The sequence below is a fragment of the Nonomuraea sp. NPDC049714 genome (genome assembly GCF_044465295.1).
GTDB lineage: Bacteria > Actinomycetota > Actinomycetes > Streptosporangiales > Streptosporangiaceae > Nonomuraea.
Window position 1 is genome coordinate 625,819 of record NZ_JBITLM010000002.1, and the last position, 56,152, is coordinate 681,970.

At 71.7% G+C, this 56,152-nt stretch carries 51 protein-coding genes (1 of these 51 cut by a window edge); 28 read left to right on the forward strand and 23 right to left on the reverse strand.

Annotation, left to right across the window (positions count from 1 at the left end; translation table 11 throughout):
- Positions 1 to 359, reverse strand: partial view of a YccF domain-containing protein gene (locus tag ACIBQX_RS09825; protein WP_397002568.1) — the 5' portion only. Its footprint begins 37 nt before the window's first position; only the first 359 of its 396 coding nucleotides appear in the window; its start codon is at positions 357 to 359; its stop codon lies beyond the left edge, outside the window.
- Positions 360 to 401: 42 nt separating this feature from the next.
- Complete coding sequence (locus ACIBQX_RS09830) at positions 402 to 1,178, reverse strand: TIGR03084 family metal-binding protein (RefSeq protein WP_397003847.1); 777 nt, start codon at positions 1,176 to 1,178, stop codon at positions 402 to 404.
- Positions 1,179 to 1,418: 240 nt separating this feature from the next.
- Between ACIBQX_RS09830 and ACIBQX_RS09835 the strand changes: the two genes are divergently transcribed.
- From ACIBQX_RS09835 to ACIBQX_RS09850, 4 genes are all read left to right on the forward strand, one after another.
- Positions 1,419 to 1,502, forward strand: a complete 84-nt coding sequence (locus tag ACIBQX_RS09835; protein WP_354532976.1) for a putative leader peptide — start codon at positions 1,419 to 1,421, stop codon at positions 1,500 to 1,502.
- Positions 1,503 to 1,610: 108 nt separating this feature from the next.
- Positions 1,611 to 3,281, forward strand: a complete 1,671-nt coding sequence (locus tag ACIBQX_RS09840) for a nitrite/sulfite reductase (RefSeq protein ID WP_397002570.1) — start codon at positions 1,611 to 1,613, stop codon at positions 3,279 to 3,281.
- A gap of 166 nt (positions 3,282 to 3,447) precedes the next feature.
- A complete protein-coding gene (locus ACIBQX_RS09845; RefSeq protein WP_397002572.1) occupies positions 3,448 to 4,176 on the forward strand; it encodes a phosphoadenylyl-sulfate reductase in 729 nt (242 codons plus the stop codon).
- 23 nt (positions 4,177 to 4,199) lie between these two features.
- Positions 4,200 to 4,949 carry a sirohydrochlorin chelatase gene (locus ACIBQX_RS09850; RefSeq protein WP_397002574.1) on the forward strand — a complete coding sequence of 250 codons (750 nt, stop codon included), beginning with the start codon at positions 4,200 to 4,202 and terminating at the stop codon, positions 4,947 to 4,949.
- A gap of 124 nt (positions 4,950 to 5,073) precedes the next feature.
- Here ACIBQX_RS09850 and ACIBQX_RS09855 read toward each other — a convergent pair whose 3' ends face one another.
- Positions 5,074 to 5,733: a DUF1707 domain-containing protein gene (locus ACIBQX_RS09855; RefSeq protein ID WP_397002576.1), complete on the reverse strand. Its 660-nt coding sequence runs from the start codon at positions 5,731 to 5,733 to the stop codon at positions 5,074 to 5,076.
- Positions 5,734 to 5,890: 157 nt separating this feature from the next.
- Between ACIBQX_RS09855 and ACIBQX_RS09860 the strand changes: the two genes are divergently transcribed.
- Positions 5,891 to 7,252, forward strand: a complete 1,362-nt coding sequence (locus tag ACIBQX_RS09860) for an ankyrin repeat domain-containing protein (RefSeq protein WP_397002578.1) — start codon at positions 5,891 to 5,893, stop codon at positions 7,250 to 7,252.
- Between the two features lie 24 nt (positions 7,253 to 7,276).
- Here ACIBQX_RS09860 and ACIBQX_RS09865 read toward each other — a convergent pair whose 3' ends face one another.
- Together ACIBQX_RS09865 and ACIBQX_RS09870 are read right to left on the reverse strand one after the other, a co-directional pair.
- Positions 7,277 to 8,170: a maleylpyruvate isomerase family mycothiol-dependent enzyme gene (locus tag ACIBQX_RS09865; protein ID WP_397002580.1), complete on the reverse strand. Its 894-nt coding sequence runs from the start codon at positions 8,168 to 8,170 to the stop codon at positions 7,277 to 7,279.
- Positions 8,170 to 8,730, reverse strand: coding sequence for a sigma-70 family RNA polymerase sigma factor (locus ACIBQX_RS09870; RefSeq protein ID WP_397002582.1), 561 nt, complete (start codon positions 8,728 to 8,730; stop codon positions 8,170 to 8,172). The genes ACIBQX_RS09865 and ACIBQX_RS09870 overlap by 1 nt, the downstream gene beginning before the upstream one ends.
- A gap of 147 nt (positions 8,731 to 8,877) precedes the next feature.
- Here ACIBQX_RS09870 and ACIBQX_RS09875 point away from each other — a divergent pair, with 147 nt between their 5' ends.
- The 5 genes from ACIBQX_RS09875 to ACIBQX_RS09895 all read left to right on the forward strand — a co-directional run bounded on the left by ACIBQX_RS09875 (position 8,878) and on the right by ACIBQX_RS09895 (position 13,861).
- Entirely contained in the window at positions 8,878 to 9,303 is a 426-nt protein-coding gene (locus tag ACIBQX_RS09875; protein ID WP_397002584.1) for an OsmC family protein, read from the forward strand.
- Between the two features lie 33 nt (positions 9,304 to 9,336).
- Complete coding sequence (gene glgX, locus ACIBQX_RS09880; RefSeq protein ID WP_397002586.1) at positions 9,337 to 11,457, forward strand: glycogen debranching protein GlgX; 2,121 nt, start codon at positions 9,337 to 9,339, stop codon at positions 11,455 to 11,457.
- Between the two features lie 43 nt (positions 11,458 to 11,500).
- Entirely contained in the window at positions 11,501 to 12,220 is a 720-nt protein-coding gene (locus ACIBQX_RS09885; RefSeq protein WP_397002588.1) for a pyrimidine reductase family protein, read from the forward strand.
- A gap of 203 nt (positions 12,221 to 12,423) precedes the next feature.
- Complete coding sequence (locus ACIBQX_RS09890; RefSeq protein ID WP_397003849.1) at positions 12,424 to 13,491, forward strand: ATP-dependent DNA ligase; 1,068 nt, start codon at positions 12,424 to 12,426, stop codon at positions 13,489 to 13,491.
- Positions 13,492 to 13,516: 25 nt separating this feature from the next.
- Entirely contained in the window at positions 13,517 to 13,861 is a 345-nt protein-coding gene (locus ACIBQX_RS09895) for a hypothetical protein (RefSeq protein WP_397002590.1), read from the forward strand.
- 122 nt (positions 13,862 to 13,983) lie between these two features.
- Here ACIBQX_RS09895 and ACIBQX_RS09900 read toward each other — a convergent pair whose 3' ends face one another.
- Positions 13,984 to 15,204, reverse strand: coding sequence for a beta-ketoacyl-[acyl-carrier-protein] synthase family protein (locus ACIBQX_RS09900; RefSeq protein ID WP_397002592.1), 1,221 nt, complete (start codon positions 15,202 to 15,204; stop codon positions 13,984 to 13,986).
- 141 nt (positions 15,205 to 15,345) lie between these two features.
- Positions 15,346 to 16,050 carry a peptidoglycan editing factor PgeF gene (gene pgeF, locus ACIBQX_RS09905; RefSeq protein WP_397002594.1) on the reverse strand — a complete coding sequence of 235 codons (705 nt, stop codon included), beginning with the start codon at positions 16,048 to 16,050 and terminating at the stop codon, positions 15,346 to 15,348.
- A 197-nt stretch (positions 16,051 to 16,247) separates the two neighbouring features.
- On the opposite strand from pgeF, the gene ACIBQX_RS09910 reads away from it, so the two are divergent.
- From ACIBQX_RS09910 to ACIBQX_RS09920, 3 genes are read left to right on the forward strand one after another with little or no spacing between them, the layout of a single operon-like run.
- Positions 16,248 to 17,177, forward strand: a complete 930-nt coding sequence (locus ACIBQX_RS09910; protein ID WP_397002596.1) for a hypothetical protein — start codon at positions 16,248 to 16,250, stop codon at positions 17,175 to 17,177.
- 38 nt (positions 17,178 to 17,215) lie between these two features.
- Positions 17,216 to 18,655, forward strand: a complete 1,440-nt coding sequence (locus ACIBQX_RS09915) for an aldehyde dehydrogenase family protein (RefSeq protein WP_397002598.1) — start codon at positions 17,216 to 17,218, stop codon at positions 18,653 to 18,655.
- A gap of 18 nt (positions 18,656 to 18,673) precedes the next feature.
- Positions 18,674 to 19,552 (forward strand): tetratricopeptide repeat protein, encoded by an 879-nt coding sequence (locus tag ACIBQX_RS09920; protein WP_397002600.1) that lies wholly within the window; start codon positions 18,674 to 18,676, stop codon positions 19,550 to 19,552.
- Positions 19,553 to 19,711: 159 nt separating this feature from the next.
- On the opposite strand, the gene ACIBQX_RS09925 is transcribed toward ACIBQX_RS09920, so the two are convergent.
- The 3 genes from ACIBQX_RS09925 to ligD form a co-directional block, all read right to left on the reverse strand.
- On the reverse strand, positions 19,712 to 20,122 hold the full coding sequence (locus ACIBQX_RS09925) for an RNHCP domain-containing protein (protein WP_397002602.1): 411 nt from the start codon (positions 20,120 to 20,122) through the stop codon (positions 19,712 to 19,714).
- Positions 20,122 to 20,484, reverse strand: coding sequence for an RNHCP domain-containing protein (locus ACIBQX_RS09930; RefSeq protein ID WP_397002604.1), 363 nt, complete (start codon positions 20,482 to 20,484; stop codon positions 20,122 to 20,124). The genes ACIBQX_RS09925 and ACIBQX_RS09930 overlap by 1 nt, the downstream gene beginning before the upstream one ends.
- A 352-nt stretch (positions 20,485 to 20,836) precedes the next feature.
- Positions 20,837 to 21,841 (reverse strand): non-homologous end-joining DNA ligase, encoded by a 1,005-nt coding sequence (gene ligD, locus ACIBQX_RS09935; protein ID WP_397002606.1) that lies wholly within the window; start codon positions 21,839 to 21,841, stop codon positions 20,837 to 20,839.
- A gap of 532 nt (positions 21,842 to 22,373) precedes the next feature.
- Between ligD and msrB the strand changes: the two genes are divergently transcribed.
- Positions 22,374 to 22,775, forward strand: a complete 402-nt coding sequence (gene msrB / locus ACIBQX_RS09940; RefSeq protein ID WP_397002608.1) for a peptide-methionine (R)-S-oxide reductase MsrB — start codon at positions 22,374 to 22,376, stop codon at positions 22,773 to 22,775.
- A 308-nt stretch (positions 22,776 to 23,083) separates the two neighbouring features.
- On the opposite strand, the gene ACIBQX_RS09945 is transcribed toward msrB, so the two are convergent.
- The 3 genes from ACIBQX_RS09945 to hemG all read right to left on the reverse strand — a co-directional run bounded on the left by ACIBQX_RS09945 (position 23,084) and on the right by hemG (position 26,539).
- Entirely contained in the window at positions 23,084 to 23,551 is a 468-nt protein-coding gene (locus ACIBQX_RS09945) for a hypothetical protein (RefSeq protein WP_397002610.1), read from the reverse strand.
- 866 nt (positions 23,552 to 24,417) lie between these two features.
- Entirely contained in the window at positions 24,418 to 25,119 is a 702-nt protein-coding gene (hemQ, locus tag ACIBQX_RS09950; protein ID WP_397002612.1) for a hydrogen peroxide-dependent heme synthase, read from the reverse strand.
- A gap of 4 nt (positions 25,120 to 25,123) precedes the next feature.
- Positions 25,124 to 26,539: a protoporphyrinogen oxidase gene (gene hemG, locus ACIBQX_RS09955; protein WP_397002614.1), complete on the reverse strand. Its 1,416-nt coding sequence runs from the start codon at positions 26,537 to 26,539 to the stop codon at positions 25,124 to 25,126.
- A 105-nt stretch (positions 26,540 to 26,644) separates the two neighbouring features.
- On the opposite strand from hemG, the gene ACIBQX_RS09960 reads away from it, so the two are divergent.
- Positions 26,645 to 27,598: a DUF4349 domain-containing protein gene (locus ACIBQX_RS09960; protein WP_397002616.1), complete on the forward strand. Its 954-nt coding sequence runs from the start codon at positions 26,645 to 26,647 to the stop codon at positions 27,596 to 27,598.
- Positions 27,599 to 27,637: 39 nt separating this feature from the next.
- On the opposite strand, the gene hemE is transcribed toward ACIBQX_RS09960, so the two are convergent.
- Positions 27,638 to 28,636, reverse strand: a complete 999-nt coding sequence (gene hemE, locus ACIBQX_RS09965; protein WP_397003851.1) for a uroporphyrinogen decarboxylase — start codon at positions 28,634 to 28,636, stop codon at positions 27,638 to 27,640.
- A 351-nt stretch (positions 28,637 to 28,987) separates the two neighbouring features.
- Between hemE and ACIBQX_RS09970 the strand changes: the two genes are divergently transcribed.
- The 6 genes from ACIBQX_RS09970 to ACIBQX_RS09995 all read left to right on the forward strand — a co-directional run bounded on the left by ACIBQX_RS09970 (position 28,988) and on the right by ACIBQX_RS09995 (position 34,437).
- On the forward strand, positions 28,988 to 29,209 hold the full coding sequence (locus ACIBQX_RS09970) for a hypothetical protein (protein ID WP_397002618.1): 222 nt from the start codon (positions 28,988 to 28,990) through the stop codon (positions 29,207 to 29,209).
- Between the two features lie 60 nt (positions 29,210 to 29,269).
- The gene (locus ACIBQX_RS09975) at positions 29,270 to 29,866 is read left to right on the forward strand and encodes a DUF3000 domain-containing protein (protein ID WP_397002620.1); all 597 of its coding nucleotides are present in this window, start codon (positions 29,270 to 29,272) and stop codon (positions 29,864 to 29,866) included.
- A 45-nt stretch (positions 29,867 to 29,911) separates the two neighbouring features.
- A complete protein-coding gene (locus ACIBQX_RS09980; RefSeq protein WP_397002622.1) occupies positions 29,912 to 31,138 on the forward strand; it encodes an HRDC domain-containing protein in 1,227 nt (408 codons plus the stop codon).
- An 80-nt stretch (positions 31,139 to 31,218) separates the two neighbouring features.
- Positions 31,219 to 32,364 (forward strand): Gfo/Idh/MocA family protein, encoded by a 1,146-nt coding sequence (locus tag ACIBQX_RS09985; protein ID WP_397002624.1) that lies wholly within the window; start codon positions 31,219 to 31,221, stop codon positions 32,362 to 32,364.
- On the forward strand, positions 32,361 to 33,524 hold the full coding sequence (locus ACIBQX_RS09990; RefSeq protein ID WP_397002626.1) for a dihydrodipicolinate synthase family protein: 1,164 nt from the start codon (positions 32,361 to 32,363) through the stop codon (positions 33,522 to 33,524). Before ACIBQX_RS09985 ends, ACIBQX_RS09990 begins: the two co-directional genes overlap by 4 nt.
- A 43-nt stretch (positions 33,525 to 33,567) precedes the next feature.
- Positions 33,568 to 34,437, forward strand: coding sequence for a sugar phosphate isomerase/epimerase family protein (locus ACIBQX_RS09995; protein ID WP_397002628.1), 870 nt, complete (start codon positions 33,568 to 33,570; stop codon positions 34,435 to 34,437).
- A gap of 10 nt (positions 34,438 to 34,447) precedes the next feature.
- Here the strand turns inward: ACIBQX_RS09995 and ACIBQX_RS10000 are convergent, their stop codons facing one another.
- The 6 genes from ACIBQX_RS10000 to ACIBQX_RS10025 form a co-directional block, all read right to left on the reverse strand.
- Positions 34,448 to 37,141, reverse strand: coding sequence for a PEP/pyruvate-binding domain-containing protein (locus ACIBQX_RS10000; protein WP_397002630.1), 2,694 nt, complete (start codon positions 37,139 to 37,141; stop codon positions 34,448 to 34,450).
- Between the two features lie 86 nt (positions 37,142 to 37,227).
- Complete coding sequence (locus ACIBQX_RS10005; protein WP_397002632.1) at positions 37,228 to 38,172, reverse strand: alkaline phosphatase family protein; 945 nt, start codon at positions 38,170 to 38,172, stop codon at positions 37,228 to 37,230.
- Between the two features lie 9 nt (positions 38,173 to 38,181).
- Positions 38,182 to 38,955 carry a sugar phosphate isomerase/epimerase family protein gene (locus ACIBQX_RS10010; RefSeq protein WP_397002634.1) on the reverse strand — a complete coding sequence of 258 codons (774 nt, stop codon included), beginning with the start codon at positions 38,953 to 38,955 and terminating at the stop codon, positions 38,182 to 38,184.
- Between the two features lie 24 nt (positions 38,956 to 38,979).
- On the reverse strand, positions 38,980 to 39,972 hold the full coding sequence (locus ACIBQX_RS10015; RefSeq protein WP_397002636.1) for a LacI family DNA-binding transcriptional regulator: 993 nt from the start codon (positions 39,970 to 39,972) through the stop codon (positions 38,980 to 38,982).
- 80 nt (positions 39,973 to 40,052) lie between these two features.
- Entirely contained in the window at positions 40,053 to 41,285 is a 1,233-nt protein-coding gene (locus tag ACIBQX_RS10020) for a hypothetical protein (protein ID WP_397002638.1), read from the reverse strand.
- A gap of 225 nt (positions 41,286 to 41,510) precedes the next feature.
- Positions 41,511 to 42,083 carry a TetR/AcrR family transcriptional regulator gene (locus ACIBQX_RS10025; RefSeq protein WP_397002640.1) on the reverse strand — a complete coding sequence of 191 codons (573 nt, stop codon included), beginning with the start codon at positions 42,081 to 42,083 and terminating at the stop codon, positions 41,511 to 41,513.
- Between the two features lie 66 nt (positions 42,084 to 42,149).
- Here ACIBQX_RS10025 and ACIBQX_RS10030 point away from each other — a divergent pair, with 66 nt between their 5' ends.
- Positions 42,150 to 42,878, forward strand: coding sequence for an SDR family NAD(P)-dependent oxidoreductase (locus ACIBQX_RS10030; protein WP_397002642.1), 729 nt, complete (start codon positions 42,150 to 42,152; stop codon positions 42,876 to 42,878).
- 1 nt (position 42,879) lies between these two features.
- On the opposite strand, the gene ACIBQX_RS10035 is transcribed toward ACIBQX_RS10030, so the two are convergent.
- Positions 42,880 to 44,280 (reverse strand): LCP family protein, encoded by a 1,401-nt coding sequence (locus ACIBQX_RS10035; RefSeq protein ID WP_397002644.1) that lies wholly within the window; start codon positions 44,278 to 44,280, stop codon positions 42,880 to 42,882.
- 268 nt (positions 44,281 to 44,548) lie between these two features.
- Here ACIBQX_RS10035 and ACIBQX_RS10040 point away from each other — a divergent pair, with 268 nt between their 5' ends.
- The 6 genes from ACIBQX_RS10040 (at position 44,549) to ACIBQX_RS10065 (ending at position 52,687) form a co-directional block, all read left to right on the forward strand.
- Positions 44,549 to 46,330 (forward strand): protein kinase, encoded by a 1,782-nt coding sequence (locus tag ACIBQX_RS10040; protein ID WP_397002646.1) that lies wholly within the window; start codon positions 44,549 to 44,551, stop codon positions 46,328 to 46,330.
- Positions 46,330 to 47,949 carry a protein kinase gene (locus ACIBQX_RS10045; protein WP_397002648.1) on the forward strand — a complete coding sequence of 540 codons (1,620 nt, stop codon included), beginning with the start codon at positions 46,330 to 46,332 and terminating at the stop codon, positions 47,947 to 47,949. The genes ACIBQX_RS10040 and ACIBQX_RS10045 overlap by 1 nt, the downstream gene beginning before the upstream one ends.
- Before the next feature lie 54 nt (positions 47,950 to 48,003).
- Positions 48,004 to 48,891, forward strand: coding sequence for a hypothetical protein (locus ACIBQX_RS10050; protein WP_397002650.1), 888 nt, complete (start codon positions 48,004 to 48,006; stop codon positions 48,889 to 48,891).
- Position 48,892: 1 nt separating this feature from the next.
- A complete protein-coding gene (locus ACIBQX_RS10055) occupies positions 48,893 to 50,116 on the forward strand; it encodes a thiolase family protein (RefSeq protein ID WP_397002652.1) in 1,224 nt (407 codons plus the stop codon).
- Entirely contained in the window at positions 50,113 to 52,218 is a 2,106-nt protein-coding gene (locus ACIBQX_RS10060) for a 3-hydroxyacyl-CoA dehydrogenase NAD-binding domain-containing protein (RefSeq protein WP_397002654.1), read from the forward strand. The genes ACIBQX_RS10055 and ACIBQX_RS10060 overlap by 4 nt, the downstream gene beginning before the upstream one ends.
- Positions 52,219 to 52,288: 70 nt before the next feature.
- A complete protein-coding gene (locus tag ACIBQX_RS10065; RefSeq protein ID WP_397002656.1) occupies positions 52,289 to 52,687 on the forward strand; it encodes an SSI family serine proteinase inhibitor in 399 nt (132 codons plus the stop codon).
- Between the two features lie 7 nt (positions 52,688 to 52,694).
- Here ACIBQX_RS10065 and ACIBQX_RS10070 read toward each other — a convergent pair whose 3' ends face one another.
- Together ACIBQX_RS10070 and dxs are read right to left on the reverse strand one after the other, a co-directional pair.
- Positions 52,695 to 54,203, reverse strand: coding sequence for an amino acid permease (locus tag ACIBQX_RS10070; RefSeq protein WP_397002658.1), 1,509 nt, complete (start codon positions 54,201 to 54,203; stop codon positions 52,695 to 52,697).
- 30 nt (positions 54,204 to 54,233) lie between these two features.
- Entirely contained in the window at positions 54,234 to 56,114 is a 1,881-nt protein-coding gene (gene dxs / locus ACIBQX_RS10075; protein ID WP_397003853.1) for a 1-deoxy-D-xylulose-5-phosphate synthase, read from the reverse strand.
- Positions 56,115 to 56,152 lie beyond the last annotated feature (38 nt).

Below are 56,152 nucleotides of genomic sequence, written 5' to 3' on the forward strand. Positions count from 1 at the left end.
ATGCGTGCGCCGAGCGGTAGCAACGACACGGGAATCATCTTGATGTTCGCCACGCCCATCGGGATGCCGATGATCGAGATGAACAGCGGGATGGACGTGACCACATGCCCGATGGCCAGCCAGATCCCGGCGACCACGCACCAGATGACATTGCCCAGCAGCGAGAAGACGCCGGCGTCCGGGTCGCGCTCCACGGTCCGGCCGAACGGCCACAACGCGTAGGCGGCGATCCGGAACGACGCCACGCCGAACGGGATCGTGATGATGAGGATGCAGCAGATGATCCCGGCCAGGGCGTAGCCGAGGGCCAGCCAGATCCCGGCGAAGACGAGCCAGATGACGTTGAGGATGGTGCGCATGCTTTCAGCATGTCACCGCGTGTGTCCCCGGCTCATCAGGGATCACCCCGATCGTGGCCCTCGTCCTTCCCCGGGTGGCCCGGCGAACGCCTGGGCGATCCGCATCCACGCCCGTGCCGTCTCGCCGGTGATCCGCAGGGCGGTGTCGGCGACGTGGATGCGCTGCGTGACGGCGAGGCAGAAGTCGAGCATCGGGCCGCTCACCACGTCGGCGGCGTCCTGCGGGCCCGCCGTCCACTCCCCGCCGCCGGGCATGGTGAGCTCGGCCCGCACCGGCCGGTCCGGCACCGGCAGGCCGCGTACGGCGAAGGAGTAGGGCAGGGCCATGAACCCGATCCGCGCGACGTGCCGCAGCCGGTCGGTGGGCTCGCGGGTGACGCCGGCCGCGTCGGCGACGTCCTGGCCGTGGGCCCAGGTCTCCATCAGGCGGGCGGTGACGAAGGAGGCCGCCGACATCTCGATCCCGTACCAGGGCAGGCGGCGGCGCGGCTCGATCGGGGTGAGCGTGCCGATGAGGCGGGCCCGCGCCGTGCCGAACCACGCGCGCAGCTCGGCCGGGGACATCCCGCGTGCCCGCACCGCGAGGTCGTCCACGGAGGTGCCGGTGTCGAGCATGTCGGCGAGCATGGCCTGGAAGGCGGCCGGGTCGGTGGCCGCGGTGCTCGCGGCGTCGTCGAACCAGGCCAGGTGGCTCACCTGGTCGCGGACGGCCCAGCCCGCGGCGGGGGTGGGCAGCTCCCAGTCCGGTGGCCGCAGCCGATCCAGGAGGGTTTCGAGGCTCGCGGTTTCGGCGCGCAGGTCGTCGAGCAACTCGGCCATGAGATCCACGCCCGAAGCCTAACGCGAGCCCTGTTCGGGGAGAATAATGCAGGTGTGATCTGCGAGAACTGCAAGGACCGACGCCACGAGGAGTGCCGGGGCGGCTCCTGGTGCGACTGCCAGCACCAGCCCCCGAAACAGGCCGAGGAGTCCCCGCTGGACTGGCCCCGCCAGGGATGATCACGTCCAGACTGTGGACCCGGTCTTGGACATACCGATGGGCCAGAGTATCTTCTAAGCATGCCAGCGGACCCCATGCTCGTCGGTCGACGCCACGTCGACCTTCTGCGTGTCCGCAGTGCCATCTGTTGCGACGCCCGATAACTGCCGATTTTTCACGACTGAGCGCGTCGCATCTCTCCATTTGTCCCCTGCACTCGATGACGAGGCAGGAGGAACGCTGCGCGCGCCCATAAACCAGAAGGACGCGCAATGAGCACCCCTGCCAGCAGGCATCACAAGCGCCCGCGCGGCGAAGGCCAGTGGGCTCTCGGTTACCGGGAGCCGCTCAACAAGAACGAAGAGCTCAAGAAGAACGACGACGGCCTCAACGTCCGCCAGCGGATCATCGACATCTACTCCAAGCAGGGCTTCGACTCGATCGACCCCGCCGACCTGCGTGGCCGCATGCGCTGGTACGGCATCTACACCCAGCGCAGGCCCGGCATCGACGGCGGCAAGACGGCGATCCTGGAGCCCGAGGAGCTCGACGACCGCTACTTCATGATGCGCATACGCATCGACGGCGGGCAGCTCGACCTCCGTCAGCTGCGCACGATCGCGGACATCTCCAAGGACCACGCCAGGGGCACCGCCGACCTGACGGACCGGCAGAACGTGCAATTGCACTGGGTCGAGATCGAGTCGGTGCCCGACATCTGGGAGCGGCTGGAGGCCGTCGGGCTGTCGACCACCGAGGCGTGCGGCGACACCCCGCGCACCATCCTGGGCTGCCCGGTGGCCGGGATCGACGCCGATGAGGTGCTCGACGCCACCGACGACATCGCCGGCATCAAGCCGTACATCGGCGACCCGGCCTTCTCCAACCTGCCGCGCAAGTTCAAGACCGCGCTGAGCGGCTGCCCGGCGCACTGCACCGTGCACGAGATCAACGACGTGGCGTTCGTGGGCGTGGTCAACGAGCAGGGCGAGAAGGGCTACGACCTATGGGTCGGCGGCGGGCTGTCGACCAACCCGATGCTGGCCAAGCGCCTGGGCGTGTTCGTCCGGCCCGACCGGACCGGCGACGTCTGGGCCGCCGTGGCCGGCATCTTCCGTGACTACGGCTACCGGCGGCTGCGGCACCGGGCACGGCTGAAGTTCCTGGTCAACGACTGGGGCGCGGAGAAATTCCGCGAGGTGCTGGAGACCGAGTACCTCAAGGAGGCGCTGCCCGACGGACCGGCCCCGGAGCTGCCGCGCGCCAACCGCCGCGACCACGTCGGCGTCTTCCCCCAGAAGGACGGCAACTTCTACGTGGGCTTCGCCCCCCGGGTGGGCCGCCTGGACGGTGACAAGCTGCACGCCATCGCCGACATCGCCGAGCGGCACGGCTCCGGCCGGGTCCGCACCACGATCGAGCAGAAGATGGTCATCCTGGACGTCGCTCCCGATCAGGTCGACTCACTGGTGGCCGAGCTGGAGGCGGCCGACCTGCAGGTGAACCCGTCCACGTTCCGTCGTCAGACGATGGCCTGCACCGGCATCGAGTACTGCAAGCTGGCCATCGTCGAGACCAAGGCCGCCGCCTCCCACCTCATCGACGAGTTGGAGAAGCGGCTGCCGTCGTTCGACCAGCCGCTCACCATCAACGTCAACGGCTGCCCCAACTCCTGCGCCCGCATCCAGACCGCCGACATCGGCCTGAAGGGTCAGCTCGTCCTGGATGAGAACGGCGACCAGGTCGAGGGCTACCAGATCCACCTGGGCGGCTCGCTCGGCGTCAGCTCCGGCTTCGGCAGGAAGGTGCGCGGCCTCAAGACCACCGCCGAGGCGCTGCCCGACTATGTGGCGCGGGTGGTGACGCACTTCGACACCCAGAAGAAGGAGGGCGAGACCTTCGCCGACTGGGTGCAGCGCGCGGACGAGGCGGACCTGAAATGACCACCCGCGCCGTTCCCTTCCACTGCCCCTACTGCGGAGACGAGGACCTGGAGCCCTACGAGGAAGCGGCCGACGCCGCCAGGTCCCATGGCTCCGGTGCCGGCTGGTACTGCCGGGCATGCTCCCGCGCCTTCAAGCTGAAATTTCTCGGAATCGGAGTGAACATATGACGCTCGTCGACATCGAGGTCGGATTGGGGCAGCAGCGGAGCACTCTCGACCTGCAGGACATCGTCGAGTCCGCCGCCATCTTCCTGGAGGACGCCTCCGCCCGCGAGATCATCCGCTGGGCCGCGGCCACATTCGGGGACCGGCTCTGCCTGACCTCCTCGATGAGCGACGCCCTGCTCATCGACCTGGTCAGCCGGGTCAAGCCGGGCGTGGACGTGCTGTTCATCGACACCGGCTACCACTTCGCCGAGACGATCGGCACCCGCGACGCGGTCCAGCAGGTGTACGACGTCAACGTGATCAACGTCAAGCCGTCGCGCACGGTCCAGGAGCAGGACCGCGACCTCGGTCCCCGCCTGTTCGGTCGCAACCCTGACCTGTGCTGCTACCTGCGCAAGGTGGAGCCGCTCAACCGCGCCCTGGAGCCCTACCTGGCGTGGATCTCCGGCATCCGCCGCGACGAGTCCACCAGCCGTACCGGCACCAAGGTCGTCGAGTGGGACGCCAAGCGGCAGATGGTCAAGGTCAACCCGATCGCCAAGTGGACCCAGGAAGACGTCGACAACTACATGTCCGACAACGGGGTGCTGATCAACCCGTTGCACTACGACAACTACCCCTCGATCGGCTGCGCCCCGTGCACCCGCCAGGTCGCCGAGGGCGAGGACCCGCGCAGTGGTCGCTGGGCCGGGCTGGGGAAGGTCGAATGCGGCATTCACCTGTAACTCCCAGCCGGTGGCCCGTCCCGTTGGCAGACGGGGCGGGCCAGGGCGGCGTTCCGCTGGTGGCGGTGGCGCACGGGTCGCGTGATCCGCGCGCCGCCGCGACGGTGGAGGCGCTGCTGGACGAGGTACGGCGGGCGCGTCCGGGGGTTCCGGTGCGCACCGCCTACCTCGACCATTCGACCCCGACGCTCGCGCAGGCGCTGCACGGCCTGCGGGAGGCGGTGGTGCTGCCGCTGCTGCTGACGGAGGCGTACCACAGCAGGGTGGACCTGCCGGCGGCGCTCAACGAGGCCAGGGCGCGTGAGCCGCGGTTGCGCGTGCGCTACGGCACGACGCTCGGGCCGCACCCGCTGCTGTCGGCGACGCTGGAGCGGCGCCTGGCCGAGGCGGGCGTGCCGCCCGGCGACCCGGACACGGCGGTGGTGCTGGTGTCGGCCGGTTCGAGTGACGCCCGCGCGAACGCGGTCGTCGCCCGGATGGCCCGGTCGTGGGGCCGCGGCTGGTGGGCCGTGACGCCCGCCTACGCCTCGGCCGCGGTCCCGGCGCCCGAGCAGGCGGTCGCCCTGCTCAAGCGGGCGGGCGCGCCGCGCGTGGCGGTCGCCCCCTACCTGCTGGCTCCGGGCTACTTCGCCGACAAGGTGCGGCGCGCCACCCTGGAGGCCGGCGCCGACGTGGTCGCCGACGTGCTGGGACCGGCGCCCGAGCTCGCCCAGGTGCTGCTGGAGAGGTACGAGGCGGCCCTGGGAAGCCCGGCGACCCTCGCGGCGTCGTAACCCGTGACCTGACCCCTGCCGGGGCTCAGACGGCCATCAGAGCGGCGGCGTGGGTCAGTGGCCGGTTCCAAGGCCGATCCAGCGCCCTTCAGCGCCGCCCATTCAGCGCCCCTTCAGCGCCCCTTCAGTGGCCGATGGAGCGGCCGCTGTCGCGCCAGTCCTCGCCGTGCAGCTCCCGCCAGTGCTCGCGCCAGGCCGCCCATCGCCGCTTGAGCGGCTTGACACGGGAGTCGCCGAGGACCTTGACGTCGCCCATCACCGCGTAGGCGCGCACCCTGACGACCGGCGCGCTGGTGCCGGGCATCGCCTCCTGCACGTCGACGCGCTTGTCGCCCATGATGGCCATGCCGTCGAGGTCGACGTTGACGCCGTCGGGCACGATGATCTTGACGTCGCCCATCACGGAGACGGCCAGGATCTCGACCGTGTCGGTGCGCACCTCGGCCTCGCGCAGGTCCAGCAGCACGTCGCCCATCACGGCCACCGCGCCGAGCTCCTGGTCGATCCGCCAGGTGCCGCGCCGCTTGGTGTCGCCCATGACGCCGACGAACCACCGCCGCTTGCCGCCCTCATGCCGCTGCGCCGGGGTGGGCGCCGGGGCGCCCTCCGGCAGGTCCTGGGTGAGCAGGGCGAGCTCGGCGTGGGTGGTGGCGGTGTAGGCCGCCTCGGTGCGGTCGGTCAGCTCGGCGAGCGTCAGCCTGCCTTCGACCGAGGCCTCACGCAGCTGCTCCACGACGGCTTCCCGCTCGGCGTCGGAGGCTCTTACCTCCCCAGGGTCACTCATACTCGCAACATATCGCGTTTCCCGCCGAACGAGGTCCTCCTATGGGAGGAATCACCATCAATCAAATGGATTGAACCCTTATCGGCGTCAGCCACGTACCAGCGATCGGGGCCCGGCCTGGTCCCGCGGCGCGGCCGGGCCAGGCTAGGGTCCTTTTATGCATGAGGAACAGCTCTACCGTGCGGCGTTGAACGGCGAGTCGGAGAAGGTGAGCGAGCTGCTCGCCCAGGGCGCCGACCCCAATCTCGCCAGCGAGGCAGGCGAGGACACGGGCGACGGCGGCCTGCCGCTGTGCGCCGCCGCCGCCACGGACCGGGTCGAGGTCGCCCAGGCGCTCCTGGCCGCCGGGGCCGAGGTGGACGGCAGGGAGGCCGGCGGCTGGACCGCGCTGCTCTGGGCCGCCTCCAACGGCAACACCGACACCGTCAGGCTGCTGCTCGAAGCCGGGGCCGACGTCGACGCCGCCAACGAGGGCGGCGACACGCCCCTGACGCTGGCCGCCAGGCGCGGCTCGCTCGGCGTCGTGCGCGAGCTGCTGGCGGCCGGGGCGGACGCGCAGAAGTACGACGGCGACGGCGACCTGCCGCTCGACATCGCCTCCGACTGGGTGGGCGTGCACCTGGAGAGCGCGCTGCTCGACCAGATCGCCCAGGACGACTGGGAGTACGTCGTCGCCCGCCAGTTCGCCAAGGACGGCACCGAGCTGGTCACCGTGGCGGGCCGCTCGCCCGACGGTTCGCAGACGGAGCAGGTGCAGGCCCAGCGCGGCCACGCGGCGATCACGACCCTGCTGGAGGAGGCCACCGACGTCTTCACGCCGGTCGACGAGCTCGTGGCCCGCGCCCTGGCGCACCGCGACATCGACGAGGACGCCGAGACGTGGTGGGTGGTGGCCGACACGCTGATCAAGCGGGCCGACGACGAGACCTACGAGGCGCTGACCTGGCTGTGCCTGAGCGAGGACGCCCGGCGGCGCGAGTTCGGGGTGGACGCGATCGCCCAGTTCGGCGTGACCGAGGATGAGAAGCCCTATCTCGAACGTACGCTCCCGCTGCTGCAGAAGATGACCACCACCGAGAGCAACCCGCAGGTGCTCCGCTCGGTGCTGTCCGCGCTCGGCCACCAGGGCGACCCGCGAGCCCTGCCGCAGGTTCTGGACCTCATCGGCCGCGAGGGGCACCGGCGGACGATGACCGACCCGATCGCGCTGGCGGACGTGCTGCCGCCGGACCACGCCGAAGGCCTGGCCCTGCTGATCGAGATGACCCGCGACGAGGAGGACGAGGTCCGCGACTGGGCCACGGCCGGCCTGGCCGGGCTCGACGCCGACACCCCGGAGCTCAGGCAGGCCCTGGCCGACCGCCTGGACGACGGCGACCTGCGTACCGTCGCCGAGGCCACCCGCGGGCTGGCCGCACGCGGCGACGCCCGCGCCGAGCTGGGCGTCAAGCGCGTCCTGGCGGAGTCCGACGACGAGTACGCCCGAGACCTGGTGACCGAGCCAGCCCCCGAGGCCTGACGGGCGCGCCCTCCCTGGGGGCGGTCAGGGGCCGGAGAGGGCGGGGGCGGTGGTGAGGATGTCGCGCGCCAGGGCGACGTCGCCCGCCAGGGCGGCGTCGAAGGTCCCGGCGTCGCCGCGGCCGCCCAGCAGGAAGCAGAAGGCCACCACGTCCGCCGTGATGCGGGCGTCCGGCTCGCCGGAGGCGGCGGCGTCCTCGACGCCGAGCGCGAGGTGCCACGCGCCGCCGCCCGGCCCGGTGAGCTCCAGCAGGAGCGTCCGGCCCGACGCGTCGTGCCCCGACAGCAGCATCGTCCAGGGCAGGAGCCTGGCGCACATGTCCGCCGTCGGGTGGATGTGCTCGGGGATCGGGCGCGGCAGGCGGATGCGCGCGGTGCGGGCCGCGTCGTCGGTGTGGATCCACGTCTCCAGGGCCCTGGCCAGGATGTGGTCCGACACGGGGCCGTTCAGGCCGTCCAGGGCGGCGGGCGCGGAGGCGGGCAGGTTCGCCAGGTGGCGGCACAGGGCGTCGGCCTGGGCCCGCCAGTCCCTGCGCGTCTGCTCGGGGCTGCGGGCCCGCTCGTAGGACTGCACGTCGGCCGTACGAGAGGCGGAGTCGCCGGCGGTGAGCGGGGGGCCGAGCACGGGCGCGCCGACCGAGGCCGCGAGCAGGCCGTCCTTGGCCGCCAGATGGGCGACGAGCTCCTGCAGGGTCCAGCCCTCGACGATGACGCGCGACCAGTCGTCGTCGACGGCCGCGGCCAGCAGCGCGTCCATGGCGGCGACGCGGCCCGCGTACGGGCTCGCCCAGTCGGCCGTGGGGGCCGCCGGCCTGCGCCGTGCCCTGGCCCCGGCCAGCAGTTGCGGCCGCAGCGACCGCTTCGGCTCCTCGGGGTCCTCCAGCAGCGCGTCCACGTACAGACGCTCGAGCGGATCCATCACACCTCTTCCTGTGCCAGCGCGTCCGCCAGCCGGCGCAGCGCCAGCCGGATGCGCGACTTGGCCGTGCCCTCGGGCACCCCTAACTCCTCGCCCACCTGGCGGTAGGTCCTGCCGCCGAAATAGGCCAGCTCGACGACCTCGCGCAGCCCGCCGGGCAGCGCCTCGACGGCCTGCCGTACCCGCCGAGCCTCGTCGGCGTCGAGCACGACGTCCTCCAGCTTGTCGGGATCGCGCTCGAAGAGCCGGGGGCCCAGCACCGAGACCCGACGGCGCTCCTCCGCCCGGACGTGGTCGACGGCGCGGCGGTGCGCGATGGTGGCGAGCCAGGCCCGCAGCGTGCCCCGTTCGGGGTCGTAGGCCAGCGGGCGTTCCCAGAAGACCAGGAACACCTCCTGCGTGATGTCCTCGGCGATCACCCGGTCCCTGGTGACCCGCAGGGACAGACCGAAGATCAGCGAGGCCAGCCGATCGTAGATCTCCCCGAGCGCGGCCTCGTCGCCGCCGACCACCCGCTGGTGCAGCAGACGGTCGTCGTACGGCGCCTCCACTGGCACCACACTCCCGTGATACGGACCTGGGCGGCGAGTGTGCCGCGAACCGAGCATGCCACTATTCGCCGGAAAACGGCAGACGGATGCCGGTGCACAGGTACGTTGCTCGATCGAGATAATGTCGGAAGTCCGCTAACCAGAAGGAGAATCACCATGGCGACGACTCGCACCGCGACCACGCAGTGGAAGGGCGCTCTGCTCGACGGTTCGGGCACGGTTTCGCTCGACAGTTCCGGTGTCGGCACCTATGAGGTCTCCTGGCCGTCCAGGTCCGAGGCCGCCAACGGCAAGACCTCGCCCGAGGAGCTCATCGCGGCGGCCCACTCCTCGTGCTTCTCCATGGCGCTCGCGCACGGTCTGGCCGGCGCCGGCACCCCGCCCGAGTCGCTGCAGACCAGCGCGGACGTCACGTTCCAGCCGGGTGAGGGCATCACCGGCATCGTGATCACCGTGAAGGGCCAGGTGCCCGGCCTCACCGCCGAGCAGTTCCAGAGCGCCGCCGCGGATGCCAAGGCGAACTGCCCGGTCAGCAAGGCCCTGTCGGGGACGACGATCACGCTGAAGGCCGAACTGCTCTAGTAAGGCCCCGATCGCATGCGACAATCAAGTCACATGCGCGAAGTCTGGCCGGGCGAACCTTATCCACTCGGCGGCACCTGGGACGGCGTTGGCACCAGTTTTTCGGTGTTCTCCGAGGTGGCCGAGCGAGTTGAGCTGTGCCTTTTCCACGATGACGGCTCCGAAGAGCGGGTCGATCTTCCTGAGGTGGATGGGTTCGTCTGGCATGGCTACCTGCCCGGCATCATGCCGGGCCAGCGCTATGGCTATCGCGTGCACGGCCCCTACAACCCGGTGCTCGGGCACCGGACCAACGCCTCCAAACTGCTCCTCGACCCTTACGCCAAGGCCGTCGACGGGGAGCTGACCTGGAACGAGGCGCTGTTCCCCTACCACTTCACCGATCCGTCGCGGCTCAACACCGCCGACAGCGCCCCCTACATGCCGAAGAACGTGGTCATCAATCCGTTCTTCGACTGGGGCAACGACCGGTCCCCGCGGACCCCGTACCACGAGAGCGTCATCTACGAGGCGCACGTGCGGGGGCTGACGATGCGCCACCCCGGCGTGCCCGAGGAGCTGCGGGGCACCTACGCGGGGGTGGGGCATCCGGCGATCATCGACCATCTGCTCTCGCTCGGGGTGACGGCGGTCGAGCTGATGCCGGTGCACCACTACATGCCCGAGCACTTCCTGGTGGCGCGGGGGCTGACCAACTACTGGGGCTACAACACGATGGCCTACCTCGCCCCGCACGGCGGCTACTCCGGCTCCGGCACGCGCGGCGAGCAGGTGCCCGAGTTCAAGGCCATGGTGAAGGCGCTGCACGAGGCGGGGATCGAGGTGATCCTCGACGTCGTCTACAACCACACCGCCGAGGGTGACCACATGGGGCCCACCCTCGGTTTCAGGGGCATCGACAACGCCGCCTACTACCGGCTCCACGACAACGACCGGCGCTACTACCTCGACTACACCGGCTGCGGCAACTCGCTCAACGTCCGCTCGCCGCACGCGCTGCAGCTGATCATGGACTCGCTGCGCTACTGGGTGCTGGAGATGCACGTCGACGGGTTCCGCTTCGACCTGGCGTCGGCGCTGGCCAGGGAACTGCACGACGTCGACCGGCTGAGCGCCTTCTTCGACCTCATCCAGCAGGATCCGGTGATCTCGCAGGTCAAGCTGATCGCGGAGCCGTGGGATGTGGGGCCCGGAGGCTACCAAGTCGGAAATTTCCCGCCTTTGTGGACGGAGTGGAACGGGAAATACCGCGACACCGTGCGAGATTTCTGGCGGGGCACCCACTCCGCGCTGCCGGAGTTCGCCTCGCGGCTGACCGGGTCGGCCGACCTCTACGAGACCTCCGGCCGCCGTCCCGTGGCCTCGATCAACTTCGTCACCTGCCACGACGGCTTCACCCTCACCGACCTCGTGTCCTACGACCGCAAGCACAACGAGGCCAACGCCGAGGACAACCGCGACGGCACCAACGACAACCGCTCCTGGAACTGCGGCGCCGAGGGCCCGGTGGAGGATCCGGAGATCGTCCGGCTCCGCCACCGCCAGCGCCGCAACTTCCTGGCCACGCTCTTCCTGTCGCAGGGCGTCCCGATGCTCTCCCACGGCGACGAGATCGGCCGCACCCAGCGGGGCAACAACAACGCCTACTGCCAGGACAACGAGATCGCCTGGATCGACTGGTCGCATCTGCGCACCGAGTCCGACCTGCTGGAGTTCGTCCGCCTGCTGTCGAAGCTGCGCCGCGAGCACCCGGTCTTCCAGCGCCGCCGCTTCTTCCACGGCCGCCATCCCGACAACGGCAAGCGCGACCTGGTCTGGCTCACCCCCGGCGGCACCGAGATGACCGCGGGCGACTGGCACGTCAGCTACGCCAAGTCGCTGATGGTCTATCTCAACGGCGAGGCCATCACCGAGCCGGGGCCGCGCGGCGAACGGATCACGGACGACTCGTTCCTGCTGCTGATCAACGCCCACCACGAGGACATGACGTTCACCCTGCCCGGCGGGGCGTTCGGCGGCGCCTGGCTGCCCGTGCTCGACACCAACGACGAGAGCTGCGACAACCTGTACGTCGACGACGCCTGGCAACCCGGTGACCTGGTCGCCGTCACCTCCCGCTCGCTGCAGGTGCTGCGCCAGCCCCGGGCCCAGTAGGTCGTCGCAGTAAGTTGTCGCAGGGGTGTGCCAAGGTAGAGGGGTGCGCCGGATCCATCCCGACATCGAAGACAACCCGGACATCGAGCAGGCCTACGCCTACCCCGGGGACCGACCGTGGCTGCGCCTCAACATGGTGTCCAGCGTCGACGGCGCCGCCTGGCTGCAGGGGCTGTCCGGCGGGCTCTCCAGCAAGGGCGACAAGCGCGTCTTCGGGGTCCTGCGCGGGCTCGCCGACGTCATCATGGCGGGCGCCGCGACGGTCAGAGCCGAGCAGTACGCCGCCGTCAACCCGCGCGAGTCGTGGCGCGAGATCCGGGCGGGCAGGCCGGCCGCGCCGCCGCTCGCGGTCGTCAGCCGGGGCCTCGACCTCGACCTGACCGGCCCGCTGTTCACCGGCGTCAGCCGGACCATCATCGTGACCTGCGCGAGCGCCCCCGCGGCCCGGCTCAAGGCCGCGGCCGAGGTGGCCGACGTGATCGTGGCCGGCGACGAGGGCGTGGACCTGCGGACGGCCGTGGCCGACCTGCACGAGCGCGGCCTGAGCCGGATCCTGTGCGAGGGCGGGCCGCGGATCAACGCCCAGCTCGCGGCGGCCGGGCTGGTCGACGAGCTGTGCCTGTCGGTCAGCCCGCTGCTGCTCGGCGGCAGCGCCGCGCGCATCCTCGACGGCGAGCCGTCGCAGGTCAAGCTGGAGCTGAGGCAGGTGCTGGAGGAGGAGGGGGTCCTCTTCTGCCGCTATACGAGGGAGCAGAGCCGATGACAGACCCGACCATGCCACCGCAGGCGGAAGACCTGCCTCCTGCCGAGCCGCCGGTGGAGGCCGTCACCGAGCCTCCGGTGGAGGCCCTCGCGGAGCCGGCGGTGGCGGCGGTCGCGGAGCCGGCGGGCGGACGGAAGAGGAAGGTCAAGGAGCCCGAGCCGATCCCGGAGCTCGACCTCCCGGTGCGGCCGCCGGTGGCGCCGATGCTGGCCAAGCCGATCAAGGCGATGCCCCGGCAGGACGGCGACCTGTTCTACGAGCCGAAGTGGGACGGGTTCCGGTGCATCGTGTTCCGCGACGGGGACGAGGTCTACCTCGGCAGCCGCAACGAGCGGCCGTTCACCCGCTACTTCCCCGAGCTGGTCGAGGCCGTCAAGCAGGAGCTCCCGGACAAGTGCGTGGTCGACGGTGAGATCGTGCTGCCGCAGGGGGCGCAGCTCGACTTCGAGGCGTTGCAGCAGCGCATCCATCCGGCGGCCTCCCGGGTGAAGATGCTCGCGGAGCGGACCCCGGCCTCCTTCGTGGCCTTCGACCTGCTGGCGATCGGGGACGAGTCGCTGATGGAGACGCCGTTCAGGGAGCGCCGGGCGCGCCTGGTGGAGATCTTCCCGGAGAAGGGCCGGTCCGTGCGGCTCACGCCGGTGACGACCAACGACGAGCAGGCGGCCGAGTGGTTCGAGATGTTCGAGGGCGCCGGGCTCGACGGCATCATCGTCAAGCCGGGCGACCAGCCCTACATCCCGGACAAGCGGACGATGTTCAAGGTCAAGCACGAGCGCACCGCCGACGTGGTGGTCGCCGGTTACCGCGAGCACAAGACCGGTCCCATCGTGGGCTCGATCCTGCTCGGCCTCTACGGCGACGACGGCAGGCTGCACCACGTGGGCGTGGCGGCCTCGTTCCCGATGGCGCGCCGGGCCGAGCTGGTGGAGGAGCTCAAGCCGTACATCGCCGACCTCGGCGAGCACCCGTGGGGACACTGGGCCGAGCAGGCGGCGGCCGGCATCGGCCAGCCCGCGCCGGGCCCCGCCTCGGGCGGTCAGCGGGTGCCGGGGGCGATCTCGCGCTGGAACGCCAAGAAGGACCTGTCGTTCATCCCGCTCCGCCCGGAGCTGGTGATCGAGGTGGCCTACGACCAGATGGAGGGCGACCGGTTCCGGCACACCGCCCAGTGGCGGCGCTGGCGGCCCGACCGCACCCCGCAGTCGTGCACGTACGAGCAACTGGAGCAGCCGGTGTCGTACAACCTCGACGACATCCTTGCCCGATAGGGCGCATAGCGATATATCTCGACACATGAGCACCGGAGATGAATTACGGGCGGCAGTGTCCGCTCGCCGCGACCTCGGCCCCGATTTCGAGGACGCCCTCATCGAATCGTTCCTCGACAAGATGGGCCAGGAGGTCGACCGGCGGGTGGACGAGCGCCTGGCCGCGGCTCCCAAGGCCAAGGACATGGCCAAGTACGACCGGACACGCGACGGCCAGCGGCTCGCCCTGGCGATCGTCTCCCTGGCGCTGGGCACGATCGCCACGATCTCGCTCACCCTGTTCAACGAGGGCGGCGCGGCGTACGTCCCCATCTGGATCGCCATCGTGGTGGTCAACGTGGTCTTCAACAACGGCCACCGCCCCCGCTGAGCCCCCACCCCGCGGACCTGGGGCGAGCCGAGCACGGGGCGAGCCGAGCACGGGTGCAGAGGCTCGGTGGGCGGCGGGGCGGTGGCGAGACTCTGCGGGCGGCGAAATCCGTGGGTGGTGGCTCAGGGGGTGAAGGCCAGAGAAGTGTTGTGGCCGCCGAAGCCGAAGGCGTTGGTCATCGCCGCGGTCCACCTGCCCTGGCGTGGGGCTCCGGTGACGATGTCGAGTTTGACCTGGGGGTCGAGGCGGTCCAGGTTGCGGGTGGCGGGGATGAGGCCGTCCCGGAGCGCGAGGACGGCGGCGATCGCGCCGACGGCCCCCGCGGCCCCGCACAGGTGGCCGGTCATCGACTTGGTCGCGGTGACGGCGGGATGCGTGCCCAGCGCCTCGGCGATCGACGCGCTCTCCGTCACGTCGCCGATCGGGGTGGAGGTGGCGTGCGCGTGCACGTGGCCGACGTCCAGCGGGTCCAGGCCCGCCGCCGCCAGGGCCAGGCGCATCGCGCGGACCTGCCCGCCCACGTCGGCGGCCGTGATGTGGTGGGCGTCGGACGTGGTGCCCGCGCCGGCCAGCGTGGCGTGGGCCCGAGCGCCGCGAGCCGCGGCGAACCCGGCGCGTTCCAGCACCACCACCCCGGCCCCCTCCCCCAGCACGAACCCGTCACGCCCGGCGTCGAACGGCCGGGAGGCCTCCTGCGGCGCGTCGTTACGCTTGGACAGCGCCTTGATCTGGGCGAACCCGGCAAGGATCAGAGGATGTACGCACGCCTCCGTGCCGCCGGCGATCACCACGTCGGCGCGGCCCAGGCGGATCAGGTCCAGCCCCATCGCGATCGCCTCGGCCCCGGAGGCGCACGCGCTCACCGGCGTGTGGGCGCCGCCACGGGCCCCGAACTCCATGCTGATCACGGCCGCGGCGCCGTTCGGCATCAGCATGGGGATGGTGTACGGCGAGACCCTGCGCGGGCCGGACGCCTCCAGGAGATCGTCCTGGTCGAGCGTGGTCAGCATCCCGCCGACGCCCGTGCCGATGACCACCGCCAGGCGCTCGGGCTCCACCTCGGGAGCTCCGGCGTCGGCCCACGCCTCCCTGGCGGCGACGAGTGCGGCCTGCTGGCAGCGGTCCAGCCGCCTGGCTCGCACCCTGCCCAGCACCTCGGCGGGATCCACCGGCATCCGGCCGGCGATCCGCGCGGGCAGGCCCTCGGCCCAGTCCTGTTCGAGTGCCGTGACCCCGGAGCGTCCTTCGAGCATGCCCGCCCAGGTGGAGGCCACGTCCCCGCCCAGCGGCGTGGTCGCCCCCAGGCCCGTGACCTTGGCCTCCGCCGTCGTCTCGCCCACCATCGACGTCCCCCTTCGTCAGTGCGCCCGGCCCACGCCGGTACGGCGCAACCCCACGCTGCCAGCGTCAGGCGGCATGGACAGGGGACCTGATCAACGAAAAACCGCGGAAAGATTTGTCGGGGATGTCACGGCTTGGGGCGGTCAGGTGAGCCAGATGAGACCGGCGAACCGGCCCGGGTCCTGGCGACGGTGGGAGTAGAGCTCGTCGGACTCCAGCGTGCAACGGGCGTCGTGCCGTACGTCCGGCACGCCCGCCGCGCGGAGCTGGGCCTCGATGCCGGCGCGCAGGTTCAGGGCTGGGGTGCCCCAGGAGGTGGTGGAGTGGGCTTCCGGCACCTTGGCGGCCACCCGGTCGCGCAGCTCGGCGGGGACCTCGTAGCAGCGGCCGCAGGCTCCGGGGCCGATCAGCGCGGCCATCCGTTGGGGGTCCGCGCCCTTGTCGGCCATCGCACCGACCAGCGCCGCCGCGACCCCGGCCTCCGTACCAGGACGGCCCGAGTGGGCGGCCCCGACCATGCGGGCGACCGGGTCGGCCACCAGCACCGCCGGGCAGTCCGCGCCGAGGGAGGCCAGCGCGAGGCCGGGCTCGGTGGTGTAGACCCCGTCGACCGGGGGCGCGTCGTCCCCGAACGGTTCGCTCACGTAGGCCACCTCGGCGCCGTGCACCTGGCGCATGAACACGATGGCCCGTACGCCGAGCTCCGCCGCCACGCCCTCCCGGTTCGCCCGCACGGCGACGGGGTCGTCTCCGGTGAGCCCGCCGAGGTTGCGCGTGCCGTACGGCGGCACGCTGACGCCTCCGTGACGATCGGTGACGGCGACGTTGACTCCCGGGACCAGCTCCATCCCCCGATCTTATGACCGCCTCGCACCCCCATGCCCTTCCAGGGGTGGGACATCCGTCGACGTTCCAGGGGCTTCAGGTCGGGGACCGCAGGGGCGGGGCTTCCGTCCGGTGGCGTATGGGCGAAGCTGGTGGGTGGCCGGCGGCGATGTGCGGGCGGTGGCCGTACCGGAATCGAATGCGTAGCGAGGAGAACCCCATGACCAGCCTTGCCGATCTGCACGCCCTGATGGCCCGGCTCGGGCACCCCGTGCTGCAGGCGCCGCCCCTGTCGGGGGCGCGCTTCGCCGACGGCGCGTCGTACCGCTTCGAGATTCCCAGTGTGGAGGGGCCGGAGGTGCTGGAGGCGGTGGTCGAGGAGGCTGATCGGCTCGGCGTGCCGTTGCACCGCACGTCGCAGGGCAGCGGCGTGATGATGCTGTCGGACGGGGAGATCTCCGCGATGGCGGAGCTCGGCGCCGAGCGGGGGATCGAGGTCAACCTGTTCCTGGGGCCGCGCGCCGCGTGGGACACCGGCGGTCAGGCGAAGGCGACGCAGGCCGTCGGCGCGGCGGCGCGCGGGAACTCGATGGTGGCGGCGTGCGTGGCGGACGCGCTGCGGGCCTGTGAGCTGGGGATCCGCAGCCTGCTCGTCGGGGATCTGGGCACGCTGGAGGTGCTGTCGCGGCTCAAGGCCGACGGTACGTTGCCGGCGGGCCTGGTGCTGAAGACCTCCGTGCTGGTGCCGCTCACCAACGGTCCCACCGCGGCCGTCTTCGAGCGTCTGGGCGCGAGCACGCTCAATGTCGGCACCGACCTGACGGTGCCGCAGCTCGCGGAGGTGCGGGCCGCGACGAGCCTGCCGATCGACCTCTATCTGGAGGTACCGGATGATCAGGGCGGGTTCGTACGGTTCTACGAGGCGGTGGAGATCGTCCGGGCGGCGGCGCCGGTCTATCTGAAGATGGGGCTGCGCAACGCGCCGAACATCTACCCGTCGGGCAGGCACCTGGGCGTCATCCCGAAGGAGCTCGGGCGGGAGCGGGTGCGCCGGGCGGCGCTGGTGCGGCGGCTGATGGAGCAGCTCGATCCCGGCCTGGCCGAGCCGCCCGCCGGCCGTCCCACCGATCTGGGCGTGCCCGAGGTGTGACTGGTCGGACCGTATCAAGCAAGCATATGCTTGGGCGCGTGGCTGACTATCGGAACCTGATCGGCGGCGAACTGGTCCCCGCGACCGGCGGCGCGACCATGGACTCGGTGAACCCGGCGACCGGCGAGGTGTGGACGCGGGTGCCGGCGAGCGGGCGGCCCGACGCCGAGGCCGCCGTCGAGGCCGCGCGGCGGGCGTTCCCCGGCTGGGCGGCGCTGCCCGCGCTGGGCCGGGCGCGCTACCTGCGCGCGGTGGCGCAGGTCTTCGCCGCGCACGCCGAGGAGCTCGCCAGGCTGGAGACCAGGGACAACGGCCGGATCCTGCGCGACACCCTGAAGAAGGACCTGCCCGGCATGACCTTCCTCTGGGAGCTGGCCGCCGGCCAGTGCCTGGACGCGGTGAAGGGCGACACGGTGATCCTGGGGCCGAATCAGCTCGGCCTGACCCGGCGGGAGCCGTACGGGGTGGCCGTCTGCGTCATTCCGTGGAACTCGCCCATCTCGACGTTCTCGGCCAAGGCCGCGTACGCGCTGGCGGCGGGGAACACGGTGATCGTCAAGCCGGCCGAGCAGGCGAGCGCGTCGGTGCTGCGGCTGGGCGAGCTGCTGGCCGAGGTGCTCCCGCCCGGGGTGCTGAACATCGTCAGCGGGCTGGGCGAGGAGGTCGGAGACGCGCTCGTACGGCATCGCGGGGTCGGCAAGGTCAGCTTGACCGGCTCGACGGCGACCGGGCAGGCGATCACCCGGGCCTCGGCGGACGCCCTCAAACCGCTCACCTTCGAACTAGGCGGCAAATCGCCAAATATCGTCTTTCCGGATGCCGATCTGGACGCCGCCGCCGAGGGCGTCACCGTGAATTCCGTCTACACCGGGAACGCGGGTCAGGTGTGCGTGGCCGGTTCGCGGATCCTGATCCACCGCTCCATCTGGGACGACCTGCTGGCGCGGATCGAGCGGATCGCCGGGGACCTGGTGCTGGACGACCCCTTGGACCTGGCGACCACGATGGGCCCGATCGTCTCGGCCGAGCAGTTCGAGCGCGTCACGTCCTACCTGGACCTCGCCGAGAAGGAGGGGGCCGAGCTGGTCTTCGGCGGCAGGACGGGCGCCGACGTGGTGCCGCGCCTGCCCGGCGGCTACTGGGTCTCCCCCACGCTCTACACCGCGACGGACAACTCGCTGCGCGTCTGCCAGGAGGAGATCTTCGGGCCGGTGGCGGTGGCGATCCCGTTCGAGGAGGACGAGGAGGCGCTGGCGATCGCCAACGACTCCTCCTACGGTCTGGCCGCCGGGGTGTGGACGCGCGATCTCGGGCGTGCGCACCGGTTCGTCCGGGATCTGGAGAGCGGCACGGTATGGGTGAACACCTTCCGGCAGATGCCTCCCGGCCTGCCGTTCGGCGGGGTCAAGGACAGTGGGTACGGCCACGACGCGGTCCTGGAGTACACGCGGGAAAAGGCAGCCATTATCAGCATTTAGTCAGATAGATTTCCCGTCATGAGCGAGGGGATCACCGATCAGCCAGACCTTTCCGAGGCCGCAGCCCAATCCCGGGCCTCGGTGCTGCGCAGCCGTGCCGAATCGTACATCGCCCTGAGCCGGCATGATGCGGCGATCGCGGACTTGACCGAGTCGATCGCTCTCGTGCCGGACAACGCCAGGGCCTGGCGGTTGCGCGGAGAGAGTCACCGGATCATCGACAGGTACGAAGCAGCGATCTCCGACTTCGCCGAGTCGCTCAAACTGGAGCCGGACAGCTCCTACGCCCTCGGCTCACGCGGCCAGGCCTACGCCTCGCTCGGCCGTCTGGAGGAGGCCATGGCCGACTTCGAGCACGCGCTGACCCTGTCGCCGGAGTCGCTGTGGATCCTGGAGGCGAAGGCCGACGCCCTGGTGGACCTGGACCGGCTGGACGAGGCGCTGGACCTGCACGCCGGGATCATCGCCCTGAACGAGGACCTGGCCTACTCCTGGCTGGCCCGAGGCGACCTCTACCAGCGCATGGGCCTGTACACCGAGGCCATCGCCGACTACTCCAGCGCACTGGAGGCCGATCCGGAGTATGTGCGGGCGTTCAGCAGGCGCGGCGAGGCGTACCGCATGATCGACCGCTACGAGGACGCGCTGCAGGACCTCAACCGGGCGGTCGAGCTGGACCCCGACAACGACCGCGCGCTGGGCAGCCGGGGCGCGGTGCTGAGCGAGATGGGCGACAACGAGGCGGCGCTGAAGGACCTGGACAGGGCGATCGAGCTGGACGAGGACTACATCTGGGCGTACCGGGTGCGGGGTGAGATCTACCAGGAACTGGACCGGCACGAGGAGGCGGTGTCGGACTTCACCCGCGCCCTGAGCCTGGAGTTCGGCGACGAATGAGCGCCCGCACCGGCGGCGAGCCGCCGGCACGGGCTTGAAGCCGACCGGCACCGGCGCTGAGCCGCCGGTACCGGCTTGGAGAGGATCGGTGCCGGCGCTTAGCCGCCGGTACCGGCTTGGAAGGTGCCGATGCCAGCGCTTAGCCGCCGGCACCGGCGCTCAGAGGGCGAGCAGGACCTTCGCCGGCAATGCGCCGTCCGACAGCGGCCTGATCGCGATGCGGAGCAGGGCGAGCGCGTTGTCGTCGCCCGCGATGCGGTTCGCGCTGAGCCCGTCGCAGGACTGGCAGTGGTGAATGATCAGCCACTCACCGTCCTGCCGGACGGAGACGCTCAGCGCCGCCATCCGGCCCCGGCAACTCGCCCGCCGGTCGCCGGGAATCCGGTGATCGACGTGCAGGCTGGTCAGGCAGTGCGGGCAGTGGTTGCGGTGAGCCGTGCCCGGCGCGATCACCGGCACGTCCAGCCGGCAGCCGACGCAGCGGAACGCGTCGGCCGGCTCGCCGTGCCTGACGTCCTTCCGCCGTTGCGGCCTGCGACCGCCGGGCTTGCCTCGTCCGTGACCGCCCATCACAGGTCACCGAACGTTTCCAGCGGGAACGGCGGCTGAGCGAGCGGGCGCACGGCCATGCGCATGAGGATGAGCTGGTTGTCGTCCCCGCAGATCGGGTTGGACGTCAGCTCCGCGCAGCGGGTGCAGCGATGGATGATCATCCAGTCGCCGGTCCGCAGCACCGCGATCGAGATCGGCACCATCCGCGCCCCGCACTCCGACGGCCCGCCCTCGACGCGGTCGAGAACGTGCATGGAGTGCAGACAGCTCGGACAGTGATTGCGCCGCGAACCATCGGCGGCGGTGACCGTCACGGTCAAACCGCAGCGTACGCATGAAAATGTGTCAGTCAGTACGGAACGGGTCTTGTTGGTGGACACCCTGGGTACTCCTTGCCGGAATGGTGATGGAAGAGCAGCAAGGGAGCGCCGTGCGGGCCTCGCCGACCCACGCTCGCGCGCGGGTGGATGCGGTACGGCGCGTGCGCGGGCACGGCGACCGTACGGCAGGTCAGCGGTGGCGTTTCAGTGGCGGAATCGGACCACGGTACGACGAGGCGCGCTTGGCGCGGACCGAGGCATTGACCCCCCACTTTCCAGGGCTCTTGGGGCCCTGAGACGTATCCGATGAACACCGATGAGCGTAATGGCCCCTTCATCGGGATCGCCACCGATTTATCGGCCGCCCGCTCAGGACCGGGGCCGCGGATGACCGCCGGCCCGGGGGACGTACTTACTCCGAGTCGTCACGCGCCTTGCTCGGCTGGACCCGTTTGGGCTCGCCGGGCATCTTCGGATAGTTGGGCGGATAGGGCATGTCGCCGCGCTCGTCCTTCTCGTACCGTTCGAGCAGCGGCTCGATGGAGCACGGGTGGTCGTCGATGGCGGCGTGCACGTCGCCCACCTCGGCGAAGCGGGGCGGCACAGTGCGGATGTCGAAGTCGCGTGGGTCGGCGTCGGCCAGCTCGTCCCAGGTGAGCGGCGTGGAGACGGGCGCATGGGGCTGTGCCCTGACGGAGTAGGCGCTGGCGATGGTCCGGTCACGGGCGTTCTGGTTGAAGTCGATGAAGACGCGCTCGCCGCGCTCCTCCTTCCACCAGGCCGTGGTCACCAGGGCGGGATCGCGCTCCTCGACCGCCCTGGCCAGCGCGATCCCCGCATGCCGAACCTGGACGAAGTCCCAGCGCGGCTGGATGCGCACCGCGATGTGCACGCCCCGGTTGCCGGAGGTCTTCACGAACCCGGTCATGCCGAGCTCCTCCAGCACCTCCCGCGCCAGGAACGCCGCCCTGCGCGTCGCCTCGAAGTCCAGCCCCGGCTGCGGGTCGAGATCGAGCCGCAGCTCGTCCGGATGCTCGACGTCGGCCGCGCGCACCTGCCACGGGTGGAAGTCGATGGTCCCCAGATTGGCGCAGTAGGCGATGGCGGCCACCTCGGTCACCCTCAGCGAGTCGGCCTTGCGCCCGCTGGGGAACGTCACGGTGACCGTCTCCAGCCAGTCGGGGCGTTTGGCCGGCATCCTCTTCTGGTAGATCGCCTCGCTCTGCACCCCGTCGGGATGCCGCTTGAGATTGGTCGGCCGGTCCTTCAGCGCCCGCAGCGCGCCCTCGCCCACGCTCACGTAGTACTCGACCAGCTCGCGCTTCGTGGCGCCGATCTCCGGAAAATACACCTTGTCGGGGTTTGTGACCTTGACGGTCCGCTCCCCCACCTCAAGCTCTATGTACGGCGAAGCCATGGAACGAACCTACCTCCCAGCTCGAAGATCACCCTCGCGGACCGATCACCGTGGTGGACGGTCGACGCCCAGACGACGCCCGCGCCGACCAGCCGAGCGCATGAGAAGAATGCATGAGGATCGCGCGCCAGGATGAACACGCCGCCCGTGCCGATGACTCGCCGCATGCCACGCTCCCGCCCGGAACATCGTGCCGATTCCCATGACCTTCACGAAGCGTAGGGCAGGGCTACGACAGAAACGGGGGCCCGTCCCGGAGCCTCTTCGGTGGCGGGACCGAGGGCTCGACGGGACGGGCTTCTCGAGACCACCCGCACACCGTTCCGGGCGCTGGCGCGCCACCCGGCCGGCCTGTTGATCACCGGCGGCTCCAGCACGGGCGTGGGCTGTACCGCTCAGGCGATCACGCGAGTGATCTCACCCCTTGCAGGAGGCGATGACACCCCCTTGCCTACAAAGACGCAAATACATCCCAGAAAGGATGCTTCCCCCTGCGGAGATCTCTTTTTGCCGCATCTCGTACGCTGGAGGCATGGACAAGGTGGTCAAGAGCGAGGACGAGTGGCGGGTGCAGCTGTCGCCCGAGGAGTTTCACGTGCTCAGGCAGGCGGGCACCGAGAAGCCCTTCACCGGCGAGTACGTGGACACCAAGACGCAGGGCGTCTACACGTGCCGCGCGTGCGGGGCCGAGCTGTTCCGGTCGGACACGAAGTTCGAGTCGCACTGCGGGTGGCCGAGCTTCTATCAGCCGTCGGAGTCGGACGCGGTGACGTTGATCGAGGACCGCAGCCTCGGGATGGCGCGTACGGAGGTGCGCTGCGCCCGTTGCGACTCCCACCTGGGGCATGTGTTCCACGGTGAGGGGTACGCGACGCCGACGGACGATCGCTACTGCATCAACTCGGTGTCGCTGAGGCTCGACCCCTCGCAGTGATCGTCCGGCGACCGTGCGTGTCGCGGGCCGCGCACGGGTAATTTTCGACCGTGAGGCTTGTCCATTTTCGTCATCGCTGGATGACGATCGAGACAATCGGCCGCGTCATCACTCAGCGGTGCGAGGTGTGCTGGAAGACCCGGGTGCGGGTGCGGTAGTCGGTTCAGCGCGCGGTGGGTGACCCGGTCAGGTCGGTGACCTATCGGGTGACCCGGCCGACTCGGGACCCGATGGGGCTCCGGTCGGTTCAGGACCGATGCGGTCGGTTTCAGGGCGGATGCGGTCCCGTTCAGGGCGGATGCGGTCGGTCAGTTCGGGGCGGGATGGGTGACCCGGCAGGTGCTGTCGGAGGGGCCGAGGATGTTGGCCAGCACCGGGTTGCCGTTCTCCCCGAACCTGGCCTGTACGAACACCACCGGGTCTTTGACTCCGTTCGCCTTGAGGTACGTCATGCCACGCTCGCAGAGGGTGATGGCGTGGGATGAGTTGCCTGCGTTTTCCGGCAAATTGGTGTAAATGCGCAAATATCGGCCCACGGTGCGAATGTCCTTGATGTGGCTGGTCGCCTCGTCGGCGGCGCCCCACTGATCGCGGAAGTACGCCACGGCCTTCCGGTCGGTGTGCTTCGACGGGCCGTCTGCCTTGTACCCGGAGCCGTCGCCCGGATCCGGGGCCACCCGCCCGGGATTCTCCACCCGCCCGGGATCGTCCGGTCCGCTCGTGTCCCCCGAAACGGCGGTCGGAGCCCGGTCACCGGCGACCCCGGAATCGGCCACCGCGCCGGAGTCGGCCGCCTTGGAGCCCGGAGCCGTAGTTCCCGAGTCGGCCGCAGTGTTCGGGGCCGCCGTGGAGTTCGGACCCGCCTCAGAGTTCGGGGCCGCTGGGGAGTGTGCGGGCCCGGCAGAGTCCGAGGTCGCTGCTGGTCCCGTAACGCTCCGCCCGCCCTCGGCCTTCAACGCGTTCCTGGGGCTGCCGCTCGTCACACCCCCCGACCGCGTGTCTCCCGGGGACGACCCCGCCCCACCGCCTCCGCCCGCCACCGAGGACCGGGCATCATCGGCGGTAGCCGTGGAAACCATGAGCAGGCCCCCGAACGTGCCGTTCACGCCGTACACACCCAGAACCCCCGCCGCGAGCGCGAGAACCCCCGCCGGCGCCGCCACCAGCCACGCCCCTCGCGACCCCGCACGCCGCCGCACCCCCCGCCGTCCAGCAGCGTGCCTACCGCCCCTACGCCGCCCGTCCCCACCGGGCGACGACGCCAGGCGAGCCGAACCCACGCCCTCATCGCACCTCAACGCCGGGCGGGTCGAGAGCACATCCTCGTCGAGTTCCCCGGCCCCGTCCGGCCGCAGGGCCGGGCCGCTGTTCTCGCCTGGCCGCGCGCCTGGGTCCGCATCGCGCCGCCCGGCCGTCCCGGGCGCGTCCTCGGCCCGCCGGCCGCCGCCGGGCGGGGCGCTCAGGTGGTCGTACGGCCGTCGTCCTGCACGTTTCCGCATGCGGGTGCCCCCTTGGACCGTGCCAAGCGTGGATCCCGTGCCCGCCCCGTATCGAGCATGGAATTTCCCTGAGTGTGACAAACAGGGAAGATCAAGTCAGACGGATCCACAACTTGGGTCTCGTTCGGCCCGAGCACGGCCCGTCAGGGCAGGTCGGCGACGAGCTCCCGCACGGGCTTGCGGACGCCGGTGTAGAAAGGGATCTCCAGCCGGGTGTGCCGCCGGGCCTCGGCGGCGCGCAGGGTGCGCATCAGGTCGACGATGCGGTGCAGCTCGTCGGCCTCGAACGCCAGCATCCACTCGTAGTCGTTGAGCGCGAAGCAGGCGACGGTGTTGGCGCGCACGTCCGGGTAGTCGCGGGCCATCCTGCCGTGCTCGGCCAGCATCGTGCGCCGCTCGGCGTCCTCCAGGAGGTACCACTCCAGGGAACGGACGAAGGGGTAGACGCTCACGTAGGCCCGGGGCTCCTCCTCGGCCAGGAACGCCGGGATGTGGGACTTGTTGAACTCGGCCGGCCGGTGCAGCGCCATCGCCGACCAGACGGGCGCGCTGTGCCGGCCCAGCTCGGTGCGGCGCAGCCGGGAGTAGACGTCCTGCAGGGCGTCCGCGGTCGGCGCGTGCCACCAGAACATGTAGTCGGCGTCGGCTCTGAACCCGGCCACGTCGTAGAGGCCACGGGTGACCACGTCCTTGCCGGCCGCCTGCTCCAGGAGGTCCTCGACCTCCGCGGAGACGGTGTCGCGGTCACCGGGGACCGGATCGGTGGCTTTGAAGACCGACCACATGGTGTAGCGGATCACCTGGTTGAGATCGCGGGCCTTCGGCCTCGCAGCGCCCTCTGTCATGCTCTCATTCTCCTGTCTGTGCGAGGTGGTCCAGAATCCGGGAGGCGGCCGTGCGCGCGGTGGCGACGCAGGCGGGGATGCCGATCCCGTCGTACGCGGCGCCGCACACCGCCAGCGCGGGCTGTCCGGCCACCGCGGCGTGGACCCGGGCCACCAGGTCGAGGTGACCCACGTTGTACTGCGGCAGCGCGCCGCCCCAGCGGGTGACGCGGGAGTCGAGGGGCAGCGCCCGCACGCCCATCACCTCGCCCATCTCCGCCATCGCGACCGACACCAGCTCGGCGTCGTCGCGTTGCAGCAGGTGCTCCTCGCCGATCCTGCCGATCGAGCAGCGCAGGATCACCAGGTCGCGGCTCAGGTGGGGCCACTTGACCGAGCTGAACGTGACGGCCTTGACGGCCCGGCCGTCGACCGGGGGGACGAGGTAGCCGCTGCCGGTGGGCGGCTCGGGGAAGGCGTCGCGCGGGTAGGCGAGCGTGACGACGGCCATGCTGGCGTACTCCAGCCTGGCCAGCTCGATCGCCGCCTTGGGCGCCTCCGGCTTGAGCAGCCTGGCCGCCGCCGGGCCGGGCACGGCGACGATCACCGCGTCGGCCTCGATCACCTCGGGCCGGGGCACCGGCCCGGTGACGATCCGCCAGCCGGTCTCGGTCCGGTGGAGCTCGCGGGCGGTGACGCCGGTCCTGACGTCGGCTCCGGAGGCCTTGGCGACCGCCTCGGGCAGGCTGCCGATGCCGTTCCTGAGCGTGGTGAAGACGGGGCCCGCGTTCTTGGGCGCCTCGTCGAGGATCTGCCGAGCGGCGGTGAGCAGTGAGCGCTCGGCGCGGGCGGCGGCGGCCACCCGCGGCATCGTCGCCTCCAGCGACAGCAGGTCGGAGCGGCCCGCGTAGACGCCGCCGAGCAGCGGCTCTACCAGCCTCTCGACCACCTCGCCGCCCATCCTGGCGCGGATGTAGGCGGCGACGGAGACGTCGGAGCGCACCAGCGTGGCCGGCAGGATCTGGTCGAGCGGCACGCGGACCAGCCCGCCGGGCGACAGCAGGCCGGACTTCGCCAGGGCGGTCAGGTCGGCCGGCACGCCCATGAACTGCCCCTTGGGCAGCCGGCGCAGCGTCCCCCTGCTGTAGACGGCGGAGCGGGTGGTGCCGGGGGTCATCAGGTCGTCGCCGAGGCCGACCGCCCTGGCCAGCTCCTTGCCCTCCGGGCGTCGGGCCAGCATCGCCTCCGCGCCCGCGTCGACGCTGACGCCAGCCACTTCGGAGGCGTACAGCTTGCCGCCGATGCGCGCGGCGCCTTCGAGCACCGTCACCTTGATCCGCTCGCCGAACCGCTCGCCTGTGCCCTGTCTGAGGTGCCACGCGGCGGCGAGGCCGGAGATCCCGCCTCCGATGACGACCACGTGCGCCCGGTTGCCTTCCACGTTCCCTGACGCTACCGCGTCAAGGGACCGGTCGCCGATCCGGGCGTGACCGTACCGTGACGCCGGCCTGCAAACCGGCGGGGGCGTACGTCCGTGTTAACGGTCATGAGGAGACACCAGATCGGCGTGGCGCTGGCCGCCGCGTGCGCGGCGCTGTTGCTTTCCGGCTGTTCCGGCGGCATGGCGGGCTCGGCCTCGGACAGCGCGGCGGCGCCGGAGACCGCGTCCCGGGCCGAGTCGGCGCCCGCGGACAGGGCCGGGGCGGCCGAGCGGGTCCGGCCCACGCCGCAGCCCGAGCAGGACGAGAAGGACGAGAACCTCGCCTCGAACGTGCAGGTGGCCCAGCAGGACCGGAAGGTCATCTACACCGCGAGCATGACCGTGCGCGCCAAGGACGTCCCGGCCGCCGCCCAGCAGGCCAAGCAGATCGTCACCACCGTGGGCGGTTACCTCGCCAGGGAGGAGACCAGCTCGGCCGAACGGACCAGGGCCTCGGCCCTGCTGGAGTTCAAGATCCCGCCCGCGCGCTACTCCGAGGTGCTGGGGTCGCTGGGCAAGGACCTGGGCAGGCAGCTGCGGCTGGAGCAGGGCACCCAGGACGTCACGCTGCAGGTCGCGGACGTCGACAGCCGCCTGAAGTCCGCGCAGCAGGCCCTGGACTCGCTCCGCACGTTGTTGAAGAGGGCCGACACCATCGGCCAGGTGCTGGACGTGGAGCGGGAGATCGCCGGTCGTGAGGCCGACCTGGAGTCGCTGCAGGCACAGCAGAAGGAGCTCGCCGCCCAGGTCGGCATGGCCACGCTCACGCTGCGGCTGGTCGGCCCGACGGCGGTGGTGCCGGACTCCTCGGAGGAGCCCGCCGGCTTCCTCGGTGGCCTCAAGTCGGGCTGGGACTCGCTGGTGGCCTTCCTGAAGATCCTGCTCACGGCGCTCGGCACGGTCCTGCCGTGGCTGGTCGTGGTGGCGCCGGTGACGGTGCTCGCGATCGTGCTGCTCCGCCGCCGCCGACGCCGACGCCGGCAGCCCGCCGCGCCCGCCGCCGAGGCCCAGTCCTCATGACCGACCGCGCGGGCCGTGCGGGGACGGCCCGGCGGCGGCTCAGGCCTCGTGGACCAGGTCGGTCAGCCGCCTGAGCTGGTCGGGGTCCGTCGAGGGCAGCACGCCGTGGCCGAGGTTGAACACGTGCCCCTCGGCGGCCTTGCCACGGCGCAGCACCTCGCGGGCCTTGCGCTCCACGACCTCCCAGGGGGCCGCCAGGATCGCCGGGTCCAGGTTGCCCTGCAGCGCCTTGCCGGGGCCCACCCGGCGGGCGGCCGCGTCCAGCGGCACCCGCCAGTCCACGCCCACCACGTCGGCCCCGGCCTCGCCGAGCACGCCGAGCAGCTCGCCGGTGCCGACGCCGAAGTGGATGCGCGGCACGCCGAGATCGGCCAGGCCGTCGAAGATGCGGCGGGTGTGCGGCAGCACGAACTCGCGGTAGTCGTCCTCCGCCACCGCCCCCACCCAGGAGTCGAACAGCTGGATCGCCGAGGCGCCCGCCCTGATCTGGATGCGCAGGTGCTCCAGCACGATGCCGCTGAGCCGCTCCATCAGCGCGTGCCACAGCGTGGGCTCGCCGTACATCATGGCTTTGGTGCGGTCGTGGTTCTTGGACGGCCCGCCCTCGATGAGGTAGGAGCCGAGGGTGAACGGCGCGCCCGCGAAGCCGATCAGCGGTGTGCCGCCGAGCTCGCCGGTCAGCGCCTGGATGGCCTCGGTGACGTACGGCACGTCGGCGGGCTGCAGCGGGCGCAGCACGTCGAGGCCCCGGGCGTCGCGGATCGGGTCGGCCACGACGGGGCCGACGCCCGGCTTGATGTCGAGGTCGACGCCGATGGCCTTGAGCGGCACGACGATGTCGCTGAAGAAGATGGCCGCGTCGACGCCGTAGCGGCGGACCGGCTGCAGGGTGATCTCGACGATGAGGTCGGGCGTGGCGCACGCGGTGAGCATCGGCACACCCTCGCGGACCTTCAGGTATTCGGGCAGCGAGCGCCCGGCCTGGCGCATGTACCACACCGGGGTGTGCGGGACGGGCTGTCGACGGCAGGCGCGCAGGAAGGCGGAGTCGGCGAGGTTCACCTCTCAAGGGTGCCATGACCGGGCGCCGGTCCCGACACGGGAGCGCGGTGTCGGAAATCACGCCTGGGATCGCCGAATTCATGATCAGATAGCGGGATGGATGTTTATCGGCCGGCTCGGCATCAGGGCCCCGCACGGGTCGACCACACCCCACGGGCGACCAGAAAGCCGGTTTCGACTGGGCAAAAAGTTCGCCAAGCCACCGCGCGGCATCGATTCAGCATCCACTTTCGGGACACGCCGAGCGCGTTGCGCGGAAATGTCAGCGGCTCGTGCCAACGTCGATCCCACGACCCGAAGAAAGGCCCCGGATCGATGACTGGTGCGATGACCGCGTTGTGGAGTTCTCCGGAGCACCACTATGAGCACCGCCCTGCGCACTGTGCTTCCTGCGCGGGTGAGCGGCTGTTCGAGCAGCCGGCGTGCCTCGACGGCCATGAGCCGGGCGAGTGCCCCGAGTGGGCGTGCGTCGAGTGCGGGCACGCGATCATCCTCGGTCTGGCCGAGTGCGCGCGGCCGGTCCGCCTGCTGGTGACGGCAGCGGTTTGATCGCCAACGATGAGCACCCCCGTGGTCCCCTTCCGCCCTGTTTCGACCTACTCTTCGACTATGACCCTCGGTGACCAGCCGCCGGCTCCGGCCGCGTTCAGGCGCGCGGTCGAGAGCCTGCGTATCGCTGAGGTCCGGCCGGAGATCGAGCTCGAGGACCTGCCCGCTCCGCAGCGGCTCGCCCCCCACTCGGCGGCCATCGGCGCATCGGTCTACCGCGACGACGACGAGCTCGCGGTCGGCCGGTTGATCCTGCTCTACGACCCCGACGGCCAGCGCGGCTGGGAGGGCCCCTTCAGGCTGGTGGCCTATGTCAGGGCCGACATGGAGCCGGAGATCACCTCCGACCCGCTGCTCGGCCCGGTGGCGTGGAGCTGGCTGACCGAGGCGCTCGAGACGCACCACGCCGACTACTCCGCCGCTGGCGGTACCGTGACTAGAGCGGTTTCCGAGGGTTTCGGCAACAAGGCCGAAGACCCGGTCACCACAGAGCTTGAGCTGCGCGCCTCCTGGTCCCCCGCTGAGGAGGACCTGTCCGGCCATGTCGCCGCCTGGTGCGACCTCATGTGCGTGGCGGCCGGGATCCCGCCGCTGCCGCCCGACGTGGCCGCCATGCCCCGCCGACGCGAAGATCCGGAGAGTGACCGAACGACGTGAGGCCACAAGTCAACACAGCACCGGTGTCATGAGGGCGGCGCACCTATGACCGAAGAACGCACCGTGGTCCCGCTGATCGAGCCACGCGAGGGCATCCCGCCCGTCGTCACCGACGCCGCCTCCCTGGCGCGCGTCGTCGACGCCTACGCCGCGGGCACCGGGCCGGTGGCCGTCGACGCCGAGCGCGCCTCCGGTTACCGTTACGGCAACCGCGCCTATCTGGTCCAGCTGCGCCGCGCCGGGGCCGGCACCGCGCTGATCGACCCCATCGCCTGTCCGGACCTGTCGACGCTGGACGCGGCCGTGGCCGATGCGGAGATCGTGCTGCACGCCGCCTCACAGGATCTGCCGTGCCTGCTGGAGATCGGGTTCAGGCCGCGCGACATGTTCGACACCGAGCTCGCGGGCCGGCTGCTCGGCTACGAGCGGGTGGGGCTCGGCACCATGGTCGAGACCGTGCTCGGCCTGCGCCTGGAGAAGGGCCACTCGGCGGCCGACTGGTCCACCAGGCCGCTGCCGGAGGCGTGGCTGCGCTACGCCGCGCTCGACGTCGAGGTGCTGGTGGAGCTGCGCGACGTGCTCCACGCGGAGCTGGCGGAGAGCGGCAAGCTGGAGTGGGCGCACGAGGAGTTCGCCGCGGTGCTCAACACCGGGCCGCCGGCGCCCCGGTCCGATCCGTGGCGGCGCACGTCCGGCATCCACAAGGTGCGCAACGTGCGCGCGCTGGCGATCGTGCGCGAGCTGTGGACGATGCGCGACACGATCGCCCGCGAGAACGACCTGGCCCCCGGCAGGGTGCTGCCGGACGCCGCGATCGTCACGGCCGCCCTGCAGGGCCCCCGCACCCGGAAGGCGCTCACCGACATCTCCGCCTTCACCGGGCGCAGCGCACGCCGGTACATCAACGACTGGCTGGCCGCGGTGAACCGCGGCCGCACCCTGCCCGACGCCCAGCTTCCGCAGCCGAGCACGGCGGGTGACGGCCCGCCGCCCGCCAACCGCTGGGCCGATCGCGACCCCGCCGCCGCCAAGCGGCTGGCCGCGGCCCGCGCCGTGGTGGAGGCGCTGGCGAAGGAGCACCACATGCCGACGGAGAACCTGCTGCAGCCCGACGCGGTGCGCAGGCTCACCTGGGAGCCGCCGGAGGAGATCACCGAGGAGAGCGTGACCGCCAGGCTGCGCAAGCTCGGCGCCCGCGAATGGCAGCTCTCCCTGTCCGTCCGCCCCCTCACCGAGGCGCTGGCCGGACAGGGGTCCAGGACCGAGGGCTAGAGACCGCGGGCCGGCGCACTTGACGCCTCCCGCGGCTCAGCCGTACCGTTCGGGAAAGCGCTTTCCCCGAAAGGACACCTATGAGCGTGCGCACCATCGGCGTCGTGATGAACGGCGTCACCGGACGGATGGGCTATCGCCAGCACCTGGTCCGCTCCGTTCTGGCGATCAACGAGCAGGGCGGGGTGACGCTCTCCGACGGCAGCCGGGTCAAGCTCAGGCCGGTCCTGGTCGGCCGGAACGCCGACAAGCTGGCCGGGCTCGCCGCCGAGCACGGCATCGCCGACCACACCACCGACCTCGACGCCGCACTGGCCGCCGACGACAACCTGATCTACTTCGACGCCCAGGTCACCTCGGCCAGGGTGAAGGCGGTGCTCAAGGCCATCGAGGCGGGCAAGCACATCTACGCCGAGAAGCCCACCGCCGAGTCGGTGCGGGAGGCGGTCGCCCTGTCCGAGGCCGCGACCGCCAAGGGCGTGAAGAACGGGGTGGTGCAGGACAAGCTCTTCCTGCCTGGCCTGCTGAAGCTCAAGCGGCTCATCGACGGCGGCTTCTTCGGCCGGATCCTGTCGGTGCGCGGCGAGTTCGGCTACTGGGTGTTCGAGGGCGACTGGCAGGAGGCGCAGCGCCCGTCGTGGAACTACCGGGCCGAGGACGGCGGCGGCATCGTGCTCGACATGTTCCCGCACTGGCACTACGTGATGGAGAACCTGTTCGGCCGGGTCGAGTCGGTCTACGCCAGGGCGACCACGCACGTGCCCGAGCGGGTGGACGAGCAGGGCCGGGCCTACCGGGCGACCGCCGACGACGCCGCGTACGGCATCTTCGAGCTGGCGGGCGGCGTCATCGCCCAGATCAACTCCTCCTGGACGGTCCGGGTTAACCGGGACGAGCTGGTGGAGTTCCAGGTGGACGGCACGCACGGCAGCGCCGTCGCGGGCCTGCGCGACTGCCGCGTCCAGCATCGCGCCGCCACCCCCAAGCCGGTCTGGAACCCCGACCTGCCCGCCACCGCACGCTTCCGTGACGGCTGGCAGGAGGTGCCGGACAACGCCGAGTTCGACAACGGGTTCAAGATCCAGTGGGAGCTGTTCATCCGGCACGTCCTGGAGGACGCCCCCTTCCCGTACGACTTCGCGTCCGGCGCGCGCGGCGTGCAGCTCGCCGAGCTCGGCCTGCGCTCCTCGGCCGAGGGCCGCAGGATCGAGGTGCCGGGCCTGTGAACATCGACCTGCCCGGCGGCGCCTACACGCTGCGCGAGCCGGTGACCTGGACGCCCGTCGAATGTCCCGCCACCAGCCGGGTGGTGTACGCCGCCGCGCACGTGGTGGCCGACCCCCTCGGCGACAACACGCCCGGCTCCCCCGCCGCCGTCGACTGGGAGGCCACCCTGCGCTTCCGCCGCCATCTGTGGTCGCACGGGCTGCGCGTCGCCGACGCCATGGACACCGCCCAGCGCAACATGGGCCTGGACTGGGCGGCCACGCGTGAGCTCATCGGGCGCAGCGCCGCCGAGGCCCGCGCGTTCGGCGACCCGGCCGAGCTCCTCGCCTGCGGCGCCGGCACCGACCACGCGCCGGACGCCGCCGACCTGGACGCCATCACGGCCGCGTACGCCGAGCAGCTGGAGACCGTCCAGTCGACCGGCGCCGGGGTGATCATCATGGCCTCCCGGCAGCTCGCCAGGGTGGCGGCCGGGCCTGAGGACTACCACCAGGTGTACGGCAGGCTGTTCGGGCTCGCCGAGCGGCCGGTGATCCTGCACTGGCTCGGCGAGATGTTCGACCCGCAGCTCGCCGGCTACTGGGGCTCGCGTGACGTGCCGGCCGCCACCGAGGCGTTCCTGGAGCTGATCCACGCGCACGCCCCGATGGTGGACGGGGTGAAGGTGTCGCTGCTGGACGAGCAGCACGAGGTCGGGCTGCGCGCCGCGCTGCCGGCGGGCGTCCGGCTCTACACGGGCGACGACTTCAACTACCCGTCGCTGATCAAGTCGGGCTCGCACGCGCTGCTCGGCATCTTCGACGCCATCGCGCCCGCCGCCGCGGCGGCCCTGCGGGTGTTGGACGCGGCCGAGGCTGCCCCCGACGAGGCCGGGCGTGACCGTCTGCTCGCCGCCTACGACGAGATCCTGGCCCCGACCGTGCCGCTGTCCAGGAAGATCTTCGAGTCGCCGACGTACAACTACAAGACCGGGATCGTCTTCCTGGCCTGGCTGAACGGCCACCAGGACGCGTTCGCCATGGTCAACGGCGCCCAGTCGGCGCGCTCGCTGACCCATCTGGCCGAGGTGTTCCGGCTGGCCGACCGGGCGGGGCTGCTGGCGGACCAGGAGCTGGCCGTACACCGGATGAAGGCGCTGCTGGCGGTGCACGGACAGTGAGCGAGCGCGGCGTGGAAACCATCAGATCGACGGAGGAGCTGCGGTGAGCCTCTCGCTGAACCAGCGGACGACCCAGCGGTGGTCGGTGCCCGAGGCGGTGGACGGGTGCGTCAGGCATGGCCTGGAGGCGATCGGCCTGTGGCGGGAGGAGGTGGCCGAGCACGGGCTCGCGCGCAGCGCCAAGGTGGTGCGTGACGCCGGGCTGCGGGTGTCGTCCCTGTGCCGGGGCGGCTTCCTCACCGCGGGCGGGCTGCCGGGCGAGGCGGGGCGGCGCGCGTTCGCCGGCGCGCTCGACGACAACAAGCGGGCCGTGGACGAGGCCGCCGAGCTGGGAGCCGCCTGCCTGGTGATGGTGGTGGGCGGCCTGCCGGGGGTCAAGCCGGGCGAACCGCTGCCCGGCGGCTTCTCCCGCGACCTGGCGGGCGCCAGGCGGCAGGTGGCCGACGCGCTGGGCGTGCTCGCGCCGTACGCCGGGGAGCGGGGTGTCAAGCTGGCGCTGGAGCCGCTGCACCCGATCTACTGCCCCGACCGGGCCGTGCTGTCCACGCTGGGCCAGGCGCTGGAGCTGGCCCTGGCCCACCCGCGTGAGCAGGTGGGCGTGGTGGTGGACACCTTCCACGTGTGGTGGGATCCGGCCCTGCCGGAGCAGATCGCCAGGGCGGGCGACCGGATCGCCTCCTACCAGGTGTGCGACTACCTGCACCCGCTGCCGCCGGACGTGCTGCTCGGGCGCGGCATGATGGGCGACGGGGTGATCGACTTCCCGCCGATCACCAGGGCGGTGGCCGAGGCCGGCTACACCGGCGACGTGGAGGTGGAGATCTTCAACGCCGACATCTGGGCGGCCGACCCCGACGAGGTGGTGGCGACGATGAAGGAGCGCTACGCGAGCGTGGTGACGGCCACCCCGTGAACGGGTCCTCCTACGCCGGCGTGGTGACGGCCGCCTCCTGAGGCTCGGCGATCGTCACGGTCCCCGCCGCGCCGTTCACGGTGACCCGCATGCCGGTGGTGATGCGGTGGGTGGCGTCGGGGACGCCGACCACGGCGGGGATGCCGTACTCCCGCGCCACCACCGCGCCGTGCGACATGGAGCCGCCCATCTCCATCACCAGGCCGCCGGCCGTGAGGAACAGCGGCGTCCAGCCGGGGTCGGTGGACGGGCAGATGAGGATCTCGCCCGGCTCCAGGTGGGCGCCGACCGGGTCGAGCACCACCCGCGCGGTGCCGGTCACCGTGCCGGCCGAGGCGGCGGTGCCGATCAGGGCGCCGTCCGCCGCGGCGGTCGCCAGCGCCTCGGGCTCGGTGCCGTCGGACAGCAGCACCCTCGGCACGTGCCTGCGGCGCGACTCCCGCTCGTGAACCGCCCGCCGCCCGGCCACCAGCCCGCGCAGGTCACCCCCCGCAGACGCTGACTCGGCCGCCGGCTCGGGCAGGTCGCCGCCGGTCAGTGCGGACTCGATCTCCGCCGGGGTCAGAAAGAACACGTCCGCCGCCGCGTCGAGCACGCCGGTGGTCACCAGGTGGTCGCCGACGACGAGCAGGCTGCGCCGTACCCCCGCCAGGACCTTCACCAGGTAGAACTTGGGCAGCTCGCGCAGCCCCACGACCTGCCTGGTGCGGCGCAGCCCGAAGCGGACCACCGCGGCCCGCACCCGCCCACGGCGGCGGGCGGCGGCCACCAGCCGGGCCGTCGTGGCCTCGGCCTCGGCCGCGCCCCTGGCGAACAGCGCCTCGGGGGCGAGGTCCGCGCCGCCGTCCATGCGCAGGTAGTTGGCCAGCACGCCGAGGATGTGCGCCGGGTCCTCCGACCAGCGCGGCACGCCCACGTCGATCTCGGCGACGCCGCGGTGGCCGTACTCGCGCAGGAAGGCGGCGATCTCACGCTGGGCCTTCGGCGGCAGCTCGCCCGCCCGGTAGCGGCGGACCAGCTCGCTCACCGGCGCCCGCCGGAACGGCTCGGGCTCGATGCGGGTGGACAGCGCCCACAGCTCCAGGTCCATCTCGGTGGTCGGGTTGTGCGGGACGCTGCGCAGCACGTCCTGCATCTCGCCCAGCGGCACGCCGGACAGCCTGGCCGCCAGCCCGAACAGCCCGTAGCCGGTGATCACGATCGGCATGATGGAGATCATCAGCGGGAAGGTGCCGGCGAGCACGCGCTCGGCGTGGGCCAGCCGTTCGGCGGGGGTGGCCGTGTCGGGCACGCGCAGCCGCCGGTCGACCTCCTCGCCGATCCGCCTGGTGAAGGCGAGCGCCCGTTCTGGGCTGGTCACTGCCTGGCGTACTCGGGTGGGGGCGTGCACCCGCCGGGCGAAGCGGAAGGCGGCGCGGGCGAGGGGGACGCGCGAGGCGTGGATCACCGACAGCCTGGGGTCGTCGGCGAGGCTCTCCAGCACGGCGCCGGAGCGAGCCTCCCCGGCCGAGAGCACCTTCGGCAGGATGAACCGGCCCGGACGGCTGCGCACGGCGGTGGTGAGGTCGATCCACAGCCGCTCGCCCGACACCGCCAGCACGCCCGGCCCGTCACGCCGGCCGGCGAGGTCCTCGGGCGACGCGGCGAACAGGCTCGCCGCGCCGCCGGCCACCAGCTTGAGCGCGGCGATCCCCATGGGGGTGAGCGGCCTCATGACGCCCTGGGCCACGTTGAGCGAGAAGTACAGCCGGAGGTCCTGCCCGCGCGGCTCCGGCAGGGGGTAGAGCGTGGTGATCGGCCTGGACTGGGTGAGCCACAGCTTCCCGTCCGCGTCGAGCGCCCACTCGGTGTCCTGCGGGGCGCCGTAGTGCCCCTCGACGCGGGCGCCGAGCGCGGCCAGCTCGCGCACCCGCGCGTCGTCCAGGCAGAACCCGTCGGACCCAGCTTCGACCTGCTCGGTGTCGACGCGCTCCGTGCCGCCGCCGGGCAGCGCGCGAATCGCCAGCCGCTTGTCGCCCTGCTGCCGGTGCAGGATCTCGCCACGGTCCGTGTCGACCACGAACCGGTCCGGGTTGACCGCGCCGGACACCACGGCCTCGCCCAGGCCGGGAGCGGCGTCGATGACCGTCTCGCGTCGCCTGCCCGTCACGGGGTTGGCGGTGAACATCACCCCGGCCACCCGCGCGTCCACCATGACCTGCACGACGACGGCGAGCCGCACGCGGGCGTGGTCGATGCCGTTGGACTCGCGGTAGGCGACGGCGCGGTCGGTCCACAGGGAGGCCCAGCAGCGGCGCACGGCGTCGAGCACTGCCTGCGGCCCCACCACGTTGAGGTAGGTGTCCTGCTGTCCGGCGAAGCTCGCGAAGGGCAGGTCCTCGGCGGTGGCCGAGGACCGGACCGCCACCGCCGTCTCGTCGCCGAGTCGTCCGTACGCCTCCCGCACGGCCCGCTCCACGGCCGCCGGCACCGGGGTCTCCAGCAGCCGGGCCCTGGCCGCCGGCGCCAGTCCCCGGCCGCCCGCCGCGATGACCGCGTCCAGGCCCGCCGCCTCGGCGGCCTCCTGGTAGGCCCCGGTGGTCAGCACCCAGCCCGGCGGCACCGGCAGGCCGGCACGGGTGAGCTCGCCGAGATTGGCGGCCTTGCCGCCCACCTCGTCGAGCATCCCGCCGTCGATGCGGGAGAAGTCCAGGGCCGTCTTCATCGCGTGTCCTCCCGGCGTCCACCTCTTGTCCATGAGTCTCACGCTTCCGGCGGAAAAATTCAACACTTGATGATATGTTGATCCTCTCAGAAGGCCAACGGCACTCCGTCCAGGTCCCAGGCGGGGTCCACCGCGATGCCCAGCTCCGCCAGCGCGGTCGGGGCCACGTCCACCAGCCTCGCCTCACCCAGCGACCCGCCGCCCAGGTCGGCGCCCAGCCGGTTGGCGATCACGAAGACCGTGCGCTCCTGCTCCGACGTCCCGCCGTGGCCGCCCTCGTCGACGTGGCCGTGGTCGGTGGTGACCAGCACGGTCCAGCGCTCGTCGCCGAAGGAGGGGCGGGCGCGCACGGCGTCGAGGAAACGGCCCAGGAAGGCGTCCTGGACGAGCAGGGCCTCGGCGTACTCGGGGCAGAGCGGGCCCAGGTCGTGGGCGACCTCGTCGGTGTCGCCCAGGTAGACGAACACCAGGTCGGAGCCGGAACCGGCGAGATGGCGCTCGGCCTCGGCGGCGATCCGCCGGTCGGCGGCGGCGAAGGTCAGGGCGAACCCGTCGAGCACGACCCTGGTGTCGATGTCCGCGCCGAACGCGCCGTGCTCGTCCAGCGCCGCCCAGGAGAACAGCGCCGAGGTGGTCAGCTCGGGCCGCGCCGCCTTGGCCCGACTCAAGAAGTCCGGATATTTCGTGAACTGGGCACCGGCGAAGCCGTTGTCCACCACCCCGTGCTTGTCCGGCCAGACCCCGCTCGCGATCGACGACCATCCCGGCCCCGAATCGGTCCGTGCCCGGATCTCCCGCGCTCCGGCCGGGTCCGGGGGCGCCTCGGCGAGCTCGGGGACGACTTCGCCGGGCGACTCGGTACGCGGGGCGCCGGACTCGCCGTAAGGAAGACGGGCGGTGCCGTGCACACCGGTGGACAGCAGCGCGGTCAGGACGGGCGGCCGGAGGGCGAGGAGGCGGTCGAAGCGCAGGCCGTCCATGCCGACGACGAGCACCTTGCTGTGGAGAGGGCGGTTGAGAGGGGAGGACATGCCCCTCATCTAAGCGCCGAAGCGCCGCACCCATTCGGCGGCCCCCGGCAGAATCTCCTCGACCGGCGCGACCTGGGGATACCAGGTGCGCTCCCACTCCAGCGACACCCATCCGTCGTAACCGGCGGCGCGCAGCAAGTCCCCCGCCTCGTCCAGCGGCACCGAGCCGGACCACATCGGCACCGGCGTCGTGTCCTCGGCCGAGACGGCGTCCTTGACCTGGACGTAGGCCAGGTAGGGGGCCAGGGCGGCGAGCGTGTCGGCGGGGGCCTCGCCGTGCCGCCACGGGTGCAGCAGATCCCACATCGCACCGGCCGTCCCCGGCGTGCTCGCCTGGGCGAGCAGCTCCGCCAGGGCGGCACCGGTGGCCATCTCGTCGTGCGTCTCCACCAGCACACGCACGCCGAGTTCGGCCGCCGTACCGGAGACCGCCTTGAGGCGGCCCGCTCCGACGGCCGGATCGCCGCCGCGCGGGAACACCCGCACGCCGGGCGCGCCCAGGTCGGCGGCGAGCGCGAGGTCGGCGAGCAGCGCCTCGACGACGGGCTCGTCCTCCCCCGGCCGGCACACGCCGACGTAGCCGGCCAGCGCCGAGATCTCCAGCCCCGCCCGCTCGACCCTGCGCCGCACCGACAGGCGCTGGTCGCGGTCGAGGCCGGCGTGCACCCCGGTGTCGGGATGCAGCCGCAGCTCAAGCCCCTGGCAGCCGTGCCGGGCCGCCGCCTCGATCGCCTCGTCGAGCCCCGCGCCGGGCATCCCGAGCGTGCTGACCGCCAGCCTCATCAAGCTCTCCCCCTCATGTCGACATCACCGCAGGTCCGCCACGCTCTCACGGAGCACCACCTGGCCCGCCACCTGCTCCACCGTCACGGACTCCCCCGCCGACAGCGCCAGCTCCAGGGCGCGCGCGCCCATGTCCTTCAGCGGCAGCCGTACGGTCGTCAGAGCGGGCACCAGGTCCCGCAGGGTGGCGATGTCGTCGAAACCGGCCACGGACACGTCCTGCGGCACCCGGATCCCCTGCTCGCGGTACGCGGCGAGCGCGCCCACGGCCATGACGTCGTTGACCGCGAACACGCAGGTCGCCTCGCCGGTCCGCCGCGCCGCCGCGTAGCCGCCGTCGCGGTCGAACGGCCCCGGGATCACCAGCGGCTCCGGCAGCCCGAGCTCCTTGACCGCCGAGACGAACCCGGCGCACCGGTCGGCCGCCGTCATCAGGTGCGGCGGCCCGGCCAGCACGGCGAAGCGGGTGTGGCCGAGGCCGGCCAGCGAGCGGGCCAGCGCGGCGGCGCCCTCGTAGTTGGCGGGCGCCACGGTGTCGACATCGAGCAGGTCCTGACCTACGCAGGCCACCCGTCCGCCCCCGGCCTGGTATTTGGCCAGCTCGGCGGCCAGGCGCGCGGTGACCGCCTGGTCGGTGACCCGGGAGCCGGCCAGCAGCACGGCACGCACCCGCTGGGCGTGCAGCGTCGCCACGTAGGCGATCTCCTGCTCGGGGTCGCGGTGGGTGGTGCCGACCATCACGAGCAGGCCCTCACCGGCGGCGGCCCCGATCGCGCCGTCGGCCAGCGCGGCGAAGTAGGGGTCGGTCAGGTCGTGGACCACGATGCCGATGACGTTGCTCGCCCCGCGCGCCAGCGTCTGGGCGGCGCTGTTGGGCCGGTAGCCGAGCTCGTCGGCGGCCCGCTCGACGCGCGCCCGCAACGCCGACCCCACCTGGCGGGTGCTGCCGTTCAGCACCCGCGAGGCGGTCGCGAGCGAGACGCCTGCCTGTCTGGCGACGTCTTCCAGCGTGACCACGAGACCTCCCGGAAAGCGGTTTCCCAGTGTGCCAGACGGCACCTGGGTCCGCATCCTTACATGTCTCAGGCTTACCTGTCTCAGGCCCAGGGGAACAGGATGTCGAGCAGTCCCTTCGACGTTTCCTGCGGCTGCGGCGCGAGGTCCGGGGTGGACGGCGCCATGGTCGGCTGATCCGCGGGCTTGTTCTCGAGCGAGCTCTCGGTCTTGCGGTCCTTGGGCTGCGGCTTGGTGGTCTCGGGCGCGAAGTCCTGGAGCGGCGCGTCGTTCTCGGGCGCCCGGGTGGCCCTGCTGGTCGGCTTGGCCGTCGCCCTCGGCGACCTGGTGGTGGCGGGCTCCCGCGTCTGGGTGGCGGTCCGCGTGGGCCGCACCCTGGCCGGCGCCTTGGTGGCGGGCTGGGTCGCGGAGGCCGTCGGCTCGGACGTGGCCGTGTCCTCGGCCTCCTCGATGGGCACGTCCACCTCGTCGTTGGGCGTCGCGGCGGGCGGCTTCAGCTCGCCGACGGTGGCGCAGCGGCCACCGGCGCACGGGTCGTCGGAGGAAGTGCTGGTGAGCATCCAGCCCGCGCCACCGCCGAGCAGCACCACGGCCGCCGCCGCCACCAGCAGGAGCCTGGTACGGCGACGCACCTCCTGGTCGCTCCTGCCGTGCCCGTCGTCGGGGTTCTCGGTCCAGCCGGAGCCGAGGAAGCCGCGCTTGGGGCGGTCGTCGTCGTCCCCGTACGAGCTCTCGTAGCTCTTGTCGAGCGGGAGGTAGGCGACTTCGCCGCCCTCGTCGAGGCGGTGCGCGCCGCTCGGGGAGTCACCCGTGTACAGAGGACCGCTCGGCGCGTCGCCCGTGTAGTGCGCACCACTCGGGGAGTCACCCACGTAGTGGGCACCGCTGGGCGAGTCGCCCGTGTAGTGCGCGCCACTCGGGGAGTCGCTCAGGTAGTGGGCGCCGCTCGGGGAGTCGCCCGCGTAGAGGGCGTCACTGGCGGCGTCGGTCGTGTAGAGCGCGCCGCCGGCGGCGTCGGCCGAGTAATGGGCGCCGCTGGCGGCGTCGGCCGAGTAATGGGCGCCGCTGGGCGCGTCGCCCGTGTAGAGGGCGTCGGCCTGCCCGTCCACGAGATAAGGGCTGCCCGTCTCATCCTTGATGTAGCCGCCCTGGCTGTCCAGGTAGATGGGCTCGCCCGTGGTGAGGTACGGCTCACCGTCGGCCGACACACCCTGGGCCGGCGGCAGGATGTAGGTCTCGTTGCCCGAGACCTGGATGGCCGGCTGCTCGTCCGTGTCGTCGGTGCTCCAGCGCGGGGACAGCACGTCGCCGGTCAAGTCGGGGTTCGACGACCTCCCCTGTCCATCCTCATATGACCTGTCGTTCTCGTCGCGAGCCACGCTGTACCTCTCTAGTACGGATACGGACCGCTACCTTTCCTAACAGAATCGACCCCATCTTGTCCGGATAATTCACATGTTTCGCTAAAGTTACTCTCTGTCACATTGGCCCCAAGAGTCGTTTGAGCCCCAATTCGAGGGGGTATGGCAGCCGATCGGCCGTCAGGCGAGCAGCCCGTCGAGCAGGCCGTCGAGCGCGGACTTGATCCGCTCGACCCCCACGCCGCACTCGCGCATCCGGTAGGCCAGCAGCGGCGCGGCCAGCGGCGCCAGCAGCGCGTCCGCCACGCAGGCGGCGTCCAGCTCCGGCCGTAGCCGCCCGAGGAGCATGGCCAGATGGGCGTGGTAGGCGTCGTAGGCGCCGCCGAAGCGGGCGAACGTGCCGCTGGTCTCGGCCATCAACAGCAGGTCGAGCTGCGCCACGGTCCGGTCGGTGAGCGCGTGCAGGAACGCGCGGATCCGGGCCCCTGGCTCGGCCCCCGGCCCCAGCGGCGGCGGCCCTTCGATGAACGCCGACTGGAACGCGCGCTCGCGCTCGTCGATGAGCGCGTAGGCCAGCCCGGACCGGTCGCCGAAGCGGCGGTAGAGCGTGCCGACCCCCACCCCGGCGGCTGCGGCCACCTCGGCCATCGACAGCCCCTGCACGCCCTGGGCGGCCACGATGCCGGCGGCCGCGGCGAGGATCTTCGCCCGGTTGCGGCCGGCGTCGCTGCGCTCGCGTCTCACGGCCTCCATCCTTGCATACGGAATCAGTTCCGCTTATGGTGTGAAGCGGAACTGATTCCGCTTTGAGGAGGACCCATGGCCAGAATCGCACTGGTGACCGGTGGCAGCAGGGGCATCGGCGCGGCCGTCGCGCGGCGCCTGGCGGCGGACGGGTTCGACGTGGCGATCACCTATGCCGTCGCGGCCGACCGGGCCGCCACGGTGGTGAAGGAGATCGAGGCGGCGGGACGCCGCGCGCTGAGCGTGCGGGCCCAGGTGGCGGACGCCGCCGAGGTGGTCGGCGCGGTCGAGCGCGCGGTCGCCGCACTGGGCGGGCTGGACGTCGTGGTGAGCAACGCGGGCATCGCCCCGTACGGCCCACTGGAGGAGGTGACGCTCGACGAGGTCGACCGCACGCTGGCCGTACACGCGCGCGCGGCGTTCGTACTGGCGCAGGCGGCGGCGCGGCACCTGACGGCGGGCGGCAGGATCATCACGATCGGCAGCAGCCTGGCCGAGCGGGTGCCCTACCCCGGCTGGACCCTCTACGCGATGAGCAAGTCGGCGCTGATCGGCCTGACCAAGGGCCTGGCCCGCGACCTCGGACCGCGTGGCATCACCGCCAACCTGGTGCACCCGGGCTCGACCGACACCGAGATGAACCCGGCCGACGGCCCGGAGGCGGACGAGGAGCGCCGGTTCACCGCGCTGGGCCGCTACTGCTCACCCGACGACATCGCCGCGACCGTGGCGCATCTCGCGGGCGAGGGCGGGCGCGCCGTCACCGGCGCGTGCATCGCGGTGGACGCGGGGGTCACCGCCTGACTCACAGGCAGGGGTTGGTGGTGGTGTCGACGACCTTGTCCTTGAGCGAGTCCGGGATCGTGGACAGCACCCGGACGCCGGGCCAGTCCGCGCCGATGACGAGCTGGATCACCGGGCCGGTCAGCCGGGGCCCGGCGGGCTTGTCCGCGGGCTTGCCCTTGTAGGTGTCGGTGGTCAGCGGCTTGACCTTGCCCACCACCGGGGTGCGCTTGTCCTTCGACAGCCTGGCGGCCACGGTCTCACCGTAGGCGGGACCGTTCTCGGCGTCCTTCTTGGCGTAGCGGATCGAGGTGGTGGACGCCGGAGCGGCGTTGCCGACGTGGGTCACCACGAACCCCTGGGCCGCCAGCTCGTCGGCCACCGTGGTGGCCTTGCCCGCCTCGCCGGTGGCGTTCAGCACCTGGACGCGCACCTGCTCGTTCTTGACCTTCTTCACGGTGGGAGTCCCCGGGCTCGCGGCGACGGTGACCTCGACGTCGTCGCGGACCCGGGTGAAGAACTCGCTCGCCGCGGGCTCGCTGAACTGCACCCGGTTCTTGTCGGCCGGGTAGGGCTCGGTGGGGACGGTGATGCCCTTGAGCTCCTTGGCGGTCAGCCCGCTCACACTGTTGGCGATCTCCAGCTGCCGGGAGAGTGAGAGCCCGGTGTCGACGGTCACCGCGCCGGCGCCGGCCCGCAGGAACGCGTCGAGCTTGGCTGGGTCGGTGAGCAGGCCGCCGTCGGTGACCTTCTCCAGCACCTTGGTGAGGAAGACCTGCTGGCGCTGGATGCGGCTGAGGTCGCTGCCGTCGCCGAGGGCGTAGCGGGTACGCACGTAGCCGAGCGCCTGCTCGCCCTTCACGACGTGCTTGCCGGGGCCCAGCACGAACTTCGCCTTGGGGTCGTTGACGGCCTTGGGCAGGCAGATCTCGATGCCGCCGATCGCGTCGATGATGCCCTTGAAGCCGGTGAAGTCGACCTTCACGAAGTGGTTGATGTGGATGTCGGTGAGCGCTTCCAGCGTCTTGATGGTGCAGGACTCGCCGCCGTCGTTGAAGGCGGAGTTGATCTGGCCCAGCCCGGCGGGCTTGACCGTGCCGTTCGGCAGGTCGCAGGCGGGAATCATGACCATGGAATCGCGAGGGAAGCTGATCATGGTGGCCTTGTCCCGGTTCGGGGAGATGTGCAGCAACATGATCGTGTCGGTGCGCTCGCCCAGCCCCTGCGACAGCGCGCCGTACTTCTTGTTGTCGCCCTCACGGGAGTCCGATCCGATGAGCAGCACGTTGAGCGCGCCGGTCTCGCGCGGGCGGTCCTCGCCCGCATCGATCGTCTTACGTTTGATGAGGCTGTCCAGACTGCGGTAATAGCCGTAGCCGGACAGGCTGACCACCACGAGCACGACGGTCACCACCACGCTCACCCAGCCGAGCGGCGTCAGCCGCCCCGAAGGTGGCCGGTGCCTGCTCGATCGATGGCCCCGCTCGATCGCCGGAGCGGTACGAGAGTCCTGAACGTCGATATCCCGGTACCCGCCCACGCGTTGCCCTTCACACAATGATCAGGTCGGGCAGCATACTCAGAAATCGGCCCCTCATGAAATGGCGGCGCATGGGACTTGATCCCGATTGATCCCGTAAGTGGCTAGGGTACGTAGATCCATCGCACCCTTCTCAGGAGTCACAGCCCTCATGGCGCATGTCGAACCGCTACGGGAGGACGATCCGAGAACGGTAGGCGTGTACCGGCTGCTCGGCCGGCTCGGCTCCGGCGGTCAGGGGACCGTGTTCCTCGGCGAAACGCCTGATGGCAGGCGGGTCGCCGTCAAGGTGCTGCATGACAGCGCCGGGTTCGACGACAGGCTGGCCAAGGAGATCGCCGCCGCCGGGCAGGTGGCGCCCTTCTGCATCGCCCAGGTGCTGGACGCCTCGCCGGGGCGGCCCGCGTACATCGTGACCGAGTACGTCGAGGGGCCGTCCCTGCAGCAGGCCGGCCGGCACGCGGGCGCCGACCTGCAGCGGCTCGCCGTCGCCACCGCCACCGCGCTCGCCGCCATCCACGAGGCGGGCGTCGTGCACCGCGACTTCAAACCCGCCAACGTGCTGCTCGGCCCCGGCGGTCCCCGCGTCATCGACTTCGGCATCGCCCGCGCGGCCGGCGCGGCTGCCACGGTCAGCACCGGCATCGTCGGCACGCCCGCGTACATGGCGCCGGAGCAACTGGCCGGGCAGCCGGTCGGGCCGCCCGCCGACGTGTTCGCCTGGGCGTCGGTGATCGTCTGGGCGGCCACGGGCGGGCCGCCGTTCGGCCAGGACACGCTGCCGGCGGTCATCAACCGCGTCCTGCACAACGAACCCCAGCTCGGCGACCTCGCCCACCCGCTGCGCTCCCTCGTGTACGACTGCCTAGCCAAGGACCCCCGAGCCCGCCCGGCCATGCGCGACGTCCTGCTACGCCTGCTGGGCGGCCGGCAACCACAGCCCCCCGGCAGCCCGCCCACCCCACCGAACGGCGAATACCCGACAAGGGCGGGCGGCAGGCCCGCCGCGATGGGCGGAGGTCAGAGGGGCGGAGACGGCCCGATGGGTGCGGGCGTCCAGCACGTCCCGGAGGGCTGGGACATCCGGCACCCGCCGATGGGCGGCGATTCGTACGACCGGCAACCCCCGAGGTCAGGCCCGCCGAACGGCCCTTACCCTCCACACGGGCCGAACGGTCCCTATCCCCCGTACGGGCCGATGGGCGGCGCTGAGGGCCCTTACCCGCCGTACGGTGCGAGAGGGGTGGGGCGTTCTTCGTCGCGGGGGCGGAAGGGGATCGTCGTCGCGGTGGCGGCGGGGGTGGCGGTCGCCGCCGTGATCGGCGGGGTCGCCTGGGTCGTGCCCTGGCCGGGGCCGTCAGGACAGGAGACGCTGGCGGCGCCCTCCACCAGCCCTTCCACGCCCACCGCCTCCCCGACCACGTCCTCTCCCCCGTCCACCGGCCCCACCCGCGCCAGGAAATCGCCCACGGCCGCTCCCCGGCGCACGACCACGGACAAGCCCGCCACCCGGCCCACCCGTACGGCCGAGCCCTCGCCGTCGCCCTCCCCGCAGCGCACGAAGGCCGCGTCGCCGAGCGCGACGCCCAAGCCGACCAGGAAGCCGGTCACGGCCAGGGTCAGCATTCTGCAGATCAAGCTGAGCGGCGGCCCCGGACAGGCCGACGCCGACGGCTGTCTCATGCCGCCGGTGCACTTCCAGACGTACGTGGAGTCCAGCCGCCAGGGCGTGTGGATCTCGTACGCCTGGCGGGTCGACGGCCGGAGCGTGGAGAGCGGCCGGTCGTGGGTGCCGAGGGACGACTACACCGCGTTCGTCACCGCCAAGCAGTACATGCTGGACGCCGGCGGCCACACCGTCAGCCTCCGGATCACCTCGCCCAGCAGCGCGAACAAGAGCGTCTCGGTCGACGTCTGCTCCGTGGACCACTGATGACGATGCCGCCCGCCATCGGCCCGTACCGGCTGATCAGACAGCTCGGCGAGGGCGGCCAGGGGGTCGTCTACCTGGGAGCCGCCCCCGACGGCACCCTGGTCGCCGTCAAGGCGCTGCGGGAGGGGGTCACCGGCGACGGGCGTTTCGCCAAGGAGGTCGCGGCCGCCCGCCGGGTGGAGCCGTTCTGCGTCGCCCAGGTGCTGGACGCCTCGCTGGGCGGCCGGCCGTACATCGTGACCGAGTACGTCGAGGGGCCGTCCCTGCAGCAGGCCGGCCGGCACGCGGGCGCCGACCTGCAGCGGCTCGCCGTCGCCACCGCCACCGCGCTCGCCGCCATCCACCGGGCGGGCGTCGTGCACCGCGACTTCAAACCCGCGAACGTCCTGCTGGGACGGGACGGACCGCGCGTCATCGACTTCGGCATCGCCCGCGCCATGGACGCCGCGCTCACCGCCACCAGCAGCGTCATCGGGACGCCCGCGTACATGGCCCCGGAGCAGCTCGCCGGGCAGCCGGTCGGGCCGCCGACCGACGTGTTCGCCTGGGCCTGTGTCATGGTCTACGCGGCTTCCGGCGCGCCGCCGTTCGGCAACGACTCACTGCCGGCGGTGATCACGAGGATCCAGTACGACGAGCCACGGCTCGGCGAGGTGCCGGAGCCGCTGCGCTCGATCCTGTACGCCTGCCTGGCCAAGGACCCCGCCGCCCGCCCCGCCATGCAGGACGTCCTCTTCCAGCTCATCAGCGGCCGGCCCACCACCCCCGGCCCGACCCACCCCCATGAGTACGGCCCCACACCCAGCACAGCCCACCCCGGCGGCTACGGACCCCCACCCAGCGCAACCCACCCCAGTGGGTACGGCCCCCACCCGGCCCAGCCCGATGGGTACGGACGCCCGCCCGGTACAACTCACCCTCATGGGTCCAGGCCCACCCCCGTGGCCTCGCGTAACAGGGGCGGTCTGGCCTTGCTCGCGGGTGGGACGGCGCTTGTCGTCACGGGTGCGGTGGTCGCCGTGTGGGTGTGGCTGCCCGTGACCTCCGGGCGGCCCACCACGGTGACCCTGGACACCAGCCCGTCGTCCGCGACCACCACCACGGCGTCCCCGACCACCACCGCCCCAAAACGGTCCACCCGGCCCAAGCGCCGAACCTCGCGCCCCACCGGGACCGCGACCAGCACCCCACCGAGCTCCCGCCCCACGGCGACCCGCCCCACGACCGCCGGCCCCAAGACCGCCCAGCCCACCGCCACACGTCCCCGGACCACAGAACCCACCGCTACCGCAGGGGGCGGGGTGACCTCGGTGGCCTTCTCCGTCGAGGGCATCCGGGTGGGCGACTGCTGGCGCTCCGACGCCAACCTGTACGCCAAGGTCACGGCCACCGGCCCCTACAGCTACCGCTGGCTGCTCAACGGCCGGAACCAGGGCCGCCAGGCGGGCGGTCCATCGTCGAAGCCCCTGCTCCCCAGCATCGCCTGGGACCAGTCGGGGGGCACGCACCGGGTGGTCTTCCAGGTCGTCACCCCCACGAGCAGTCAGAAGAGCATCACCATGAAGATCTGCGAACCGGGCAAGGGCTGGGGCTACCCGTACGAAGACGAGGAAAGCTAGGGCTCCATGCGAACTCGGTGAATCCCGGGTGTTACCCTCCGTGGTGACGCCATCATGACATCCATGCTCATGACCGAGATCGCACCCCCTCCGGGTGCGCAGGCGGTGGCGGGGCTGCGGGCGCGCACCCGGACCGCGCGCCGGATCGCCCTCATCGCGCTGACCGGCTCGCTCGCGCTCCTCAGCGCCACCCAACTGCTCGCCGAGCGCGCGGCCACACCCTCTGCGGTTCTGCCTCCAACGGCGCAACCCCCGGCACTGCAGCCCTCCGCGGTGCTGGCGGTGCTCGCGCTGGTGGTCTTCGTCGGCGCGCTGCCCGTGCTGGCCCTCACCCAGGCGGCCTGGGGCCTGCGGGTGCGGGAGACGCGGCGCCGGGAGCATGAGCTGTACGTGGCCCCGCCCGCCTCCCGGTTGCGCCCGCTGAGCAGGCTGGGGATGGCCTGCGGGTGGGCGCTGGTGGTGCTGCTGGGTGGCGCGCTGCCGCGCCTGTTCGCCGACGCCGGCCGGCACGCGGTCGCCACCGTCCTGGCCGACGCCGTCAACGTGCTGGCGATGGCCGCGACAGCAGCAGGGATGTGCTTCTGCCTCTGCTGGGCGCGCGACGCGCTTCGGCGGGCACGGGACGATCCGTGGTGGACACGTAACGGGCGCGGGCGGGTACGGGGCACCACCCCCTGGTCGGCACGGGACGCGCTGCAACCGGCACGTGCCCCGCGCGGGATCCCCGCGCGGGCCGGCCGGGCGGGCGGGGTGCCCGGAGATCCGTGGGATCCCGGCCGCGGCGCGCGCCGGCGGCGGCGCGGCGCGGTGCTGTGGGCGGGGGCGGCCGTGGCCGTCGCGGCCCTGCTGGGAGCCCGCGCCCACTTCTGGACTCCGGCCACCCCCATGATCTACGCCCTGCTCGTCACGACGTTCGCGTGCATGGTGGTTACTGACGAGTAGCATGGGCCTCGCAAGCCATCCAGCAACGAGGAGCGAATCCGTGCCTTCCTCTCGTGACGTCGTGTTCGTCGACGGCGTGCGCACGCCTTTCGGCAGGTCAGGGCCGAAGGGGCTCTATGCGGAGACCCGCGCCGACGACCTGGTCGTCCGCGTCATCCGCGAGCTCATCAGGCGTAATCCCCAACTGCCACCCGAGCGCGTGGACGAGGTCGCGATCGCCGCGACCACCCAGATCGGCGACCAGGGCCTCACCATCGGCCGGTCGGCCGCGGTGCTGGCCGGGCTGCCCAAGTCCGTGCCCGGCTACGCGATCGACCGCATGTGCGCCGGGGCGATGACCGCGGTGACGACGGTCGCCGGCGGCATCGCGTTCGGCGCCTACGACGTGGCCATCGCGGGCGGCGTCGAGCACATGGGCCGCCACCCGATGGGCGAGGGCGTCGACCCCAACCCGCGGTTCCTGTCGGAGAAGCTGGTCGACCCGAGCGCGCTGGTCATGGGCATGACGGCCGAGAACCTGCACGACCGCTACCCGTCGATCACCAAGGAGCGCGCCGACGCCTACGCGGCGCTGTCGCAGGAGAAGGTGGCCAAGGCCTACGCCGACGGCAAGATCCAGCCGGACCTGGTGCCCACGGCGATCAGGACGGCCGAGAAGGGCTGGGGCCTGGCGGTGCAGGACGAGGCTCCGCGTCCCGGCACCACGGTGGAGACGCTGGGCGGGCTGAAGACCCCGTTCCGGCCGCACGGCAACGTCACCGCGGGCAACTCCTCCGGCATCAACGACGGCGCGACCGGCTGTGTGGTCGCCGCCGCCGACGTGGCCGGCGAGCTGGGCCTCACGCCGAAGATGCGGCTCGTCTCCTACGCCTTCGCGGGTGTGGACCCCGAGGTCATGGGCGTCGGCCCGATCCCGTCCACCGAGCGGGCGCTGCGCCTGGCGGGGCTGTCCATCTCCGACATCGGCCTGTTCGAGATCAACGAGGCGTTCGCCGTGCAGGTGCTGGCCTTCCTGGAGCACTTCGGGATCGCCGACGACGACCCTCGGGTGAACCCCTACGGCGGCGCGATCGCCTTCGGCCACCCGCTGGCCTCCTCGGGCGTGCGGCTGATGACGCAGCTCGCCCGCCAGTTCGGCGAGCGCCCCGACGTTCGCTACGGCATCACCACCATGTGCGTCGGCATGGGCATGGGCGGCACCGTGATCTGGGAGAACCTGGCATGAGCAACCTCGAGACCTGGCGTTCGCTGCTGAGCGAGCGCAACGCGGCCGAAGTGGTCACCAAGGCCCTGGTCCGCGACGTGGAGCTGCCCGGCGGCGCGGGCACGATGGCGCTGATCACGCTCGACAACGGCTTCGACCACACCAAGCCCAGCACCTTCGGCCCGCACGGGCTGTTCGCGCTGAACGGGGCGCTGTCGGAGATCGCCGCCAGGACCGATCTGGCGGCGGTCGGCGTCACCGGCAAGCCGTTCGTCTTCGCCGTCGGCGCGGACCTCACCGGCGCGGCGAAGCTGGCCTCGCGCGAGGAGGCGCTGGCGATCGGCGCGCTGGGCCACCACGTCTTCCGCCGCCTGGGCGAGCTGCCCATCCCGTCGTTCGCTTTCGTGAACGGCGCGGCGATGGGCGGCGGCCTGGAGGTCGCGCTGCACTGCACCTACCGGACGATCTCCGCCGGCGTCCCGGCGGTCGCGCTGCCCGAGTGCTTCCTCGGCCTGGTGCCGGGCTGGGGCGGCACGCAACTGCTGCCCCGCCTGATCGGCCCGGCGAACGCCATCAAGCTCGTCATCGACAACCCGCTGGCGCAGAACCGCATGCTCAAGGGCGCTCAGGCGTTCGAGCTCGGCGTCGCCGACGCGATGTTCGAGCCGGCCGACTTCCTGGAGGAGTCGCTGCGCTGGGCGGCCCGCGTGCTGCAGGGCGAGGTGACGGTCGACCGCCCCGACCACACAGCCGCCGACTCCGGCACCGACTGGGACAAGGTGATCGGCGACGCGCGCTTCCTGGTCGACCTGAAGCTGCACGGCGCCTCCCCCGCGCCCTACCGGGCGCTCGACCTCATCTCACTGGCCCGTACGGCGAGCCGCGACGAGGGCTTCGCCGCCGAGGACGAGGCGCTGGCCGACCTGCTGACGGGTGACGAGCTGCGGGCCGGTCTCTACTCCTTCGACCTGGTGCAGAAGCGGGCCAAGCGGCCGACGGGCGCCCCGGACGCGTCGCTGGCGCGCAAGGTCACCAAGGTCGGCGTGGTGGGCGCGGGCCTGATGGCCTCGCAGATGGCGCTGCTGTTCGCGCGCCGCCTGGAGGTGCCGGTCGTGCTGACCGATCTCGACCAGGCCCGGCTCGACAAGGGTGTGGCGTACGCGCACGCCGAGATCGGCAAGCTGCTGGCCAAGGGGCGCGTCTCCGCCGACCAGGCCAACCGGCTCACCGCCCTGATCACCGGCTCGCTCACCAAGGACGCCTTCGCCGACGCCGACTTCGTGATCGAGGCCGTGTTCGAGGACCTGGCCGTCAAGAAGCAGGTGTTCGCCGAGGTGGAGGCCGTGGTGTCCGACACCTGTGTGCTGGCCACCAACACCTCCTCGCTGTCGCTGACCGAGATGGGCGAGCGGCTCGCGCACCCGGAGCGGCTGGTCGGCTTCCACTTCTTCAACCCGGTCGCGGTGATGCCGCTGCTGGAGATCGGCAGGGGCGCGGCGACGGACGACGCCACGCTCGCCACCGCGTTCGCCGTGGGCCGGTCGTTGAAGAAGTCGGCGGTGCTGGTCAAGGACGCTCCCGCGTTCGTGGTCAACCGGCTGCTGACCCGGTTCATGGGCGAGGTGATCACCGCCGTGGACGAGGGCACGCCGCTGGAGGTGGCCGAGCACGCGCTGGACGAGCTCGGCCTGCCGATCACCCCGTTCGCGCTGCTGCAGCTCGTCGGCCCCGCCGTCGGCCTGCACGTGGCCGAGACGCTGCACGAGGCCTTCCCGGACCGGTTCCGCGTCTCCGCCAATCTCGCCAAGCTCGTCGCATCGGGCAAGCCGGGCGTGTACCTGCCGGACTTCTCCCTCGATCCGGAGGCGGTGGCCCTGTTCACGGGCGGCTCCTCCCCCTCCACGGCCGAGGAGCTGCGCCGCCGGGTGCTGGAGGCGCTGGCCGAAGAGATCCACATCATGCTGGACGAGGGCGTGGTCACCGCGCCGCAGGACATCGACCTGTGCATGATCCTCGGCGCCGGATGGCCGTTCCACCTCGGCGGGATCACCCCGTACCTGGATCGGACCGGTTTCTCCGGGTCCCGCTTCCTGCCGGCCGGGGTGGCCTCGCGGCCGGCTTGACCAGCTCTTGAGGAGACCCGCCCGCGGGTCTCCTCACCTCCGGTCGCCCCGCGTCGTAGCGTCTGATGCCGTGCTACGAGGAAAGCGGATCACGATGACGGCCGTCGCGCTGTGCGGAGCCCTTCTGGTGACGGCGGCCGCGTCACCGGCCTGCGCCGAGCGCGACCCCAAGTCCACCTTGCGCATCGTGCTCGCGGTGAAGCAGGGCGAGACGAAGGCGGTCACGCTCACCTGCGACCGCGCCGGCGGCGACCACCCCGCGCCGCGCGCGGCCTGCCGCCTGCTGCGGCAGGTCAACGGCGATCCGGCCGCGCTCAACGTGACGCCCGGCGCGGTGTGCACGCGCGAGCTGCGCCCGCACGCGGTGGTGGTGGCGGGCATGTGGCGCGGCGAGCCGGTCTCCTTCGGCCGTGTGTACGCCAACGCCTGCTTGGTACACGCCGCCGGCGGCGCGGTCTTCGCCCTCTGACGAGGTGTCAGGGCTTGGGCGAGGTCGGCTCGTAGCCGGCGATCGTGCTGTGGCGGTATCCGTAGAAGAAGTAGAGCACGCCGCCCAGGGCCAGCCAGATCAGGAACCTCAGCCACGTCTCGACCGGCAGGTTGAGCATCAGGTAGAGGCAGGCGAGCACGGCCAGCACGGGCAGCAGCGGCACCAGCGGCGCCTTGAACGCCCGATGCAGGTCCGGCCGGGTGCGGCGCAGGATGATGACGCCCGCCGAGACCACCACGAACGCGAAGAGCGTGCCGATGTTCACGAGCTCGGCCAGCGCGCTCAGCGAGATGAACCCGGCCAGCACGGCCGCGACGGCGCCGACGATCGCGGTCAGCACGGCGGGCGTGCCGGTCCTGGGGTGGACCTTGGCCAGCGCGCGCGGCAGCAGCCCGTCGCGGCACATCGCGAACAGCACCCGGGTCTGCCCGAGCATGAGGATCATCACCACGGTCGTCAGGCCCGCGATGGCGCCGATGCTGATCAGGGCCGCCGCCCAGTTCTGGCCGACCGAGGTGAACGCGTCGGCCAACGGCGCGCTGGAGCTCAGCTCGGTGTACTTCTGCATGCCGACCACGACCAGCGAGACCGCGACGTACAGGACCGTGCAGATCGCCAGCGAGCCGATGATGCCGCGCGGCATGTCGCGCTGCGGCTCGATGGTCTCCTCCGCCGCGGTGGCGACGATGTCGAAGCCGATGAAGGCGAAGAACACGATCGCGGCGGCGGAGAAGATGCCCAGCACGCCGAATGCGACCGGCGTGATGCCGAACAGGACCTGGATCAGTGGCGCGTGGACTCCGCTGCCTGTCTCGGTGGGGGTCGATTCGGGGATGAACGGGGTGTAGTTGGCGACGTTGATGAAGAACAGGCCCGCCACGATGACCAGCAGGATGACCGTGAGCTTGATGGCGACGATGACCAGGTTGACCCGGGAGGACAGCTTGATGCCCGCGATCAGGATCGCGGTGAGGATCAGCACGATGATCACCGCGGGCAGGTTGACGACCGGAGCCTCGCCCGCCATCCAGCTGGGCAGGTAGATGCCCATCGAATTCAGCAGCGAGCTGAAGTAGCCGGACCAGCCGACGGCGACCACGGCGGAGGCGAGCGCCATCTCCAGCATCAGGTCCCAGCCGATGATCCAGGCGGGGAACTCGCCCAGCGTGGCGAAGGCGAAAGTGTAGGCGGAGCCCGCCACCGGGATGGTGGAGGCGAACTCGGCGTAGCACAGGGCCGCCAGTCCGCAGACGATCGCCGCGATGATGAAGGAGAGCGCCACCGCGGGGCCGGCCAGCTCCTTCGCCACCTGGCCGGTCAGCACGAAGATGCCGGTGCCCACGATCACGCCGATGCCGAAGACGGTCAGGTCGACGGCGGTGAGACGCTTACGCAGCTGGTGCTCGGGGGCCTCGGTGTCGTGCATCGACTGCTCGACACTCTTGGTGCGAAAGATGTCCACCCTCTGCGCCATTCCCGCGCAGAGGGTGATCATGCGCCGATCGAAAGTCTTCAGACTCTCTTTCTATGAGGGACTTGACACCTGCGGGCTCCGCTTGGCGACCGCCTCGGTGATCTGACGGGCCAGGCCCTGTCCGGTCAGCCCGATCCGGCCGAGGATGACCCCCCGCTTGGCGTGGTCCAGGAACTCCTGGGGGATGCCGTACGAGCGCACCGGGACGTCGCAGTCGGCGTCGCGCAGCAGGCGTGAGACGGCGTCGCCCACGGCGCCGACGCGCCCGTTGTCCTCGACGACGGCGACCAGCCGGTGGGTGCGGGCGGCGTCGGTGAGGGCCTCGTCGAGCGGCTTGACCCAGCGCGGGTCGACCACCGTCGTGGTGATGCCCTGGGCGTCGAGCAGGACGGCGGCCTCCATGCAGACCTGAGCCATCGGGCCCACGCCGACCAGGAGCACGTCGGGGTCGTCGGCGGCGGGCGCCCGAAGGACGTCCATCTCGCCCAGCCTGCCGACCGGCTCGACACTCTCCGCGACCGGGCCCTTGGGCCAGCGCAGCACGGTCGGCCCGTCGGTGATGTTCACCGCCTCGCCGAGCAGCTCGATCAGGCGCTCGCCGTCGCGCGGCACGGCGACCCGGAGGCCGGGCACCACCTGCAGGAGCGACAGGTCCCACATGCCGTTGTGGCTGGCGCCGTCGTCACCGGTGACGCCGGCCCGGTCGAGCACCACGGTGACGGGCAGCTTGTGCAGGGCCACGTCCATGAGGAGCTGGTCGAAGGCGCGGTTGAGGAAGGTGGCGTAGACCGCCACGACCGGATGCATGCCGCCGAGCGCCAGGCCGGCGGCGCTGGTGAGGGCGTGCTGCTCGGCGATGCCGACGTCGTAGGTGCGCTCGGGGTAGGCCTCGGCGAAGGCGTGCAGGCCGGTGGGGTGGAGCATCGCCGCGGTGATCGCGACCAGGTCCTCGCGCTTCTTGCCCAGCCGGACCAGCTCCTCGCTGAACACGTTGGTCCAGATGCGGCCTTTGGGCTTCTCGGCGCCGGTGGCGCGGTCGAAGGCGCCGGGCGAGTGGAACTGGTCCTCGTCGTGGTTCTCCGCCGGGCTGTAGCCGCGGCCCTTCTGGGTGAGCGCGTGCACGATCACCGGGCCGCGGAAGTCGCGGGCCTTGCGCAGCGCGGCCTCCATGGCCTGCTCGTCGTGGCCGTCGATGGGGCCGACGTACTTGAGGCCGAGGTCCTCGAACATGGCCTGCGGGGCGATGACGTCCTTGACGCCCTTCTTGAAGCCGTGCAGGGCGTCGTACAGGACGGGCACGTTGCCGATCTTGCCCTTGACGTACTCCAGCACGTCCTCGTAGCGGCGGTCGACCCGCAGCGACGACAGGTGTGAGGCGAGCCCGCCGATCGTCGGCGAGTAGGAGCGGCCGTTGTCGTTGACCACGATGACGACCCGCAGGTCCTTGGCCCCGGCGATGTTGTTGAGCGCCTCCCAGGCCATGCCGCCGGTCAGCGCGCCGTCGCCGATCACCGCGACGACCGTGCGGTCGTGCTCGCGGCGCAGCTTGAACGCCTTGGCCAGGCCGTCGGCGTAGGACAGCGCGGTGGAGGCGTGGGAGTTCTCCACGTGGTCGTGCTCGGACTCCGCCTGGCTCGGGTAGCCCGACAGGCCGCCCTCCTGCTTGAGCGCGCCGAAGCCCTCGGCCCGGCCGGTGAGCAGTTTGTGGACGTACGCCTGGTGGCCGGTGTCCCAGATGACGGGATCGCGTGGCGAGTCGAAGACGCGGTGCACGGCGATGGTCAGCTCGACCACGCCGAGGTTGGGCCCGAGGTGGCCGCCGAACCTGGCGCAGGCGTCGACGAGCAGGTCGCGGACCTCACCCGCCAGCTGTGGCAGCTCCTCGGCAGCGAGCCGTTTGACGTCCTGCGGTCCCTTGACCGAGCCCAGCAACCCGCTCACGGATCCAGCCCCCTCTGCTCTTGTTCGCC

Excerpts from the sequence above, each read along its gene's own strand:
- ACIBQX_RS09830 (WP_397003847.1), bottom strand. The coding sequence starts at position 1,178 with ATGGCCGAGTTGCTCGACGACCTGCGCGCCGAAACCGCGAGCCTCGAA.
- ACIBQX_RS09835 (WP_354532976.1), top strand. The coding sequence starts at position 1,419 with ATGCCAGCGGACCCCATGCTCGTCGGTCGACGCCACGTCGACCTTCTG.
- ACIBQX_RS09840 (WP_397002570.1), top strand. The coding sequence starts at position 1,611 with ATGAGCACCCCTGCCAGCAGGCATCACAAGCGCCCGCGCGGCGAAGGC.
- ACIBQX_RS09845 (WP_397002572.1), top strand. The coding sequence starts at position 3,448 with ATGACGCTCGTCGACATCGAGGTCGGATTGGGGCAGCAGCGGAGCACT.
- ACIBQX_RS09855 (WP_397002576.1), bottom strand. The coding sequence starts at position 5,733 with ATGAGTGACCCTGGGGAGGTAAGAGCCTCCGACGCCGAGCGGGAAGCC.
- ACIBQX_RS09860 (WP_397002578.1), top strand. The coding sequence starts at position 5,891 with ATGCATGAGGAACAGCTCTACCGTGCGGCGTTGAACGGCGAGTCGGAG.
- ACIBQX_RS09865 (WP_397002580.1), bottom strand. The coding sequence starts at position 8,170 with ATGGATCCGCTCGAGCGTCTGTACGTGGACGCGCTGCTGGAGGACCCC.
- ACIBQX_RS09875 (WP_397002584.1), top strand. The coding sequence starts at position 8,878 with ATGGCGACGACTCGCACCGCGACCACGCAGTGGAAGGGCGCTCTGCTC.
- glgX (WP_397002586.1), top strand. The coding sequence starts at position 9,337 with ATGCGCGAAGTCTGGCCGGGCGAACCTTATCCACTCGGCGGCACCTGG.
- ACIBQX_RS09890 (WP_397003849.1), top strand. The coding sequence starts at position 12,424 with ATGCTGGCCAAGCCGATCAAGGCGATGCCCCGGCAGGACGGCGACCTG.
- ACIBQX_RS09895 (WP_397002590.1), top strand. The coding sequence starts at position 13,517 with ATGAGCACCGGAGATGAATTACGGGCGGCAGTGTCCGCTCGCCGCGAC.
- ACIBQX_RS09900 (WP_397002592.1), bottom strand. The coding sequence starts at position 15,204 with ATGGTGGGCGAGACGACGGCGGAGGCCAAGGTCACGGGCCTGGGGGCG.
- pgeF (WP_397002594.1), bottom strand. The coding sequence starts at position 16,050 with ATGGAGCTGGTCCCGGGAGTCAACGTCGCCGTCACCGATCGTCACGGA.
- ACIBQX_RS09910 (WP_397002596.1), top strand. The coding sequence starts at position 16,248 with ATGACCAGCCTTGCCGATCTGCACGCCCTGATGGCCCGGCTCGGGCAC.
- ACIBQX_RS09920 (WP_397002600.1), top strand. The coding sequence starts at position 18,674 with ATGAGCGAGGGGATCACCGATCAGCCAGACCTTTCCGAGGCCGCAGCC.
- ACIBQX_RS09925 (WP_397002602.1), bottom strand. The coding sequence starts at position 20,122 with ATGGGCGGTCACGGACGAGGCAAGCCCGGCGGTCGCAGGCCGCAACGG.
- ligD (WP_397002606.1), bottom strand. The coding sequence starts at position 21,841 with ATGGCTTCGCCGTACATAGAGCTTGAGGTGGGGGAGCGGACCGTCAAG.
- msrB (WP_397002608.1), top strand. The coding sequence starts at position 22,374 with ATGGACAAGGTGGTCAAGAGCGAGGACGAGTGGCGGGTGCAGCTGTCG.
- hemQ (WP_397002612.1), bottom strand. The coding sequence starts at position 25,119 with ATGACAGAGGGCGCTGCGAGGCCGAAGGCCCGCGATCTCAACCAGGTG.
- ACIBQX_RS09960 (WP_397002616.1), top strand. The coding sequence starts at position 26,645 with ATGAGGAGACACCAGATCGGCGTGGCGCTGGCCGCCGCGTGCGCGGCG.
- ACIBQX_RS09970 (WP_397002618.1), top strand. The coding sequence starts at position 28,988 with ATGACCGCGTTGTGGAGTTCTCCGGAGCACCACTATGAGCACCGCCCT.
- ACIBQX_RS09975 (WP_397002620.1), top strand. The coding sequence starts at position 29,270 with ATGACCCTCGGTGACCAGCCGCCGGCTCCGGCCGCGTTCAGGCGCGCG.
- ACIBQX_RS09980 (WP_397002622.1), top strand. The coding sequence starts at position 29,912 with ATGACCGAAGAACGCACCGTGGTCCCGCTGATCGAGCCACGCGAGGGC.
- ACIBQX_RS09985 (WP_397002624.1), top strand. The coding sequence starts at position 31,219 with ATGAGCGTGCGCACCATCGGCGTCGTGATGAACGGCGTCACCGGACGG.
- ACIBQX_RS10000 (WP_397002630.1), bottom strand. The coding sequence starts at position 37,141 with ATGAAGACGGCCCTGGACTTCTCCCGCATCGACGGCGGGATGCTCGAC.
- ACIBQX_RS10005 (WP_397002632.1), bottom strand. The coding sequence starts at position 38,172 with ATGTCCTCCCCTCTCAACCGCCCTCTCCACAGCAAGGTGCTCGTCGTC.
- ACIBQX_RS10010 (WP_397002634.1), bottom strand. The coding sequence starts at position 38,955 with ATGAGGCTGGCGGTCAGCACGCTCGGGATGCCCGGCGCGGGGCTCGAC.
- ACIBQX_RS10025 (WP_397002640.1), bottom strand. The coding sequence starts at position 42,083 with ATGGAGGCCGTGAGACGCGAGCGCAGCGACGCCGGCCGCAACCGGGCG.
- ACIBQX_RS10030 (WP_397002642.1), top strand. The coding sequence starts at position 42,150 with ATGGCCAGAATCGCACTGGTGACCGGTGGCAGCAGGGGCATCGGCGCG.
- ACIBQX_RS10040 (WP_397002646.1), top strand. The coding sequence starts at position 44,549 with ATGGCGCATGTCGAACCGCTACGGGAGGACGATCCGAGAACGGTAGGC.
- ACIBQX_RS10045 (WP_397002648.1), top strand. The coding sequence starts at position 46,330 with ATGACGATGCCGCCCGCCATCGGCCCGTACCGGCTGATCAGACAGCTC.
- ACIBQX_RS10050 (WP_397002650.1), top strand. The coding sequence starts at position 48,004 with ATGACATCCATGCTCATGACCGAGATCGCACCCCCTCCGGGTGCGCAG.
- ACIBQX_RS10055 (WP_397002652.1), top strand. The coding sequence starts at position 48,893 with ATGGGCCTCGCAAGCCATCCAGCAACGAGGAGCGAATCCGTGCCTTCC.
- ACIBQX_RS10060 (WP_397002654.1), top strand. The coding sequence starts at position 50,113 with ATGAGCAACCTCGAGACCTGGCGTTCGCTGCTGAGCGAGCGCAACGCG.
- ACIBQX_RS10070 (WP_397002658.1), bottom strand. The coding sequence starts at position 54,203 with ATGATCACCCTCTGCGCGGGAATGGCGCAGAGGGTGGACATCTTTCGC.